Genomic DNA, 47,346 nt, shown 5'->3' with positions numbered 1-47,346 from the left:
TTAACCTGATATTCCTAGAAATAAAATAATTATTGGAATGTCAGGACAGATTGTAATTAATAATATTGAAAACTAAGAAACATGTAAGTCATGCCGTCAGGCATCTTTGTCCATTTTAATTTTGTTATGGTTCTGATATTGTTTCGTGAGGACACGAAACAAGGCTTTAGGTTTTTGAATTAATGTTAGAAATATATAACTTTGTTAGAAATACATAACATTACTATGAATGCAAAAAATTTAGCCATAACGAAGTTTTCGGTGGCAGCCATTATTCTCGGTTTAATGAGCTTTTGGGTATTTAAGACAACAAAACCATTTAATGAATTCGCTTATGGTATAATTGCAGTCATGCTGCTAATAGTCGGATTTGTTATTTATTTTGGTATTCAGGCACTCAAAGATGCAAAATCAGGCCTAAATCCTGTGGACGAACTTTCAAAAACCATAACTGAAAAAGCAGCTGCAATCGCTTTTAGAATATCAATTTTCATGTGGCTTTTTGGACTTTTTGCGCTGGACATGTTCCCTGTTGATTCGGTAAATAAGGCGAAATTTGTCATAGCCATAGGCATGGTGGGCATGACGCTTATTTTTCTTATTACTCGTATATATCTTTCAAGGGTAGGGATAAATGAAAACGAGGATTAAGGAACTTCGTGCAAGGGATAATCTAACTCAGATTGATCTTGCGCTGAAAGTTGGGGTGCGCAGGGAAACTATTGTTTTTCTTGAGAAGGGAAAGTACAACCCTTCCCTTAAATTGGCGTTCGACATTTCGAAGGTATTTGAAAAGAAAATTGAAGAGGTTTTTATTTTAGAATAAATGACACTCAAAGCCTCGGAGTTAAAATGGCAAGCAACAACAGCATAATAGAACTTCTACCATTTTGCTAATGTCTTTTACTAAGCTAATTTAAATTCGATGTAAAAAAGCCCAAGACTCACATCCCGGGCTTCTCAAATGTCATTAATTGGAAATTACTCTCCCCATTTCCAGTCGCCTTGTATTTTGAGGTTCTTTTCAAACTGTTGGCTTTAATTGAATTTTTTTTGAGTTTTGATGTAAGTAAGAACTTGATTTTAGACTAAAACTAGATGAAAAATATGAAGTAGTTAAAATAAGGCTTATTTATATTTGCAATCTTTTCTATATCAAGTTTTATTTTCATCTTCCATGAAGGTACTTTTTACTGCGGCAAAGTTTACCCTTTCCGTTCTTCTGATTTTACCATTTTACAGTTATTCACAATGCCTTGAAGAAAGTCAGGTTTTAATACCTGAAAAGGTTCTGTCCAAGAGTAATTTGTATGGTGGTGAAATGTCATCTTACAACGATTATCTTTTAACATCTGCTTCTATAAACGACTCATTAGAGTTTGATGGTGGGTTAGTTTATCTATATAAGTTATTTGCCGGTGAATGGGAAAAGATAGCTGAACTTGCGCCTTCTGAACCTAATCTGCAGATGTTTTTTGGTAGAAAGGTTGTTATTAGTGATAACATTATCATTGTAGCTGGAAATACTTTTACCCCTGAAGGATATCATTTTGATGAGCTTTTTATATACACCAAAGATGACTCAGAAGAGTGGGTGAATTCCACAGAGTCGTTTAAACATGTCATTAGAGATGATTTAAATAATGTAGGTTTGATAGTCAATCAGTTGGTAATACATGATGACATTCTCGGGGTGTCTTATTACACAAGCACAGAAAATATAGTGAGTTTTTACAATATATCCGCTGACGGCTCATTAAACCATATCAATTCTCTTAATGCTCCTAAAGATCAGAATAACCGCAATGGAAGTTTTGGTATTGACTTTGATTTCAATGAAAATTATGTTGCCGTAGGTGCTTCGGAATACTATTATGAGCCATATTCAAGAGGGACATTGTTTGTATATAATTGGATTGATGTTGTAACGCAAGCTGATCCAGCTCCTGCTGCTAATTTAAAACCCAGAACTTCAGATCAACAGAACTTTGGTGTACAAGTTGAAGTATTGGAGAATGTGATTTTTGCTTCCAATGGCTATTATTATGCAGGTGCTGATAGATATGAAACCAATATTTATGTTTTCAAAAAACCTATATCAGGCTGGCTAAATAGGAATGAGTCTGCTATACTGTCCTTAGGAGTAAATGGATTTTATGGATATAGAAATACGCTAAGAGTATCAGACCAATATGTTTTCCTATCAAGAAGCTCTTATGGGGAAAATACCATCTATGGATTTAAAAAAACTGGGGTTGACTGGGGATATGCTCGGCCAACTATAGTATTTCATAAAGAAAAGGAGGAGCCAACAGATACCCGCTATTTTGCTTCAAGTTTAGAAATTTTTGAGGATCATGTTGTTGCCAGTTATATTGATGGTAATTCCTCGTTCTATCCAGACTCTCAAGATGAATTGATTAGTTATAATACACCAGGAGGTATTTATGAAAAAATAGGTGATGATGAGCATCAACGAATAAGTGAAATTACTTACTCTGCATCTGAAGCAGTATTTGGTGAATCGATGTCATACTCTAATAACAGATTGGCGGTTGGTGTTGTTGGTGACAAAAAAAATGGCCAATATGCAGGAGCAGTTTATATTTATGACAGGAATCAGGCCACTGAGGATTATGATCTGTCTGCCGTTATAAGATCACCTGACAAAAATCCCTATGATAACTTCGGGTATAGAGTTGAACTTTCAGACTCATTATTATTTGTTTCTTCCGTGTTTTATGACAGCCTTGATACAGATGGTTCTTATATACAAGGCTCTATAGGTAAGGTTTATCAGTATATATCCAGCGGGGGTAGCTGGCAACTACAAAATACTATTTATTCTCCTGCTGATTTGTTTGATGACGATAATGTTCACTTTGGAAGGTCCTTAAGCTATAGCGATAATTATTTGGCAGTCAGCCAATATTATACAGGCTCTTCAGAGTCTAATGGTGCTGTTCATATTTTCGAGAGAACCGAAGCTAATGGCTGGAATCCGGTGGCTGAAATGCGTACTAGTGAGCAAATGGGTGGAGACTTCTTTGGCAGGAAAGTTATTATGCGTGATAGCTTATTAGTGGTTGGAACTGGAAATCCCGAATACGGTTCTACTGATGAAATGCGAGTATACATTTTTACAAGAAAGGGTGAAAAGTGGGAGAGCGGAACTGAAGCTGCCTATCTATCACCGTCCGATAAAAGAAGATTTGATCGATTCGGTTTTAGCTTTGATTTACACAGAGATTTGATAGTTGTAGGCTCACCTCAATTTAATTACGGTAATACCAAAAATTTGGCAGGTAAAGCTTATATATTCAAAAAGCCAGATGATGGTTGGTCAGGCAGAATCAATGAAAGTCTAATGCTTGAGCCTGCCAACCCTATGGAGGAAGATTTTTTTGGATATGATGTAATGATGGATGATAATCAAATTTTAGTTGGTGCGGCAAGTAGTATTAACAATCCAGCTTCGATATGGTATACTTCAGACATACCTGACCTTCAACCTGGAAAGTTGTATTTTTTTGATCCATATTCGGGTCAAAATCAAGGGGACATTGCCAATGAGCGATACATACAATTGTCTCCGAATAATCGGTATTTAGATGGTTTTGGCTATCTGCTAGAAAAGTCGTTCGACCGAGTCTTTGTTACAGCCACTTATGACAATAATGAAAGTGGGTTTAGAGCCGGTGGAGTCTACAATTTTAAGTACACAACCTACATTTACGGTATTGAAGAACCAATATGTGTGGATGAATCCCCCTTTAAAATGAAATCAAATATATTAGGAGGTATATGGTCTGGACAGGGTATTACAGATGAGAATGAGGGTTGGTTCGATCCATCAAGAATACCCGAAAATTCGTGGACTTTAGTTAGTTATACGGCCGGTGATTGTACAGTGTCGACAAGCCTCTTTGTTGGTTCTTCTCCAGAACTGATTTCAAAATCTGATGATAAAATCACTAAATGTGCAGACGATATTAGCCTTTTTGTTAACTATTCTTCAGAATCCAGAACTTTGGCAAGATGGTATTATAAAGAATCATCAACTGATTCTTACCAATTTCTTAAATCAGGAATTGATACCATTGCAGTGAGCCTTTCGGGCTATTATAAAGTGGAAGTAGAAAACTCCTCTTGCAGGCCACTTGCACTTGTTTTTGAGGTTGAAGAAGAAAAACTTGAAGTTGAGTTAAGTCATGAAAATCAAGCCGAGATATGTTCCTATGCTAACGAGATACTCTCATTAGTTACGAATGAAGACTTGCAAGGTATAGAATGGCACTATGGTGAAACTTATGCCGAATCATTTAACTTGTTGGAGGCTTCTGAAAAAATACCAATTAAAGCTTCAGGTTATTATTTTTCCATATATAGAACAGAGCATTGCTCCTATACATCTGATACCATCTATTTGAACTACAACCATTTGGAAATTGATATTGTTGAACCAGAAACTATCTGTTCTTATGAACCATATCAATTACAGGTTTCGCCTGAAGAAGGTTTATGGTATGGGAGCGGTGTAAGTAATACAGGATTAGTCAATACATATCAACTAAGTGAGGGTATTCATAGCAGTGATTATAAAATAATTCAAGGTGGGTGTGTTTTTTCAAAATCCGTTGAATTTGAGGTGTTATTACTTCCCCGTCCTGAAATAGAATATCAAAGCAACGAGGTTTGTGCTGAACAACCAACAGTGCTGAGTATTTCTAATAATGAGAAGTTAGCAAATGTTTCGTGGTTTAAAGAGGGGAATGCGGCTATTTTGGATTCAACAGATACTTATTCGGCAGATATGGCAGGCGATTTCTTTGCAATGTTTGATTCAAAAGGATGTCAAACAATATCAGATACTGTTACACTTTATACAAAGCAAGATAGTTTGTATGTGCCAAATGTTATCACTAACAATGATGATGGAGTAAACGATTATTTCGAGTTTTACTATGAAGGAACTAACGATATTAATTTGACTATTTTCAACAGATGGGGTGATAAAGTCTATTTTGACGAGGGCGAGGAATTAAAATGGAGGCCTGAAAATCAGTCTTCTGGGGTTTATTATTGGCAGATAAACTATCACGACTGCTACAAGGCTCCTCAAAGTCTTAAAGGGTGGGTTCAACTTTTAAACGATTAGGTCTTCTCATTATTTTGCTGTTTAGAGAATAAAAAAGCCCAAGACTCACATCCCGGGCTTCTCAAATGTCATTAATTGGAAATTACTCTCCCCATTTCCAGTCACCCTGCATTTTAAGGTTCTCTTCAAGTCCATTGTCAATCATAAATTGTTTAGTCTCTTCTGAGTTCATTTTTACGGCAGGTAATTTCTCTGCGTTGGCTACTTCATAAAGCATCATACTTGCAAATCTGGTGGTGTTGGTAATATGCTCCTTGTTCACCAAATCAAAATCATCACAGTCGGCATGGTAACATTTATAAATGCTTCTGTCAAGGTTTGATTTTACCGATAGGATAGGCACCCCTGCCAGCATAAACGGCTGATGATCACTGTGCAGTCCTGCACGTGATGAGAATTCTCCTTTGTAGACAGTATCAATAGCTTGTAATTTTTCACCAAGTGAAGCGAAAAATGCCGTATCAATAGCTGCACCAGAAGCATTCATGCCAACCGGGTTACCGCTCATGTCAAGGTTCATCATAAACTTGATATTATCTATGGAACCATCCTTTTCCGCTTCTTCTACCATTTTACGAGAACCGAACAAGCCTTGCTCTTCACCCATGAAGAATACAAACTGCATCGTTCTTTTTGGTTGTAGATTGTTGGCTTTAAATGTTCTGGCTATGTCCAATACTGCAAAAGAACCTATACCATTATCAATAGCGCCTGTAGCTAAGTCCCAGCTATCAAGATGGCCACCAACTATCACTTTTTCTTCAGGTATTTCTGATCCAGGTAATGTGGCAATCACATTTCTTGCTTTGATCAGTCCGCTATTATTGGTCATGTCTATAGTAGCACTTACGCTTCCAGGAGCTGAGGCCAATTGTTCTTTTATCTTCATGCCGTCTTCATAACCGATACAAATGGCAGGCATATCAAGCAATTCGCCAGTTACGGAAGCTGTACCTGTTAGTAATATCCCACCTTCATGCTGGTTAAAAATGATAATGCCAGCAGCACCGTTTTTAATGGCCAGCTCGGCTTTCTCTGAACGGTGAAGGTTCTGCACTTCTTCAGGTGTATCAGGAAGTAAAGAGATAAAGCTTAAAACTATTTTGCCTTTAAGCGCATCGCCAATACCTTCATAATCAGCAGCTACGCCATTGCCCATGTCCACAATTTCGCCTGTAACATTTGCTTTAACAGGGGAGTGACCAAGGCTTACAGAAGCAACAGAATCAGTTTGTCCGTCTGTGGTAGTAGTTAATTGCACAGTGCCACGACTCCAGGCTTCTACTTCAAACTCCTGAAATTTGACATCTTCAAAACCATAAGATTTCAACTTATCGAATACAAACTGCTCTGCTTTGGCTCCATTTTCAGAGCCTGTTAATCTATGACCAATGGTTTCAGATGCTTCTTTTAAGGCGCTATATGCTTCAGAGTTTTGTAGGACTTCCGTATTGATTGTTTCAAAAATATTTTCTTCTGTCTGCTTTTCTGTTGTAGAACAGGCAAAGGCAACGCCTAAGGATATAATTAATGTCTTTCTAATCATGCTGTAGTGTTTAGGTTATCATTAAATGTATAACCCAAATACCAATTGGCAGAATGACTTTATATGAGTGGTAGGATTATTATTTACTTACTTTTAACCGTCATGCCGGAAAATAAAGGGTTACATTTTTAAAACCCTTTATTTATCCGGTATCTCTGTTTGTCATTTCAGCCTTGAGCCTGCCTTTGCAGGCAAACAGGCTGGGACCTTAGTGTTAGTTCATTGTTGATGACAATACCAACAATTGCAAAAGAGGTCTCCTTAAGCTTAGGGAGATTTCTCCCTCGTACCTCAGTCGAAATGACGTAAAAAAGATAAGTCATTCCAGGGTCTCTGCAAGTAAATTAGGAAGGCCTCTCGCTGCGCTCTCAGGAATGATGCCCAACTTAAAATAATAGCTAGTTCTTGGCAAAATACCAAATAGTACCAATCACAACTATACCAAGAAGCACCGCCAATGTGATTTTAACCCAGCTCCATGGCCGTTCGCCTTGTACTTCACCTGTACGAGCGTTTACAAAAAACTGATAAACCTTATCCTTAAACTTAAAAGCACTAACATAAACGGGCAGCAGTATATGTTTGAACTTGATATTGTCATACTTGGAGCTTTTACTAATAATCCTTTGCGTATCACCACCAATATCACGCATTATCGCGTTTCTGATATCGCTATCAGCTAGTTGTTTGGCTCTTTCAAACCCAGCACCAAGGTCTACCTGGTATTTTTCAGAGACAAATCCACTTAGGAATGACTTTTCATAAGGTAATAGATTATTCAAATCCCAAGGTTCCAGCTTTTCTACATGTGGCTGAGAGAGTGATTTAGTTGCTACAACTAAAATATCATCAAAGTTGACTGTTACATTACCTGATACACTAGTCCAGCGGGTTTTTCTTACCTGACGGGTTTTGGTTTTACCATCACTTTGATAAGTTTCTGTGACGTAATAATAAGTGCCTCGCTGTCCAAAATAGGAGGAGTGGGTTAATGTATCAAATGTCCAGTAGGGGATATAAATCCCATGAAGGTGCTCAAAATTTAAAGCAGCTTTTTTGAGCTTATCTGGTGCAAACCATAAGCCATTGATCCATTTTTTGAAGGCCGCTTTAGCTTCGTCTTTATTAAGTTTAAAAGGCAGTAAAGACTTGGGCTGGATGATCACCTCATCTGTAGCATCTTCAAGAATCAACGAAGTACTGCAATAGGTACAGTCAGCAGCGGTAATATGGGGCTCCATAGTTGAAGAAGCACCGCAGGAACTGCATTTAACATACTTCTCGGTCACCTGCTCTGCGGATGACATCATATTGTTAAGGTACTCCTGAAAGTCAAGCTCCTCTATTGCTTCATCAGAAACGGGAATCTCGTTTTTTGTATTACAATACTCACAAACCAGCTCTGTAGTGCCAGGCTTGTAGTTTAATTCTGCACCACAATTGGTGCAGTGCATCTTGCCTATTTCAACCTCTAGATTCTCCTGCTCCATTACTGACCCGGGATTGGTGGTGGCACACTACCAAATACATCTTTCAATTCGCCCAGTTCCCCGGCAGCAGTCCAGTTGCCCATGCCTTCTCGCCAAACGAGGCTTTCTTTTATGAATTGTTGTTGACCAGCCATTTCCTTAAGCTTGGTCATATCGTAGGGGCCTGTTTGTTGGCCGCCAACAGCCACAAAGTAGGCGAGGGCTGGTGGTCCGCCCGGAACAGGGGGCGGTGAAGCTTTGGGTTGTTGCTGCTGTTGACTAAACTGCTGTCCCATTTGGTTGGCCATGGCAAAGCCCATACCCATACCCATACCGGCTCCGGCTGTTCCACTAGGGTTATTGGCCGCAGCTTCCATAGATTTGGCTGCCTTCATTTGGGTGAGTTTGTTAAGGTCAATGGAGTTTAGTCTACTAAGCTCAAAAATCTCTTTCTTAATTTCTTCAGGCATAGAGATATTCTCAATCAGGAATTTGGTAAGTTCAAGACCATATTGGTTGAATTCTGGTTTAATGGCCTCATGAACAAAACCAGAGAGCTCGTTCAGTTTGGCAGCAAATGCCTCAACAGGAAAGCCAGACTCGCCAACAGCATCTGTAAATCGCGTTACAATAAGGCTTTTTAGCTGTTCTGCAATTTCTTCTGTGGTAAAGTGCCCGTCAGTACCTACTATTTCTTTTATGAATAAAGCCGCATCCGTTACTCGGAGCACATAGGTTCCAAAAGAGCGGATTTCCAGCATTCCAAATCGGGCATCAGAAAGTGTGATGGCATTTTTGGTTCCCCATTTTTGATCTGTAATATTCCGCGTACTTACAAAGTACACTTCTGCCTTGAAGGGACTGTCAAAGCCATATTTCCAACCTTTAAGGGTTGATAGGATGGGCATATTTTGAGTTGTCAGTGTGTACATTCCCGGTTCGTACACATCGGCAATTTTACCTTCATTTATAAAAACTGCTACCTGACCTTCCCTAACCGTCAGCTTGGCACCCATTTTAATTTCATTTTGGTACCGCTCAAAGCGATAAACCATGGTATTGTTAGAATCATCTAACCATTCGATGATATCTATAAACTCGTTCCTTAACTTATCAAAAATGCCCATAGCGTTCTATTTTAATTATTAGACTTTGAATATAATGATACCTGTTTAAGGCTGCAATAATTATTTGAAATTCAATAGTTTGAGCTATAATAGGTGTAACTTGTGAAATCAGGAAAACAGCAACCATAATGCTTTAAAATCGGTATTCGAAGGCATTGTGAACAATCATTTTAAGATCATATTCAATTTTCCTTTTTAATGACAATCTGTATTAAATGAGTGTAAAGTTATATATCAAATTCATGGTCAGTTTACGCTGCAAAATGATGGTCAAAGAAGAGTTGTCAAAGCTGGGCATTAATTATGTAGTTCTTGACCTTGGTATGGTAGAAGTGTTAGAAGATATTACGGTTGAGCAACGTGCTGAATTGAAAAGGAACCTTTTAAAATCTGGCTTAGAGCTTTTGGATGACAAGAGAAGCATTCTCATTGAAAGGATCAAAAATGTAATTACAGAAATGATCCATCATACCGATGAATTGCCAAAAGTAAACTATTCAGATTACATCAGTGAAAAACTGGACTACGATTACACTTATTTAGCAAACACCTTTTCTGAGGTGAAGGGAATAACTATTCAGCAATTTATTATTATTAATAAAATTGAACGCGCTAAGGAATTGCTTATTTATGATGAATTATCATTGACTGAAATATCATATAAACTACACTATAGCAGCGTGGCCCATTTATCTAATCAATTCAAGAAAATAACCGGACTTACACCCACATTTTACAAAGAACTGAAGGATAAGCGCAAACTGAACCTTGAAGACGTGTGATATATGTAACTCTTTGGTTTTGCGATGTAATGTATTTCTGGCGTAATGCTCTCAGCTTTGCATAAATCAATAAACCTCATGAAAAATAATAAAACGTGCATGCTTGTGGTGTTAATGTTGTTCCTCAGTATACCCACCATGGCCATATCTAATGAAAGTTCAAACACCAAGCTCGTAACAACAGAAACAAATAGTGCAGCGCTGATAGAAAGGTTGGAAGAAATTAAATCAGTGGACAAACACTTAATTAACAGCGCTGAGAAAAAGGCACTCAGAAAAGAAGTGAAGTCCATTAAAAAGCAATTGCAGAAGAATGGCGATGGCATTTACATGTCTGCGGGTGCGGTTATTCTTATAGTTCTACTTGTTATCATCTTACTTTAAAAAATAAACAAATGGGAAACTTACTATATACGGTTGCCGTGGTTTTAGTGATACTATGGGCCATAGGCTACTTGGGATTTCATGTTGGCGGAATAATCCATATTTTGTTGGTTATCGCCCTGATATCGGTGATTTTTAGAGTCATTAAAGGGGATAGAATCCTTTAAGTCCATAATTATGAAAGCTAACAAGTTTGATAATGGAGATATTGTTTATGAAATTACCAGCCCTCAACAGCTAATGTTAATCACCAGACAGCATGGGGCTCTCTATTATTGCAAGCCCATTGATTATAGAAATGACAAGCTAACTGCTTTTATGGAACGTGACTTGAAGGGGTTTCATGATAAGCCTCAGGCTAATATAGAATAGTTTGCTTCATAAGCCTTAGTTGAGCATAGACCAACTTTATTGCAGGATCACTGACCTGCAACAAAGTTGGTTTTCTTTAAATATGAAATGGTACAGACTTATATGATATGGAATGAATAAATTAAGTCAGTCCCTTTTTCTCTCAATCCAGGTTGATCCTATTCTTTCTGTACTGGTAATACTGTCAATAGGCATAATCCTGATCAGTTTTATCTTTAAGTTGCTAAAACAGCCCTATATCGTGGCCTATATTTTGGTAGGCGCATTGATGGGACCTCACGGATTAAGACTTATAACAAATGAGTCGCTAATTTCTGACATTGGCTCATTCGGTCTTGTACTACTGCTGTTTTTTATAGGGATGGAAATCTCCCTCCCCAAGATAATAGCCAATTGGAAAATCCCTGTCTTAGGCACTTTGATTCAGGTCATATTTAGTGTAATAGCTGTCTGGATTGTGGGCTACCTGTTCCAGTGGAAATTCAATCACATTATTGTCCTGGGATTTGTAATTAGCCTGAGCAGCTCTGCCATAGTGATTAGTTATCTTCAAGATAAAAAGGTAATTGACTCTAATCTTGGACAAAACATTGTTGGTATTCTTTTAGTCCAGGATATTTTGGTAGTGCCAATGCTGATTATGCTCAACTATCTGGCAGGTGAAACACTGTCACTATATGAAATTGGGAAGCAAATCTTTGGAGGCTTGCTCATACTAATGCTGACTATTTGGGTATTGAAGAAGAAGGAGATCCGATTGCCTTTTGGAGGGCACATCAGAAAAGATCATGAAATACAAGTGTTTATTGCTTTTGCCTTTTGCTTTGGCTTCTCGCTACTCACGTCATTTTTTGGGTTGTCCTCAGCTCTGGGAGCTTTTGTAGGGGGCATGATAGTTTCTAAAGCCAAAGAGACTGCCTGGGTTCATACTAGTCTTCATGCCTTTAGAATTGTATTCGTGGCCTTATTTTTTGTATCTGTAGGCATGCTCATCGACCTTGATTTCTTAACTGAGAATATAAAATTTGTGTCAATAATGGTGTTGCTTGCCTTTGTCACTAACACTTTTATCAATGCTATTATAGTCCGGTTTTTGGGTGAAAATTGGAAAGATAGCCTTTATACAGGGGCAATTTTGGCACAAATAGGAGAGTTCAGTTTTATTCTCGGTGCTACTGCCTATTTCATTGGTTTGGTTTCCGAAAATACTTATCAATTAATTGTATCTACTATTTCAGTAACCCTCATCATTAGCCCTATATGGATTGTCATTATGCGCAAGATAATAGCTGCCATAAGGCAGTAGCAAACCTGTGATATATGTAATCTATCAAATTTTTTGTGTAACAGATGGCCTTAGTATTTGCCGTTCTTTGCAGTAGAAATGGCAATCAATTGAATGCATTTCATTTAAATAAGAAAATCGTATGTCAAAGGATAAAGACGGTAAGTCAAAATCAGGAAAAACAGCTCCTGCTAAAACACTAAAAGAGAAAAGGGCATCAAAAGAGGCTAAGCGAGAGGAAAAAAGAAGGGAAGAATAATTAGGCCTTGACCAAATTATACTGATTTGGTAGTTGATGTTTAATATATCTGGATTAACGTATCATGAAATATTTAATAGATAGTTCACTTACATTATTCAGAGGTAAGGGGAGGTGTTTAAAAACCTGCCCTTTATTTAAGAATCCCTGTTTTAAAATTAAAATAATAAGTAATGAAAGATCAATATCATGAAAATAGGTATGTAGCCGGAGATATTGTTTATGCCAAAGTTAATCCTTCATTAAAACTGATAGTTAGACGTTATATAGACAGGATTTATTATTGTAAGATAATGGAACAGCCTGATAAAAAAGAGCTTGTGTACTTTGAAAGAGAACTAATGATTCCAGAAAGTATTAATTTTTAACGATTACAAATATATGGAGATAACAAGAAGTTGGAGAGAACAGAAGGCGATGTTGAAAATGAGGTTTCCGATGCTGTGCGATCATGATTTTGATTTTAAGGATGGGGAAAAGGAAAGTATGTTAGATCGGCTCTCAAATAAACTCAAGAAATCAAGGGTGGAACTACAGTTGCTTTTTGCCGAACTGCAGACCTACTAAATGCAAAAAGCCCTTTCTTTTAGAAAGAGCTTAAATTATACTTTGTGATTGTCAGGAAGTATCATGAGTCTAACAGTTTGGTAATCTCATGTCGTATTTCAGCCTTGGTTTTTCCCAACTTTGTTTGCAGGCGCCCGATGAACTCATCATCCATTCCTTTTTGATAGATTAAATCATCATCAGTAAGGCTTCCGTATTTCTTTCTCAATTTCCCTTTTATGATATCAATATTTCCTTCAATCTGCATTGCTATATCATTCATAGTCATTCATTGTTTTAAGTAAAAAAATAGATTAATTGGTAAAAACCTCATATTAATTAGCTGAAGCCATTTCTTTGGCTTTGTTAAGCGCGTATTTACCATTGTCAGTTACCTGATTTAGCTGCTTGTTATAATCCTTCTTAAGTTCAGACATCTTGTTATTAAGACCTTCTTCGAGCGACTTAAATTGTGAATCTATTTCACCAACAATCTTTTTACGTGTTTTCTTTCCGCTATTTGGTGCGGTTAGATATCCGGCTACTAGTCCTGCAGTTGCTCCAACGGCTAATGATGCAATAATTTTTAAAGTTTTCATGCTTATTAAGTTTTGATGTTCATAATGCTCGAAACTTTCGAGCCATTCTTAAATGGGCGATTATAGAATCCACAATAGATTACTTCATTGAATAAATTTCAATGCAAATTATAATGGTTGAAAATATCGCTTGAGTAGTGAGAGTTCGGCAGCTACTGACGCTGCACTAAAGACTTAGATTTGTCTTATTGCCTTATCAGCACGGTATGTTTCTTTTCTCATCACTTGATATAGTATAAGGAAAAATACCTTAAAATGCAAGGGAAATGGTATTTAAATAAAAAGTCTCCTCATTTACTGAAGAGACTTCTATTAATTTTGGATGAATAACTTTATAATGCCTTAGCTTCAGCCACTAAGAGTTCATTACTATCAGCAAGTCCCGCTTCAATAAAAGCTTCAATCTTCTCGTTGCGTTCAACGCCATTTTTCAGCAATACACCTAGTGCAATCATAACTCCTATACGTGTGCCCACTTTCTTAGCTGCGGTATTGAATAGGGGTTCTAGTTCATCATAAGCAATATCTTCTGCCAGCTTGGCTATATCAGCTCTGGCGGCTTCCAGTTTAGCTCCAGACAGGTTAGTGTATTTCTTGCTGATCTTCTGAATCTCATTGATAGCACTTCGGTGTCCTTGTGGCTGGTTGTTAGCTGCTGGTTGATTTTGAGGCTTTGTCTCCTGAGGTTGCTGCTTGGCCCACGAATCCCTTAAACCTACAGTTTTATTGAAAATCAGGTGGCCTTGGGTAGCTTCTTTATCCAATGTAAAATAACCCAAACGCTGAAACTGAAATTTATCATTGAGTTTAGCTTCCTTTAAGAAAGGCTCTACATAGGCTTCTTTTATTATTTTAAGGGAATCAGGATTGATAAATTCCATAAAGTCTTTGTCCTCATGAGCATCAGGAGCTTCATCCAAAAACAGCCTGTCATATTCACGGACTTCAGCCTTTAGAGCATGCTTTATTGATACCCAATGCAAAGTGCCTTTTACCTTACGCATACTGGCCTCGGTGCCACTTCCTGATCTTGAATCCAGGTCACACGTACAATGGATTTCGGTAATATTTCCATCGCTATCTTTCACTACAGATTCACCTTTGATGATATAGGCATTTTTCAGTCTTACTTCATTGCCCAAGGTTAGTCTGAAGAACTTATTCCCAGCTTCTTCTTTAAAATCTTCCTTTTCGATATATAACTCACGTGAAAATGGCACTTCATGAGTTCCGCTATTACTATCTTCTGGATTGTTTTCAGCAATCAGCATTTCCTCTTTGCCTTCAGGATAATTAGTTATGATCAGTTTTACAGGATCAACAACACCCATCACTCTTGTAGCTGTCTTGTTAAGATCTTCTCTGATACAGAACTCTAATAAAGAAACATCAGTAACGCTATCTCTTTTGGTGATACCGGAAACCTCGCTAAACTTTCTGATGGACTCTGGAGTATAACCTCTTCTTCTTAAACCTGAAATAGTAGGCATGCGTGGGTCATCCCAACCAGATACTGTTTTGCTTTGCACCAATTCCAACAGCTTACGCTTGCTCATTACGGTGTAGCTCAGGTTGCGTCTTGCAAACTCGCGTTGCTTCGGTCTTAATTTATCATTATCGTAAATCTGATCCAAGAACCAGTCATAAAGCTCACGGTGTGATTTAAATTCCAGCGTACAGATCGAGTGGGAGACTTGCTCAATATAATCTGACTCACCATGAGCCCAGTCGTACATAGGATAGATGCACCAATCACTGCCCGTTCTGTGATGTGCCTTATTTATTATACGATAGAGTAAAGGATCGCGCATAAGCATATTGGGAGAGGCCATATCAATCTTAGCCCTCAATACGTATCTGCCTGCTTCAAACTCACCATTTTTCATCCTTTCGAACAGATCAAGGTTCATTTCTACGCTCTGGTCTCTATGCGGACTTGCCACACCCGGAGTAGTTGGAGTGCCTTTTTGCTCAGCCATTGCTTCTGAGGACTGTCCATCTACGTAGGCTTTGCCTTTTTTAATTAATTCAATTGCCCAGTCATATAACTGCTGAAAGTAGTCAGAAGAATAGCATTCGGTAGCCCATTGGAAGCCCAGCCACTCAATGTCATTTTTAATGGCATCTACATATTCCTGTTCTTCTTTAGCAGGATTGGTATCATCAAAACGAAGGTTTACAGGTGCATTGTAGCGCTCACCTAATCCAAAATTAAGGCAGATAGATGCAGCATGTCCTATGTGCAAATAGCCATTGGGTTCGGGAGGAAAACGAAAGCGAAGGCTGTCTTTCGACATGCCATTGGCTAAGTCTTCTTCTATGATTTGTTCAATAAAATTCAGCGATTCTGAAGCTTCTGTCATGTTTAAAAAATTGAAAAACAAAATTAGTCCAAAAGCCTATAATTGCAACGGAGTGCTATATTAATTGAATGGTTCTTTTGAAATAGTTAGATGATCAGTAATAAAAGTTATCCTCGAAACGGTCTTGTTAAAATGGGCACATTTCAAATTCTCGCTTAATGATTTTAACATGTCTTGCATTCAAAGAAGCCTCACCCCTAAAAAAGCCGAGCTTGCGCACAGTTTGAATGCCCTCTCCAACTTGGAGAGAGAGCATTTTTGGAGCCAACACGATAGCCGAAGATGGGTGAGGTTTCCGCTAAACATAGGCTTTTACTGCAAAAATCCCAATTATCAGCCCTACGAAGACAGTTTAAACCAAACTGTCTATAGGCAAATGAGTTGGAGGTCTATTAAAGTATCCTTTATGGCCAAAAGGATGCCACAATTTGAAATGCACCCGTTAAAACACCTTTTGCTTTAATTTTTTTGGAGCCTTGCTGGCGGTTGTTTTAATTTCAAAATCGATAACGCCAAGAATCATTTCTTCTTCTGTAATTACTTCAACCTTCCATAAGCCTGGCTTTACATTTTTCTTAAAAGTATATCCCCGATATCCGCCATCGCGGCCACCCTCAATTACATAACCAATATCTTCAACAAGTTCCCAATCATTTGTATTCTTATTATACCATTTCCATCTGTGGAAAATTGATTTTTTTAATTCCGTTGGAGCAAATATGGAGGAGAAGACATACACATTATCATCTGGATTATGGCTGAATTCGAACTTGTGATCTCTCCAAAATATTAATGATTCCTCTTCTTCATAATCAATGATATACCTATTGTTTTCAAGCCTTATATCATGTGCTACCAAGCCATTTTCCAATGCTAAGGGCACGGGTGGTATCAGCTTGAAGAAATAGAAGGTATTGATGAGCACATATATCAAAAGGACCATTCCGGTCATTTTCCCCAAATTAATTTCTGCACGAGTGCTGGGGCTGGTTTTATAAATGGAAGTTATAAGAAAAAGAGAACAGGCTAAGCTAATCGCACCTGAAATTATGAAAACAATGTTGTTCATTTCCTTTATAAACACGGGGATCATGAAAGAGAAAAAAGTAAAGCTTATGAATGCGTAAACACTGAATTGCAAATACTTATTAGATATCCTTTTTTTCAATGTTTCATTAGCAAACAATAAGATTAATAGAATTACCAAAAATGAAGCTGCCCTTGAAAGTGATACACTTCTTGAAAAATAGATGACATAGGCACTTGAAAGGCTTCCAAAGAAAAATTGAATCGCCAGGGGAAAGTAGTCTTGATATTTATCAATCCATGTGTTTTTCCATTTTCCATCATCTATTAAATTGAAAGCAAAAAGAGTAGCCGTAAGCAGCAGCATATGAAGACATAAGACTATCATAACATACCAGCCATCGATGCGCCCTAGTGTTAGCGTATCGAATATAAAACCCACAATAAAAAAGAATATAGGCCCATATTTTTGATGACGTCTGATAAATTTATTGAAAGGACTATTTCTAAACCTTACTAAGGCTCTTTTCATTGGGGCTGGTTGAATTGAGGGTTTGGAATGCTAGACTACTTAAAACCTATTGCCACAAATATATATTAAGTTCATCTTACTAGTGGAAATGGGTGTAGTTGTTTTAAGTTATTCTTTTGAAATAGAAATATATAAAAATGGATTTGGGTTTACTGACAATCGCCAGAAGTAATAAAAGCCACTGGCTAGTTCTGGTGATTTTTTTGGTAATAACCTATAGAAATTTAACCTTCCAAATAAGTTATCACCCCATTTAAAGGCTATAAGTGATGGTGGTGTAATAGCGGCTGGCGTAAGGCACATTTTACCCTACCTTTAATTCAAAACAGCCTTACTTATGAAAAAACTGCTTTATCTCTCAATCTCCATTTTTGTGTTCATATCATGCGCCAAACAAGAAGCTACTGAAGAAGTACCTAAAAACGAAAAGTTAGCCTTTGATGGTATTGATGACTCCATTAAACCAGGTGATAACTTCTTTATGCATGTCAACAAAGAGTGGTATGATAATGCCGTAATTGCTGATGATCAGGTAGGTGTGGGTTCTTACAGTTTTCTTAATATCCCTCAAAAGGTATTGTTAGAGAATATTCTGGAAGATGTATCAGCAGGACAACATCCGGCAGGTAGTATAGAACAAAAAGTAGGCGACTTTTATGCATCAGGCATGGATCTGGAAGCTATTAACCAGCGAGGGTTTGAGCCCATCAAGCCAACGTTAAACAGAATAGATATTATCTCTGATATTCCTTCCCTGATGAGTTTTGTCACAGAGGAGATAGAAGTACAGAACAATTCCATCATTAGTCTAAGTGTTTCTGCTGATAATGAGAATAGTGAAATCAACATTCTACATTTTAATCAATCGGGCCTGGGCTTGCCAGATCGTGATTATTATTTCAAAACTGATTCATCAACATTATCGATTCAAAAGGCTTATAGACAATATATTTCTACTTTACTGGAGTTAACAGGCCATGCAGATGCTCCTAAACTGACAGAAACAGTTTATGATATTGAAAAGGAATTGGCCAAATCCCATAAAACCCGCATTGAAAGAAGGGACATTAAAGCCAATTATAATAAAATGGCGCTTTCAGCCATCAATAAGAACCATGCTAATATTGGCTGGGCAAAGATGCTATCAAGACTCGGGCTTGAAGCAGATTCTGTGGATATGCGTCAGCCTGCTTATTATGACAAGTTGAATGAGATGTTATCTTCTGTATCAATAGAAGACTGGAAGACTTACCTGAAGGCCAGCGCCATTGCCAATTATGCCGATTATTTAAGTAAGCCTTTTGAAGATGCTGCTTTTGAATATACCAAAGTACTTTTAGGTCAGTCTGACCAGAAAACAAGGGCTCAGCTAATGGTGCAGCAGGTGGACAGACAATTAGGCTTTGCTTTGGGTCAGCTTTATGTTAAGCGTTACTTCAATGAAGAGGCCAAAACAAGGGTGAAAGAGCTTGTTGATAATCTCCAAAAAGCGTTTGAAACCAGAATGGATCAGCTTGACTGGATGAGTGACAGCACGAAGCAAAAGGCGAAAGAGAAGCTCTATGCCATTACCAAAAAGATTGGGTACCCTGATGTTTGGAGAACTTATCATGTGAAAATTGATCGTGATAAGTTCTTTGAAAATGTAGTGGCGCTGAGACGGAATGACTACCGTTTTGAGGCAGATCAATTGAACAAAGCCCCTGATAAAGACATTTGGAGTACCACACCATCAACAGTCACGGCTTACTACAGGGCTTCATTAAATGAAATTGTTTTCCCTGCAGGCATATTACAATTCCCTTATTTTGATGTGAATGCCGATGATGCCATCAATTATGGAGGTATAGGTATGGTGATTGGACACGAGCTTACCCACGCTTTTGATGACAGGGGCAGTCAGTATGACAAAGACGGTAATGTTAAAAACTGGTGGACGAAGGATGATTTGGAGAAGTTTAAAGCCAAAACTCAGCAGATGATTGATCGCTATAGCACATTCACGGTATTGGATAGTGTGCACGTCAAAGGAGCTTTAACAGTTGGGGAGAACACTGCAGATAATGGTGGCATTTCCATCGCATATGACGCTTTCAAGTTGACCAAGCAAGGGCAGGATACCACCAGAATAGATGGTTATACACCTGATGAGCGTTTCATGATGTCTATTGCGAGAATTTGGAGAGTAAAAGTACGTGATGAATTCATGCGTAACTACATCAATACAAATTCGCATTCACCAGCTATGTGGCGTGTGAATGGCCCATTGATGAATTTCACACCATTTTATGAAACTTTTGACGTGCAGCCTGGTGATAAGAACTATAAGCCTGAAGAGGAGCGCATTAAGATATGGTAATAGCGTGGATGTCATTCCGGAATTTTACTTCCTATTTTTTTAACTAGGAAGTAAAATATCCGGAATCTCTTTTAGAATGGTACTAGATACCGGATAAATTCAGGCTTTTGTAATTTAAGGCTAAATTTTCCAGCTTGATGATTCGTATTGTTACGCTGTTCCGTCCTAATCTGGTTTTCAATAGTTTCGATGATCATGCGGTGTCTGTCTCACAACTTACTCCCTATCGCATTTATAACACTACATTGATTTCAAAACCATTAGCTTTGCACCATGAGTTTTGATCAATTAAATATCAACAAGCAATTGCGCAATGCAATTGAGGACTTAGGATTTAACAGTGCTACTGAGATACAAGAACAGGCATTTCCTGTCATAGCTTCGGGTAAGGACGTTGTGGGCATTTCACAAACTGGTACTGGTAAAACTATTGCTTATTTACTGCCCATTCTTCAGGATCTTAAATTCTCAAATAGTCTTAACCCAAGGGTGCTGATCTTGGTACCTACACGGGAGTTGGTAACTCAGGTGGTGGATACTATAAAACAACTTACTACCTATGTCAATGTTAGAATATTGGGTGTATTTGGCGAGTCGAATATCAGGCTGCAAAAAGAAGCGTTGGCAGAAGGTCAGGATATCATAGTCGCCACGCCAGGCCGGCTATATGATTTGATGTTAGCACGATCAGTTACTATGAAAGAGTGTAAAAAACTCGTTATTGATGAGGTTGATGTGATGCTCGACATGGGTTTTCGCACACAATTGAATAATATTTTTGACTTGTTACCTGCAAAAAGACAGAATATCATGTTCTCGGCCACTATGACTGATGATGTCAATGAGCTCATCAATGATTTCTTTAGCATGCCCACTCAAGTTACTGTGGCACTAAGCGGAACTCCTTTGGATAATATCAGGCAAAGTTGCTATCAGGTTCAGAATTTCAATACTAAGTTCAATTTATTGACACATCTGCTAGCTGATAAAAGCACCTACAAAAAAGTACTTGTATTCTTATCAAGCAAGCGAATGGCCGATTTGCTCTTTCAAAAAATGGCCGATGCCTTTGGTTCACAGTCGGGAATAATACATTCCAATAAAACTCAAAATCACCGGATTAGGACGGTTGAAGAATTTGAAAGCGGAAAAATCAGAATTCTAATAGCCACTGATGTTATCGCCCGGGGGCTCGACCTTGAGAAGGTTTCGCATGTTATCAATTTTGATACGCCCGCTTACCCGGAAAACTATATGCACCGGATAGGTAGAACTGGCCGGGCATCTGAACAAGGCGAGGCCATACTTTTTTATACTGACAAGGAGGAAACAGCCAAAATTGAAATTGAGGCCTTGATGAACCTGGAAATCCCAATGAATGATTTTCCTGAAGAAGTTGAGATAAATCATGAATTGATCCCTGAAGAGCGACCAAAAATCAACCAGGGAAAATATGGAAGGGATACCAAACTTGCTCCAAAAGTTGAAGATGCAGAGAAGCTGGATAAGAACAAAAAGGTAAACATGGGCGGTTCGTACAAAGTCAAACTTGCCGCTAAATATAAAAAGCCAAGAACAAAAGGTGATAAATTCAAGAAGAAGAGGTAAGTGTTGTCGTCACTTCGCTTAGTAGCGCAGTGGAGAGAGAAGTCTCCGTATTATTAGTTTTGCGCTCTCGAATGGGAGATATCTCATTCCGTTGCACTTCATATCGATATGACGAATACTAATATATTAACGTCACTTCGAAACGAAACGCAGTGTAGTGAGAAGTCTCCTAATATTAAGGAGGCCCCGGAACAGGTCCGGGGAGAGTGAGCTTTTATGAAAGAGGCAAGTGCTAGACACCTTAATTTGTACTAAGATTTCACTAAGTTCGCTGATCATGCAGCAGCAGTCTCTCAACTTATTCCACATTCCTTTTAAGGAGATTTTCACCCGAATTAAGGAGGAAATGCCCACTTATGAGTATGATTATGGCAAGCATATTATAAAGCTAAAAGACGATAATCATGAGGTCATTGGATTTCTAAGATTACCGCTTCATCTGGTTATTGATGATAGCCTCAAGATCATTGATGATGATAACCTGGTATTGTATCTCAGTATTGAATCTGGAAATGCGGCAATAGTGGTTATGGAAGGCAAGCAGATGATATACCACACTACTTTTTCGGCATATATGACCCGCAAGAAGCAGGGCTTTAGCCAGATCAAGTATTTGAAGAAAAAAGGTAAATCAAGGGCTGGATCGAGGGTGCGGTTAGCTGAGACCATTGAGTTCTTTGAGAACATTAATACCACGCTCACCACACTTTTTGAGGATTATGACATCGCACGTATAGCTCTAAGCTGCAACACAACGCTCATTCCTTATTTACATCAATCTAAAGTGCCTTGTCCGTTCGAGAAGAAGGATGACAGACTTTATAAAATACCACTCCACATCCCGCAGTCTAACTTTACTAATTTAGAAGCTACCGTTAAAAAGCTGATGGCTCCAGTGTTGTTTTATATCGAGGAGCATGAAGGTGCTTTTAAAGGGTTTACTCACAAATCGTAAAGTTCCTTTGTCTCCATTTCCTTAAACTGCATTACCAAATTCAGTGCATCAGGCACAACATCACTACAGAACACCAATAATGATCCATCTTTAGCATTGGTAATGGCATGGGTGATAGCTTCTTTTTCTGAAGGGATAATAGTTACCTTCTTATCGGGATCTACACTTTTGATCCCCGTATGGATCATATCTATGAGTTCCTTTTCCGTCTTCCCTCTAAGGTTCTTGTCCTGTCTTATAATTATCTCATCAAACATACGAGCTGCCACAGCACCAATTTCATGATTATCCTCTGGTCGTCTGTCACCTATACCGGCAATCATCCCTATTTTTGGTGTGCCATCCATCTTTTCAATCATCTGTTTCAATGCTGTTAAGCCTGCCGCATTATGGGCATAATCCAGCAGTACATTGAAATTTTTGAACCTGAACATATTAAGCCTGCCGGGCGTTTGGGCAGGCGAAGGGATGAAAGATTCCAGGGATACCTTGATATCTTCAATAGAGAATCCTTTAATATAACCCGTTAAGACAGCCGGAAGGACATTTTGTATCATAAATATGGCCTTGCCTTCAAAGGTTAGGGGTACATTTATTGCCTTGGTTACTCTTATTTTCCAAGTCCCTTTACATATAGTTATATATCCATTTTCATAGATGGCAGACAGGCCTCCATTTTTTGCATGTTTTACAATCCTTTCATTGTTTTCATTCAAGGAGAATAACGCCACATTCGATTTAACACTATTTCTCATGTCATATACCAAATCGTCATCAGCGTTTAAAATGGCATATCCATTAGGAAAAACAGTTTCCGGAATAACGCCTTTTACCCTGGCCAGTTGCTCAATGGTATGAATGCCTTTAAGCCCTAAATGATCGGAAGCCACATTGGTAACAATACCAATATCACAGTTTTTAAAACCCAATCCAGCTCTTAGCAACCCGCCTCTGGCAGATTCCAACACGGCAAAATCCACAGTTGGGTCTTTAAGTACAAATTCTGCACTGGCTGGTCCGGTACAGTCGCCCGCCATTAATAACCTGTTTTGGATATAGACACCGTCAGTAGTAGTATAGCCCACTTTATAGCCTTTCATTCGGGCCATATGCGCTATTAACCTAGTAGTAGTTGTTTTTCCATTGGTTCCCGCTACCGCCACAATAGGAATCCTTGAGGTGGATCCGGGAGGATAAAGCATGTCGATAACATGTCCGGCTACATTTCTTGGTAGTCCCGTAGCAGGAGCGAGGTGCATTCTAAAACCGGGCCCTGCATTTACTTCCAAAACAGCACCACCAGTTTCAGGCAATGGCTGTCCTATATCTGTGGTCATAATATCAATACCGCAAATGTCCAGATCAATGATCCTGGCTATGCGTTCAGCCATAAAGATGTTGTAGGGGTGAACTATGTCGGTTACATCCTCTGCGGTTCCTCCGGTACTTAAATTTGCCGTATCTTTTAACTTTAAATACTCGCCTTTTTCCAAGACCGTATCCAGTGATTTTCCATTTTCTTCCAATATCCCCAATGTCAAATCATTGACCTCGATCATCGTAAGCACCTTTTCATGACCAAACCCTCTTAGAGGATCTTTGTTCACATTATCAATTAGTTGCTGCACGGTGGATTTGCCATCACCAACAACATGAGCTGCTGTTCTTAAAGCAGCTGCCACTAGCTTATAATTAATTACCAACAAACGATAGTCTTCACCTGTAATGTAACGCTCAATAATTACCGAGCTCGAGACTTTCTTTGCTGCTTCGAAGGCATGCAGCGCATCTTCCCAGTTAAGTATATTCGTTGTAATTCCCCGGCCATGATTTCCACTGATGGGCTTCACTACTAAAGGATAACCAATATAGTCAACCGCATCTTTAAGACCAGCTTCTGTTCTAACAATTTCGCCTTTAGGCACAGGTACCTCAGCCTGCTCTAACAGGAACTTAGTATCTTCTTTGTCACACGCAATTTCAACACCTATATTGCTTGTATTACTGGTCACAGTTGCCTGGATCCTCTTTTGATTTACTCCATAGCCCAGCTGACAAAGCGAGTACTTGTTTAACCTTATCCATGGAATGCCCCTTGCTTCGGCCTCTTCAATAATAGATCCCGTACTTGGGCCAAGCCTTACACGCTCCCTGATCTCACGCATTTCTTGTAAATCTGAGGCAAGATCGTATTCTGTTTTATTAACCAGTGCTTCAGCAATTTTGGTAGAAGCCTTAGCAGCAAATTTTCCAACCTCTTCCTCTGTATAGGCAAACACAACATTATAGACCCCCTCTTCTCCATAGCCTCTTGTTCTTCCAAAACCTACCTCCATGCCAGCCATTGATTGTATTTCCAATGCTATGTGTTCAATTACATGTCCAATCCAAGTGCCTTCTTCAACACGCTGAAAAAAACCACCTGGCTCACCTACTGAACACCTGTGTTCATACATGGTTGGGAACATAGCCTTCAGCCTTTCCAGAAAGCCGTCAATGGTATTGGTCGGTCGCTGCTCCATATCTTCAATATCCAGCACCATGACGATAAGTTTGTGCCTGTTCACAGACCAATAATTTGGGCCTTTCATGGCGCGTATTTCAAGAATTTTCATGTAAAGGATTATTTAAAATTAGATGGACAACGATTTAACATAAATATAGATTTTTTAATAAGAAATAATAGTCAATTTTGCTGTGCATATAAATGATTTAATAACTGGTATGAGTAGTATAAAGGGAACATTGATTCCAATAGGTGGTAATGAAGCGAAGGGTAAACACGAAAATAATGGTCTGGACTATATTACTGAAGGCATTCTATACCATGTGGTGCAACAAAGTGGTGGTGTAAATGCCAAAATTGTGGTTATTCCAACGGCCTCAAGTATTCCTACAAAAGTTGGCGAGAATTATCTGGCAGCATTTTCAGAATTAGGGTGTACGGATGTAACAGTATTGAAATTAAAGGAACGCTCTCAGTGTGAACTACCTAAGAACCTCGCTTTAATTAATGAGGCTAAATGCGTGATGTTTTCTGGTGGGGATCAATCAAAAATTGCTTCAGTTATAGGAGGGACTTCAATTCACGATATACTTATTAAAAAATACCAAAATGAGAATTTTGTTATTGCAGGCACCAGTGCAGGGGCTATGGCCATGGCTAATGAAATGATAGCAGGTGGTAGTAGCACGGAAGCCCTGTTAAAAGGTGCAGTAATTATGAAAAAAGGACTTAGTTTGATTCCTGAAATGATTATTGACACTCATTTTATTCGCAGAGGTAGGTTCGGTCGTCTTGCTGAAGCGGTAGCTATTCACCCAAGTTTGATTGGTATTGGATTAGCTGAGGATACAGGATTAATTATTAAGAATGGCAATGAATTTAAAGTAATAGGATCAGGCATGGTGCTTATGTTGGACCCAACGAATTTAACGCATAATTCCCACAAAAAACTTAAAGTAGGTACGGCAATGTCAATGTCCAATTTAACTACTCACATTCTGGCTAATGGGGACAGGTTTACCATGGACGACAGAAAAATTTCAGTATTGCCTATTCATGAGGCTTTTGTATAAGACTTAATGGTTATTTGTATATAGCAACTTCATTGAGCTTATTTCCATTTCTTTGACCACGGTACATGCCTTCTGTGTTGAACTCAAGACTGATATTGCCTTTGTTGTCAATAGCAATGAGGCCACCATCACCTCCAATTTTAACAAGTCTTTCCTTGACAACAGTTTGACAGGCTTCTTTCAAACTCAGTCCTTTATATTCCATCAGGCAGGAAACATCATAGGCAACAACACCTCTTATAAAAAATTCTCCACTACCGGTGCATGAAACAGCACAAGTCGTATTATTGGCATAGGTTCCGGCACCAATCATAGGGCTGTCACCAACCCGTCCAAATTTTTTATTTGTCATACCACCTGTTGAGGTAGCGGCAGCAATATTGCCGTTAAGGTCAAGCGCAACAGCTCCAACTGTGCCGAATTTCTGTTCCTTTTTATCTGTATGATCCAGTTGAAAACTGTCAGTATTTTTTACTGACTGCCACTGTTCATAACGAAAATCATCATGAAAGTAGGCTGCATTTTCAAATTGGCAGTTCATCTGATGCGCGAAGTCTTCGGCACCTTTTCCTGCCATAAAAACATGGCCAGATTTATCCATGACCAGTCGGGCCAGTTGTATTGGGTTTTTGACACCAGATATTATCGATACAGCACCTGCATTGAGATGCTCACCTTCCATAATAGAAGCATCCATTTCGTGTGATCCTGCAGCCGTAAATACAGAGCCCTTGCCGGCATTGAAGAGCGGGCAATCCTCCAACTCGGTTACTGCTTTTTCTACAGCATCAATGGCACTGCCACCTTGCGCCAAAACTGCATAACCGACATCCAAAGCCTTTTGAAGTGCGCTTTTATAAGCCAATTCCTTTTCAGGGGTCATCGAGCTTTTTAATATGGTGCCGGCTCCGCCATGTATGGCAATGGATATGTTTTTCATTTTAGGTTTTTAGAAGGGCAAATCTAGTGGTTTTGAACAAGTAATGGATGGATTTTATTTGATGGGAGTTTAATATTAAACCTATAAGGTTTTAGAAACCTTATTGGTTTTTGTTGTTTCAAGTGTTCTGAAAGATCACTTGAAACATACTGTGAAATCCAGTGTCTGTGACACGGCCAAACTAATGCTGTAATTTTTGAAATGTATACTGAACCGTGTCCAAGACACTAGTATTCATTGATTACTTTCAAGTCATCCTGCGGAAGACTGAAAAGAACGGAAGAACGGAGGATACCTATCATTTCTAACATCTAACAATACTAGCCTTTACTTGACCCAAAAAGATGCTTTATTCCTCATTAAGACTTACTAAAATGTAATCAATCATACCCATATTTGACATAGTTTGTGTCTAATCGAATAGACTGAATTATCTTCACAAACACAAAAGAACATAATTATGGAAACTCCAAATAAGATAAATATTAAGGATGTCATCATTAATAAAATTTCAGAACCTAAGCATAAATCCGTTCTTTATGATGGTGAAATTGTAAAAGTAGAGGCGTTTAATGTGAAGGTTATCGAAGGAGAGACAATGGCTTCATTTTTCCAAAGAGTAAGAGATAATGTAAAACGAGGGTATTTGAGCAAAGAAGATATTTATGAATTGATTTCTCAAATTAAACTATTACTGCACACAAATAAAACGCCAGACAATGCACAACATGCAATGTTCGAAAAAAGATTTGATAATCTGTCAAGTCGGATTAATGAAATTCGCGGAAAACAACCTAGAAAGGATAAAGATCGCCTCAAAGATATTTGTAACCAAATGATCTTTGTATGTGATGATTTAATTGATGGTGTTGAAAATTATATAGATTAATAACCTTTTCGTCTTAGCTACAATCAAATGTATGCATTTTGATTGACTTGCAGCCTTTGAGACCCAAACCTTATAGGTCAATTAAAGTCTAAACAAACCTCTCCCTAAACTGCAAATTATACATCCCATACAGTAAGCTTAATGCACTGCCTACCATTAGATAAATCCTGTTTTTGAAGATTATCGTTAGCCAGATGAACTCACTCATATCTCTTGGTTCTGAGAAGGGGTTTAGGAAAACATTATAAGCGCTGTATTCCAATGGTTCAGCAAAAACAAAGAAGATGAAAGCCACAATAACTATAACTATAGCGGTACCATTTCCATTCTTGATTTTAGTGGAGATCATAAATGCCAATGAAGACAAAAAGGCAATAGGGAAGATCACCTGGCCAAGCATGGGTAAAATGCTGAACCTGTAAAGTGTGATGTTGGCTATAATGCCCAATATGAACAAGAAGACCGATGCTACACCTAAAGTAAGTACAAACCTCACCAGCCATACTTTATAGCGGTAGTTCGGGATACCAAAGATGGTTTCCAGCATTTTGGAGTCATCGTCATTCTGGATGCCATATGCCATAGGGTAGAAGATCAGCAATAGCCCCGGGAAGACCAGAAAGCCATAGATTACGGCTTCATTAAAGTTAGGATCATCAAATATTGCAATCATAATGATGAACCCAAAAAACAGGAATGCCGCTATCACAAAGTAGATGAACTTGTTAGCGAAGATCACTTTTACATTGTATGTGATGAGCCTGTATAATAGCAATAAGTAGCTTTTCATTTAATTGTTGTTTATCATTTTGTTACAAGATTAAAGTCTGAAAGAAAACATTGTCGTCATTGCGATCCGCCAGTTGGCGGAGTGGCAATCTCCTTAAATCAAAGAGAAACACTGACAGAGATCGCTTCTCCGCCAACTGGCGGATCGCGATGACGTGTACTCATTATGTTTTCTTTCAGACTTTAAATGCATCGTAATTTATGCTTTCAATTTTCTTCATTCAATATCAGTGGGTGTATTTTAAATTGTCGCATCCTTGTGGCCATAAAGGATACTTTAATAGACCTCCAACTCAATTGCCTATAGACAGTTTGGTTTAAACTGTCTTCATAGGGCTGATAACCAGGATTTTTGCGGTAAAAGCCTATGTTTCGCAGAAGCCTCACCCATCTTCGGCTATCGTGTTGGCTCCATAAATGCTCCCTCTCCAAGTTGGAGAGGGCATTCAAACTGTGCGCAAGCTCAGCTTTTTGAGGGGTGAGGCTTCTTTGAAGGCAAGACATGTTAAAATCATTAAGCGACAATTTGAAATGCACCCATATCAGGAGATTACTTCTCCGCCAACTGGCGGATCGTAATGACGATAAATTGTGAGTTTTCTTATTCATAATCTATTCAATTTAGCATCTGTCGCAAAAACCAACATCATTATGAGTCTTTTAGGCCATTATTTGGAATAAAAGATGTGAGCATCTCAAAACTATAAAAGACGATCACCTACTATTAAAGTGCTCATAATGACGTTAACTTGGTTTTTACTGCTTAAACTATTTCTTCAACCTCCGGTTCTAAAACCGGTTTCTTACTTTTACTTTTCATTAACCATAAATACGCATCTTCTAGATTCGCCCGCACTTGCGTGGCATCAGGTCTTGGTTGACCATCAGCCAAACATTTCACCCTGATCTGATCGCCTTCACGCATGTGATGTACAATCAGATAGTTCAGTTTCTCAGTTTCAAACTGATCTGGTGTTAAATGAAACTCCCAAACTTTATTATGTGCCAGCTCAGCCATGGTAGTTGGACTGCCCATGTATTCTATATTACCAGAGATCAATACCGCCAGGTTATTACAGCTGCTGGCAATATCTTCGATAATATGTGTAGAAAATACTACAATACGCTCACGGCTCAGCTCTACCAATAAGTTTCTAAATCTGATACGCTCCAGTGGATCAAGACCTGCTGTAGGCTCATCTACCACCAAGATCTTTGGCAGGTGCAACAGAATCTGTGCAATACCGATCCGCTGCTTCATACCGCCTGAAAACGAGCCGATTTTCTTATTTTGGTGTTCATCCATATGTACAGCTTTTAGCACATACTGCACTCTGTTTTCCCGTTCTTCTTTATTTGTAATTTTTCTTAGTATCGCCTGATAGTCCAGAAACTGATACGGGGTCATATTTTCATAGGTACCAAAGGCCTGGGGCAAATAACCGATCAACCCTTGCAGCTCTTCTCTGTACAAGGTAGTATCATGGCCATTGATCCAGATCTTACCATAACTTTGATCCATAATGCCGCACAGAATACGCATCAAGGTGGTTTTACCAGCACCATTAGGTCCTAGCAGTCCGAACATGCCCTGCTCAATATTAAGGCTTACGCCTTTCAGCGCTTTAAATTGTGCCTGCTTAGGCTTCACAAAAGGAATGGCCAATATTAGTTTATAATACAGCTTTCTGATCTTCTTAAACCGACCTGTAATTTCATTAACATTTACAGGATTAGCCTTCAGCTTGTTGGAAATGCGTACCAAAAACAGCCCTATAAACCATAAAATGATAAGGAATACTCCCAGGCCTTTGGTATTTATATCTGCATAGATATGCATAGAGCTAATGACAGGGAAACCCCAATAGATCAATCGGTAAACAATATTGACCAGTCTGCGCCTTTTCTTCACCAACTGTGTAGCTTCATTATAAATTGATAGCAACAGGGTATGAAGCGAGATCATGAAGAACAACTGCCAGAAGGCCTTATCCAGAAAGAAATAGATAAAATATACCAGAAAGCCAATAAGTGCGCCCTGCCAAATCAGGTTTTGTAATATGGCTTTCACTGAAATAGGTTCTTCACCTCGTTCTTCATACAAATGTTTGTTGCCCTTCCATTCCCTTATCCAGCGCTTATCACGGCCATAAACTTTGGTCAGGTTTTGAATTTCTATGTGCATTACTTCATCAGGAGCCACCATTTTGGCATTTGCTTGCCGCAGTGAACTCATAATAAAGTGTGTGCCTCCTGGAATGAGGATAATGCCTGCAAAAAACCAGATCATCTGCCAGATCATGCCTTCAATCTGTAGATAGATAAAAGCGCTTACCACAATAACCAAGACAATTTGGGTAACTTTAGTTATGGTTTTAAGATTTCTAAACCAGTCCAAAACACTTTCCAGTCCGGCACTCATGGTCGGTATATAGATGAGAGTAAGAATGGTGGCAAATGCCAATCCGCCCATCACCGTAACTGCAAATGGCTGACCAATGCTGACTACATACTCTGCTTCACCCAACGCCAATGGAAGCATGGCCACAATAGTTGTAATTGATGTAATTAATATAGGCCTGATACGTGATATACCACTGGCAATAAGTGCCCGGTATTTATTGTAGCCTTGTCTTCTCAAAATTCGTGAATAATCGATAAGGATAATTCCATTGTTAACCACCACCCCAAGTAAAATCAGAAATCCAATTAACGTATTGGCATTTAATAATGAGTTTCCGGTAAGGGTAAGTCCTAAAAAGGCCCCGATGCCTGCCAAAGGAATAGAAAACATGATGACTATGGGCAGGTACAAAGACTCGAACACAGCAGCCAGGATCATAAAAATGATGACCACCGCAGCGAAGATGAGGAAGTAGAATTCATCATACAGATTATCATCATGAATAACATCCACCACCATCCCTGATGGAATATTGACCCCTGCTACCAGCTGATCAATTTCCACTCTGGAAGCTTCCAATAGTGACTCAGAAGCCAGCACCTCATCGATAAAACTATAGGTAATTTCAATCCGCTTTTCCTGATTGAGTCGGGTAATGGTACTTTCTCCTGAAGAGTAAATAACTGAACCTACATCAGATAACGAGTGACTGCTTCCCGATGCGCTGGTGATAGGCATTTCCCTCAAATCCTTCATTTCCTTGGCAGATTCTTCTACCTGGTTTTTGGTGCGAATAGTGATTTCAAACTCCTCGCCACCACTTACAAAGTTTGACCCTGAAGTAAACGAAGGCTGGAAATCGTTTAGTGCTATGGCCACATTCTGTTGTGTGATGTTATTGGCGCTCATTCGCTTTTGATCAAACAGAATATGGGCTTCAGGTCGATCAGGGCTAATATTTACTGTGCTTCGATCGATAGATTGAAGGCTGCCGACAAAAGTATTGATATCATTGGCAATGGTCTTCATCAGCTCAAAGTCCTGTCCTTTGATGATGATTCTTTCCTGAGCACTTCCGATACCTAACATCCGCTCAAAATCGCTGGAAGCAGAACTTGCAGCTCCGCGTTGTCCACCACCTCTTTGCCTTGGTGGCTCATCCATTGATATCTCCAGGTCTTCGAAATCATCAGCAATGCTGTTAAGCTTATCACGAACATCTTCAACTGAAATAGTATCTAAATCCAGAAAACCTTCCACAAGAGTGATGCCTAGTACAGCATCACCTTCAGACACCTGACTGATCACTTTTTCAACCACAGGTATTTCCATTACCTTTTCCTCGATTTTCCGAGTTCTTATATCAGTCGATTCCAAAGTGGCACCTTGTGGCATAGTCACGAACAGGTTCATTTCAGTGTTTTCAACCTCATTTAAACTGGCAACACTAACAAGCAAACTCAAGCCTATGGTCACGAAGAATAGCACTAGTCCACCAATAACGGTAAATGCTGGCCTTCTAAAGCATGACTTTAAGACCACCATGTAGATTTGGATGATACGCTGGCGGATTGAAGCATTTTTAATCAATGGCGCCTTCTGCTGATCATCTTTACTGATGGCGGTATGTGCCAACATTGGAATTAATACCAGTGCAACTACCAATGAAACCAGTAAAGTGGATATGATGGACACGCCTATGTGCGTTCCTATCAAAGTCACGAGGAAGTTTGATGAGAAGATGAATGGCAAGAATACAGTAACTGTTGTTAGTGTAGCAGCCACTACAGAGCGCATTACCTCTTTGGTGCCATCAACAACAGCATCAGTAATTGGCCTTTTATTGACCACATGGCGATATATGTTTTCAATAACCACTACGCTGTTATCCAGCAGCATACCAATGGCGAGCGCCATACCAATAAGTGTTAAACTATTGATGGTAATATCTGCAGCATAAAAGAAATTGAAAGCCGTGTATACTGAAATAGGAATGGCCAGTGCAATACTCAGAATGAACTTGAGCCTTCTTAGGAATACCCATAATACAAAGATGGCCAGCAACCCGCCAGTAATGGCCAGGTTCTTAATCTGATCAATGTTTTTGGTCATTAGCTCCGCCTGATTGCTTTGCACTACAATCTCGACATCAAGCGCTTCCAAATCCTTGTTAATCGCTTCAATGGTTGCTAATGTTCTATCTGAAAGTGCTATCAGGTTAGCTTGTGTGTCTTTTGACAATCGAATAGAAACAGCATCTTTTCCATTGACTCTGCTTAATGAAGTTTGCTCTTTAACCCCAAAGAATACATCTGCCACATCGCTGAGCAGGAGTGGGCCTTTGTCAGAAACTACCAGGCTCTGAATGTTTTTAATGTCTTTGAGTTCCGCTGTCACATTAACAAATACCCGCTGACCATCCCGCTCTACCTGGCCTGCAAAGGCACTTTTGTTGGAGTTTTGTGACAGCACATTGCTGATGGTATTGGGTGTAATGCCATTGGCTTCGCAAACAGCATCGTTCATAATGATCTCTACGGTCTTTTGACGACCACCAAACACTTCCACACCACCAACACCATCAACATCGTTCAAACGGTCTGTAATGTACTGATCTGTAACATTACGCACACGATCTACACCACCTCCTCCGAGCACCTGCAAATCCATAAAGGTGTTGGTAAATTGCTCGGTATCAATTTTCACAATATTGACGACAAATTCTGGTGTCAGCTGGGATTTAATGGCGCCAACCTTTTGCTCTAATTTCAGATAGGCATATTTGATATTGACACCTTGCTGAAAGGAGATAAAGATCATTCCCTGCCGGCTATCAGCATTGGCTGTTATCTCTTCAACACCTTCTAAAGTGCTGATGACGCTTTCTAAAGGTACAATGGCCTGGCTCTCCATGTATTTAGGATCAACCTCAGAGGTAGCACCAACCTGCACAATCAAAATGGGCAATTCCACATTAGGAAAAAGCTCAACGGGCAACTTGTTATAGGAGATATAACCCATCACCGAAAACCCGATGAAGAGCATCGAGATCAGTACCTTACGCTTAATGATAGTATGTAATAGTCCCTGCTTACCCATGAGAAACTGCAGTTTTTTCAGTTTTGCCACCTCTCAACCATGCAACAATATTTTCAATGCTTTCATAGAAGCAAGGGATAACAATCAAGGTCAGTAAGGTAGATGTTATCAATCCACCAATTACGGCTATGGCCATAGGAGCCCTTAAAGCCGCACTTTCACCAAATCCAAAGGTTAAAGGCAAGAGTGCCAGTATTGTGGTTAAACTCGTCATGATTATCGGTCTGAACCTGCGCTGGCCTGCATCAAGAATCGCTTCCCGCAATGGCATACCGTTGAGTTTGTTTTTATTAATACTATCCACCAAAATGATGGAGTCATTTACTGCAATACCTGTAAGCATGATAATTCCTATAAAGGCCATCATGTTCAGGGGCATTCCTAAAATAAAGAAGGAGAGGAGCGCACCTACACCTGCCAATGGAATGGTTAACAAGATAGTAAAAGGATGCAAGAGCGACTCAAATTGAGAAGCTAAGACCATATAAACCAATAACACAGAAAGGATCAAAGAGAATGTCAGGTTCTCCATAGACTCCTGCCGCTTGATTTCCTGACCAGCCACATCAATTTTGTATTGTGGTGGCACTGATAGTGATGAGAAAGAATCCTCAATTGACTTAACCACCTTATCATAGGCCTTTTCCTGATTGACCCTGGCACCGATAGAAACCATTCTTGTTTGGTTCTTTCGGTAAATAGAATTGGCAGCATATTGAACACTGATATTAGCCACCTCGCCTAATGGAAATTCCCGTGTTCCACTCTTAATGCGCATGTTCCCGAGATCTGCCATGGAGATTTTAGGCACTTTGATCTGAATGTCCTGCATCTCGCCACCTCTTTCGATAGTTCCTGCATTTTTACCTTCCAGCTGATCCTTTATCTGACTGATAATATCATCAATAGATAGGTTGAGCAATCCGGCCCTGTATTTATCAACATCCACCTGAATTTGGGGAACCCCTTCTTCATAATTGGATACCGGCTCATAAACATCCTCATTACTGCCCATGATTAGCATCACCGAGTCTGATAGCGTACTCAATGCCTCAAAATCAGCACCGCTAACTTCTACCACCAATGGCATTTCTTCATCACCCAATACCGCATTTAAAGCACTTTCATCATTAGAGAAAGTAGCTTCAATGCCTGGGATTCCTTCAAAATAGGTGGAGAGCTTCGCAGTTACATTGGCAATATCCATTTCCACATCTTCCCTAAAGATGAGTTTGAGACTGGCCTTATTCTCATCATAAACATTCTCATTCTCAATACCTGACTGGCTTTGCTCAGGGCCAATATGTGAATATACCTTGTCCAACAGCCCATCAAATAATTCTAACAACTGGCTTTCTATCTGGCCTACTGTTGAAGAAGTTCTGGATAGTGGCGTGCCGTTAGTGAGGCTTAAATCTACCGAAATAGCTCTTGTGCCAGACTGAGGCATATATTCACTGCCTATGATGCCGATCAGTTGATAAGCACCAAATACCATGATAAATGAAGCGATGATAAAAGCTATTCTATGTTTCAGTACTCTATCTAAAAGTGCTCTGTAAGCCTTGAATTTTAATGGCTGTACTTCCAGTACTGTTTTATCTTTTCTGAATATTCGGGAGAACAACATGGGTATCACCAGAATAGCCACGACCAATGAAGAGATAAGGGAAAAGGCCACTGTCCATGCCTGATCTCTAAATAACTCGCCAGAAGACCCCTGAAGGTATACGATTGGTAAGAATACAATGATAGTGGTTAGGGTAGAAGCGGTGATTGCTCCACTCACTTCGCTAGTGCCTTGTATCGCTGCATCAACTACACTTAAACCTTCCTCACGCTTTCTAAAGATGCTTTCTACTACCACAATGGCATTATCTACCAGCATTCCAGCGCCTAAGGCAAGCCCTCCTAATGTCATAACATTAAGTGTGAGGCCATTGAAGTACATTAAGTTGAATGTAGCAATGATGGAGATGGGTATGGCAACACTGATAATCAGTGTGGAACCCATTCTTCTCAAGAAAATGAAGAGGACAATCATGGCGAACAATGCACCATAAAGGCCAGACTCTTTAACTTCATCGATAGCACCTTGAATAAAACGGCCTTGGTTTTGGATGATAACAAACTCATAGCCAGGAACAGATTTCTTAAGGTCTTCCAGTACATCAGTCAATTCATTAACTGCATTCACTGTGTTGTACTTGGTTTCTTTGTATATGGACATCCCCAGACTTCTTTTCTGGTTGACACGAACAATGCTGCTCGCTTCTTTGTCCATGATTTTAAGGGTGGCTACTTCTCGCAGTAATACCGGAACCTGATTAGAGGTTGATGATTGATTGTCAGCACTTTGCGTTGTGCTAGCTGTAGTTGTACTGGAATTGGCTGCGGCATTTTGTCTGGTAATGTAACCCACTACCAATTCTTCCAAATCCTCCGGCTTTTCAATAATGCCCAATCCTTTGATCACATACTTTTTACCTAGCTCTTCAATATAGCCTCCAGATACATTACGGTTATAGTTCTCAATTTTAGCTACCAGATCATTTACCGTTAGTCCAAAGGCGGCCAATAGATTAGGGTCTGTTTCCAATACCACCTCTTTCTCCTGATCGCCAGAAAGCCTAACCTCTGCAATGCCAGGCAATCTTATAAGCTCGTTTCTGAAGTTGTTTTCTGCCACTTTGCGCAAGGCTTCCTGATCATCAGAGTTGGGATTGAAAATTCCCAATATCATGATAGGAGTGGCATTGGGATCGAATTGTGAGATTACAAATTCATCAATATCATCATTTAATGAGAAGCTGGACAGTGCTTTTTGAAGATCGAGAAAGGCTTCATCCATGTCTTTGCCCCAGTCATACTGCACCGTTACTCTTCCGTAACCTGTTTGACTTATAGAGCTTACTTCAACCGCCCCATTCTGCCTGATAGCAACAGACTCTATGTCTTCTATAAATTGCTTTTCGACCTCAGAAGGTGGCCTGATGCCTACTTTCAACTCTACGAAGAGTGTAGGGTTCTTTAAGTCCGGAAATAATTCTATACCTAATTTTCCAAAGGAGATGGAGCCTAATAAAATTACGGCCAGCACCATCATGAGGATGGAAATGGGGTAGGATACGGCTAGCGAAACTATCTTTTTCACACTATATTGATTTTGTTGTTATTGTGTTTTCTTTTTGAATTTCTCTTACCGGACTTGTTCCGGCCTGTCTGCCGACTTAGGCAGGCACCTCATATCAATGAGACCCCGGAATACCTTGCCTCTCGGCAGGCAGGAATCCGGGGAGAGTACTTTGCTATTGAATCACACTCACTTTAGACTTATTCCTCAGTGTTTCAAATCCTGTGACTACCAGCCTGTCATTGACTTTAAGCCCGCTCAGCACTTCTATCACATCCATATTTTCAAGTCCGGTAGTGATCTTCTTTTCCGTAGCGATACCATTCTCAACTGTAAAAACTACCTTGCCATCCTGGCGCGAAATAATTGTTTCCTTCGGTATTACAATCGTGCTATCGCGTTTCTCTGAAAGGATTGCTGCCTTAATGAACATACCTGGACGTAACAGTCGCTTGTTATTGTCTATTTGCAGCACACTCTGAAAAGTTCTGGTATCTGCATTAACAATAGGAGAGATCTGGCTTATCCTACCTATAATCGTGTCTTTAGCGATGTTGTAGTTAGTGATCTGCACAAGCTGATTCATGGTGACTTCTGGCAAATGCTTCTCTGGAAGTTTAACATCCATCAACAACTTATTGTATTCCATTACTTTAAACAGATCCATGTTCTGGTCTATCCTTACGCCATCAGTATGGTAGGGCAGCTCTACAATCACCCCATCAAAAGGTGCTCTAACTGCCATTTTAGCCATCTGTATCTCCGCATTTTCATAGGAGTATTTAGCATTCACATACTCAATAGAAGCATTTTTGAGTTCAGTTTGCGTTACACCACCCTTATCATATAAAGACTTTTGCTTGGTGAGGTTGTTTTCAGCAAGCTCGAGGTTTAGCTTTTTACCTTCTAGCTGTAGATTGTTAACAAACTCCTTGTCTTCAATTCTGACAATCACCTGACCAGCCTTTACCATATCACCAAGAGCAAATGGCTTTTTGGTAGCAGGATTAACCTGAAGTTTGTAAAAACCTCCTAATTCGGACTTCATGGTGCCTTCTTTAGAAGAATAAACCGTTCCGGTAGTTTCTATAAACCGGGAAATGCTTTCAGGCTTGATGCTGATCACAGATACTGGAATTTTGATTTCCGTGTCGATATTTGATTCCTCGTTATTGCATCCAATAAATGAAATGGATAACAATAGTGTTAAAGCAAAGAATAGATTCTTTCTTACAGTTATTTTTTTATTATCCGTCATTGCGATCCGCCCTTTGGCGAAGAAGCAATCTTTTCCTCCATTGGGAGACTGCTTCTTCGCTCGTACCTCACTCATCGCAGTGACGAGTGTGTTTTGTGACTTTTGGTTATGTGTTGTCCGTTGCATAATCTATGTATTCTGGGGGTGATTAGTAGTTGCTTTGAGTGATGACAGGTCTTTGATTCTCAAAATCATATAGCGAGAGAATCTTAAGGTTTAGTAATTCTATTTTATAGTTGATCAGGGCATCAGCCAATGCACTCTTCTTTTCTGATAATTGACTTTGAAACCTATTAAGGTCGATACTGGTGAGGTCACCATTTCTGTAGCGCTCTAAGTTCAAATCATAGGTGAGCTCCGCATTTTTAACATTCTGCTGTGCTATTTCTATCTGATTTTCAAGGTTTTGAAGGTTTCTGTATACTTTTCTGATGCCAATAGTGATGTTCCTTTCTTCAACTTCCAGATCCACTTTGTTGATCTCTAAATTGGCATTGGTGGCTTCCATACGGGCCTTGTTTTCGCCCCAATCCCAGATAGGAATACTAAATGAAATGGCTACCCTTGGGTTCATGGTAGGGGACTCGTAAATTTCGGGAGCACGGGCATTATCACCAAAAACCCCTAAGGATAATGAAACAGCTCCTTTGAATTCATTTAGAGCTTTGGTACGCTGTAGTTCAAATTGTGAGCGCTCTATGGCAATGCCCCGCTGCCTAAGCTCCATTCTGTTCTCTAATCCATGAGCAATGGCCTGATTAAGGTCCACTTCCCGAGTGATGAAGTTGATGTCCACCTGTACTTCAACGTCCTGATCCAAATCCATTCCCAATAACAATTTAAAATCATCAGCTGCATTATTTAAAAGCACCTGATTGTTCTCTAATGTTGATTTAGATGTAGAGAGGTTCAACTCCGCTTGGTACAACTCTTCTTGTGCCAACAAGTCGGCATCTACCTTGTTTTTGGTGATCTCATAACTGACCTGTTGGTTCTCATACTCATCCAATGATATATCAAGACTGTTTTGGCGTTGATAAAGAGTGTAGAATGACTGCGTCACGTTCTGCTCAAGCGTAAGCATTTGTAAGGAGTTGCTGATCTCGGCATTTTCCAAATTCAGTTCTAACTCCTTTAACTGAAGCTTATTACGATTGTAGGTAAATATTGGCTGGTCAACCTGAAGGTATAAATTGTTGCTATAGGTTTTGGTTCGGGAGTCCTGAAATTCAGAGTAGTTGTCCCTATAACCCAGTCTGTTTACCAAAGAAACTGTACCATCAGTGGCAGCAATAGGCTGGCTTACGGAGAAGTTGGCAAAGGAGTTATAGTCTTCATTGGTATTCCACTGTGAAAAAAGGTCGTTAAATATTCTTGTTCGGTTATAATCAAATGGTGTTACATCCAAAGCAAACCTCGATTTCATGGCTGCACGCTGCGCATCCAGACTCCTTTGGTTGCTAAAGAGGTTGAGCTTTGATTTTTTAATATCCAGACTACTGCTTTGCGCAATGGTTATGGACTCATCCAGTGTGAGTTTGCGCTGCGCCATGCCATCTGTGGACAGTAGACAATAGCAGCCTATTAATATCACCAGCCTGACCAGTTGGTGATGGTTCGAGAATCCTTTCTGATTCATTTTGATATGTTGTTTTCGACTCATAATATTTTATTGCTTAACCCATTTAATAGCATCTGCATATACCGTTCTCATATCACATTCATCTGTTAATGAGACACTTCCGCCTGTTTTATTGAAGTAATATGATCCCAGGTAGTTCCAGCCCGGCTCTGCATTTGATAAATTGTAGTTTATATTGTCAGTGCCATCACTATGGTTGATAATGTAGTGGTAGCTAAATTGTCCGTTATCACCATCACGGCCATAAAACTCGTTCTGGTTTTTGCCCTTCATGTACACATAAATGTCATAAAAACCTTCTTCCCTGAATTCAGGGGTCCAGGTGGCGGTTTTATCGCCTGTGCCTGACCTCGTGAAATGTGCAGACCTGATAACGCTGCCATAAAAATCTGAACCTGTGGTAGCCAGCCATTTCGAATAGGGGCGGAACCAGCTGCCATGGTATTTTTTCTCTTCAGTACTTCGGCTATCAAGATAAGCTCTTAAATAGGTGGGTTTGATAGGACTGAAGGAGCTAAAGCCCGGATCTTCATTATCGACAATTACCTCATACTGCTTAGTTGATGGTAGCTGATCTATAATCTGCTCACCTTCAAATAATATTCCACCTTCACGTTTGGCCATTGTTCCTATAGACATGGAAATAACAGATGGGATATTTCTGGAAATAATGGTATTTACGGTTATTTCATTAGGCTTCTCATCAAGTACAAAGCCCATGTGCTTAATTTGCCCTTGTTTTATGACAGAAAGTTTGCCAGGAGCTTCCGCTACCATTTCTTCGTTTACCCTGCGCCTGAAATCATCATTTGAATTCTCTCCTGTATTGAATTTAACCTCTACCACACCATCATTATCACCGGAGTTTTTGATATCCATAAGTACCTGATAGCGTTTTCTGTCGCCATCCAGTACTTCATATTTTTGCACATTAAGAACTTCGAATGCGGGCTGCGATTTGTCAAAATAAACCTTCCTGATAATTGGGTCGATGTCCAGATCAAACTGAGTTAGGATGGCCGCCCTGAACCCTTCATAACTTGTTAGCTGGTGCTGGTGTGTGTTCACCCAGTGGTACAGAAAGTCCTTAAACTCGGTTTCTCCAACCTCCTGGCCCAGATACGAAAACAAATACTCACTTTTGAGCGATACAGACTTCTGGATTTTATTAAAACCAGATTCTGTTAGTATTTCTGTTAAGGATGCCTCACGCATCAGTTGATTGCACTCTTCGGTAAAAGAGATTCCATTAAGGTTTCTAGAGTAGTCGGTTTTAACCTGTTTGTCATTCCTTAAATAATTGGCAATACTTCTATTTAATAATTCCCAATCTCGACTCACTATACCTGAGTTAAAGGCATAATAGTTTGGAAATACTGAGTAATCCGGGTTGTCTATATTTCGACCATCAACGACCCAATTTTCTCCTATTTGCTTGGTAAAGACCTTCTTTACGAGGTCATTAAATACATTGGCCTGTTTTTGTTTATCGGTCAGGGTCTGATTTTGTTCACGCGCCTGGCGGTTCATGTCATTTAGCTGCCTTCTAAAATCAAATTGTCTTATTTCACCGCCTTCTTCAGGAAAGAAAACTATCTCTGGTTGGAGATAAGCCTGATGGCTCTCGTAAATTTTGTTGTATGCCGTAAAATGAATTGGTGTTTCCACAAATTGCATTCTCTTAAAAGGGTAGCGCAGTTTCTGGGCATCCTCATACTCGTTGGTAATATCAGTGATCAGATAGCTTAAAGTGTCCGCAAGTTCGGTAAGCTGCGTTTCGAAATAGGTGTTATTAGGGTAGTGATAAACTGCATAATTAATGCTGTCAACTGTAATTTCCTTTTTCACATAGTCTCCCACAACCAATGAGATTTGGGGCAGTTCATGTTCAGGTTTAAAATGATAAGTATTGGCATCTACTGTCACTTCACCCTGCGAGATAGGGGTTAGCCCTTCAGGAGCTGTAACAGAGAACTCAAAATTGATAAAGGCTTGGCGCTGCTTGGTTGTAAACTCACGGCTATAACCAACCTGCGTGTCAGGATACCAGAGTACATCTTTGGTTAGTAGTACATAATCAGGCTGTAGAAATGCATACCTTTTCTTGAGGGAATACATCAGGTAATCGTAAGGTGATTCATATCTTTCCTGTTCCACTTCGAGATGGGCAGCGGCTTCTGTGATGCGCCCATGATATTTTAGCTTAACCTCCAGTTTCTGGCCAGGCGCAATGTCTATTCCTGCATTGGCAGCCACAATCTGGAGATCTCTTTCTACTTCCTGTAATTTTCCATTAACTGTAACTTCATCCACCCTCAAATCAGGGTTGAGCGTAAAGTACAGTTGTTTTAGAGGGTTAGAGGTGTTATTTTGAACTACAAGATTCGAGGTGCTAACAATCTCATTATCAACCAACTCCAGGTCAATTGCATGTGCAACTATATCGGCATTGGGCACATCGGCCCATTTTCCATTAACAGCTATCATATCCTGGCGAAGGGAAATGGTACTATGGCGCATGTTCCAAAGCTTTGTCATAAAAAATGATGCAATGGCCAACAACCCAACCCCAAGTAGTCCGGTGGTGAGTTTGGCCATTCTGTGGCTCGACAGGCGGTCAAGGAAAAAGGCGGTCATGAACAGTAGCGCAATACCAGTAATGAAGTAAAACAGGCGCTGACTCAGTGCGAACTCGAAATCTGCAAAGCCTGTCATTTCCGAACCCAATAATGATAGCCTGAAGGCCATAAAGTCCAGAATGTTGGAAAACTGATCGAAGTAATAGATCAATTGCACACCTGCTATCCCCAATAACAACACAATGGTGATAGGTTGGTTTTTGAGCAGTGTTACCACCAAAAAGGCTATACCTGTAGTAAATACAATACTTGGCACGCTTATCAGCAAAGGGTAAGCAATAAAGGCCAATGGGTTAAAAGTAGTGTAGGGACTTGTAAGGTTAACAATCACCGGAATGCACAGCAATACAAAATTTAGCGTAAAAAACAGCTTGAATAGCGCTAATGCCTTACCCAGCACATAATCCAAATTGGTGATGGCCCGTACAAAGAACACCTCATTGGTGTCTATTTTCTTATCTTTCTTAACGAGTCCGGTAGCCAAAAATATGACCGCTGCCACCTGCGGGATGGCTATCATCACCATTACTGACGCTGGCATTATAAAGCTATTGGAAAGTACAAACCACCTGGGATCATCGGCTTCAGAGAAAACCACAATGCTGAAGAGCGTGACAAAGAACAAACCTGCCAATGCTATAATTCTAAAAAACCAGTTTCTCCAAAGCACCTTGGCTTCGTATTTTGATATGGTAAGTATGTTTTTGATAGAAATCATACCAGTGATATTCCTAATTCATTCTCCATAAAATATACATAAGCATGCTCCAGGTTAGGGTTCGCATTCTTAGCCCTTGGGTGAGGCTGATCATTGGCAATCAGCTGCACTTCCCACTTGCCTTCAGTAGGAATAGTAGATACCACCGGATATTTGGCCTTCAGCTCATTGAACTCTTCATCATCGAGAAGCACCTGCCATACATGTCCGCGTACACGCTCTATCATGCCTTCTGGCGATCCTTTAAAAGCTACCTCACCTTTGTTGAGCATGGCCATATTGTGGCATGTACTGCTTATATCCCCAACAATGTGTGTTGATAGAATGATAGTAACATCCTTTTGGCTTAAGTCGGACAAGATGTTTCTAAACCTGATACGCTCCTCAGGATCAAGACCTGTTGTAGGTTCATCAATCACCAGTAGTTTAGGGTTGCCAATTAAAGCCTGAGCAATGCCCAACCTCCTTTTCATACCACCAGAAAGCTTATTGGCCATTCTTTCCCTTACATCAAGCAGTCCCACCTGATCTAATAACTCATCCACTCTTTTGATGCGCTCCTTTTTCTTTAAGGATGTTGATAGACTGGCTGCATAATCGAGGAACTCCCAGGTTTTAAGCTTTGAGAAAAAAGTGAAATCCTGGGGGAGATAACCTATCAATGGTCTGATCTTCTGGCGATGCTCGTTAATGTCCATGCCATCTATAAGAATAGTGCCGGAGGTGGACTTCTGCACTGTCACCAGAATGCGCATAAAGCTGGATTTTCCTGCTCCATTAGGCCCAAGCAGTCCGAACATACCACTGCCTATTTCAAGGTTGATATTTTTAATAGCCGCAAAACCGTTAGGGTAGACCTTAGAAAGACCTGTGATTTCTATATTCATCGGGCTTTAGGTTGAGAACTGTTAATGAGTTTGAGTTTTGACATTGTTTTCGACTGATTTACTATAGGAAGATTGAAACCTGATTTTGTTACAACCTTCCCATAATTGTTTTGCATTAATTCAAAATGAGCCTGCTGCTTTCGTCTTTTTTAAACCGAACTTCACCTACATTATTTAAGTTGATGTAGGAGTCATTCGAGATTACGCCTTCGGCAAGATTTATCCGGGTCATGATAGAGACCTGGGAATCATCGGCAGTTACTGATAAGGTATCCAAATCCGATTCTGAAACCGTGAAATAGGCACCGCTGCGGGCGTTTAAAATGAGATTGCCAAGTTTGTTTTTATCACCAATTCTTATCCAACCATCTATTTGGGTAATGGATAAAGTGGCCTGGTCCAATTCCCCAATGCTTACACCGCCATGATCAGAGGTTAAACCCACAAAGTTATTCTTTGGCACATAAAAGGTGACCCTGGCCCTTTGGTCTTCTGGCAGGTCAAAACCCTTCATTATCAGTGTATCTCCTGATATTTCATACTTCAGGTATTTCAGCAAGTCACCTTTAATGCTTTTGACTTCAATTTTCGGATCGTTAGAACCTATAATTGACATCTGCGACTTTATATCAGGTAGTACGAGATAGTTGACGCCCACGATCCCTACAGTTTCAATGATCCCATTGTCATCATCAATACGGTTGAGGTCACCTTTTAACCTGACTTCAGTAAAGGCTGCAGTCATATAGAGAAATGCAAACCCAAAAAAACCAATAAGTATTTTATTGCTAAGTTTCATATCTGTTATTTTAAGTTTTCTATATGCTTTTTCAATTCACTGCTGGTGATTCCCAAAAGGGCAGCTTGCCTTAGAAACTCAGGCAAAACCTGGCTGAAAAACTCTTCTTTTTTACCTTCAAGGATTATTTTTTGGGCATCCTGGTTAACGAAATAGCCGATACCCCTTTGATTTTCTATAATGCTCATAGCTTGTAATTCACTGTAGGTTCTCATTATTGTATTAGGATTTACCCCCATTTGGGAGGCCAGCTCACGGACAGACGGAATCTTTTCGCCTGCCGGAAATTCACCACTTACCACTTTATCGGTAATGGTATCTGCTATTTGCAGAAAGATGCTCTTGCCATTCTGAAATTCCATATTATACCTCCCTTTCTTTTAACTTTCTGTAGGCCACAAACAGCATGACAACATTGGCAAACAATGCCACGGAGCCGAAAAACATGAATGCACCTTTATCATCATGAGGAATAAGCCACATGGTGTCATTAGGGTTGTATTTTGCCACACCCATAGGCTCCAGTGCTATGTATATGCATCCAGCGAAAAAAATCATTATAATGGCTACTGAGAACAACGTTTTTACAAGGGGCTGTTTTGAGAACATGGCACCACCTGTAAAAGGCAAAACGAAGCCCAGCATTATTAATGATGAAATTAGTGTTACAAACCAAAAGGCATGTTCCCTTACCTCATGAGGCACCTCAAAATCCAATACCTGTCCAAACCCGATGGGTCTGAAACTGAATTCCGTAAACAGGTCAAAAAAGTATCCCTGCAAGTGAAAAGTGATCCAGAACAAAACAGGAAGAAGTATAAAGGTTACAGCTAGTCGACTGACCAATTCGAATAAGAACTTCTCCAATACCGAAGCAGGCACCATAAGGAAGTTAATAGTGCTTTCTTTTGATCTTAAAGCAGGAAAGGAGTAACCGGCATAAAGAATGCCGAACACTATAACAAACCCAATCAGGAATCCCCTGAACATTTCCACGTCATGAGGCACACGATCCTGACCCATTTGCACAATGGTGAGTAAGATGAAAATAACACCCACATACGCCACTGACGAATACATCAATAGCTTGTTGTTATGGATAAAATACTGTTTAAACAGCATTCCAAACCTTTTTAAATTGAATGTATTACTGGACATATTCTTTCAGTTTTTCGTTATCCGCAGATATCGCGTTAAACAATAATTCAATATCGACAGAAGAGTTGCCATTGACCTGTGGTGTGATCACCCTGTACCCACCTGGCACCATCTCGCTGTACAATATGTTTTCACCCTCTGTAGAAGAGGTAGTGGTGAAATTCAGCTGCGAAGAAATATCAAAAAGATCCTTCTGCATGATGAATTTGCCTTTCTCCAACATCAAAATCCTGTCGATGAGGTTTTCCACATCCTTGACCTGATGGGTGGAAATGATAACCAGCTGATCTTCATCCAATGACCCGGCCAGTACTCTTCTGAAAATGGATTTTGAAGGGATGTCCAAGCCATTGGTAGGCTCGTCAAGCACCAGAATACGGCACTTGGTGGCCAGTGCAAAAGATATCAGAAACTTCTTCTTTTGACCATAAGAGAGTTTCTGAAGGCTTTTGGTTTCTGGCAGTTCGAAGTCTTTGATCAGTCGCTGCAGCAGCTCCAAATCAAAGCGGGGATAAAAGCCCGAGTTGGCCTTTACAAAGTTGTTAATGGAAATACCTGGGATATCGAATTCTTCAGATACAAAAAAGATATCCTGAAGGAGAGATGGCTGGCGTTTAGCTGGCTCGTGGCCAATAACATCAACAAAACCTTCAGTAGGTGACAACAGCCCGATCATAAGCTTGAGCAGTGTGGTCTTGCCAGCACCATTCTTGCCTAAGAGGCCTACTATGCTACCAGCATTCAGCTCACAGTCCAACTCGTTGAATAAAGGCTGCTGCTTTTTAGCATAAGTGAAATTGAGATTTTTTATGTTAATCATTGTTACTGATTTAGTGTACTACTTAACTAATACAGTACAATGGTAAAAAATGTTTTTTAGAAATGCAAGGGGTGGGGAGGGATTGAAAAAAATAAAATCGATTTGAACCTAACCACCATAATTGGAGACTCTTATGTGTTACATCAAAGTGATTTAAACAATTCTTGACTTTAATCATCCATCAATATGACCTATAGAAGTTACTCAATTGATTCAGATTCT

Annotated in this window: 36 protein-coding genes; 16 read left to right on the top strand and 20 right to left on the bottom strand. The window is 39.6% G+C overall.

What is annotated here, in order from left to right; all coding sequences use genetic code 11:
- Nucleotides 1–225: 225 nt before the first annotated feature.
- From RIB54_RS15010 to RIB54_RS15000, 3 genes are all read left to right on the top strand, one after another.
- Nucleotides 226–651, top strand: coding sequence for a DUF2178 domain-containing protein (locus RIB54_RS15010; RefSeq protein WP_350101654.1), 426 nt, complete (start codon nt 226–228; stop codon nt 649–651).
- The gene (locus RIB54_RS15005; RefSeq protein WP_350070567.1) at nt 635–826 is read left to right on the top strand and encodes a helix-turn-helix transcriptional regulator; all 192 of its coding nucleotides are present in this window, start codon (nt 635–637) and stop codon (nt 824–826) included. Before RIB54_RS15010 ends, RIB54_RS15005 begins: the two co-directional genes overlap by 17 nt.
- A 351-nt stretch (nt 827–1,177) precedes the next feature.
- Nucleotides 1,178–5,158 (top strand): T9SS type B sorting domain-containing protein, encoded by a 3,981-nt coding sequence (locus RIB54_RS15000; protein ID WP_350101653.1) that lies wholly within the window; start codon nt 1,178–1,180, stop codon nt 5,156–5,158.
- An 82-nt stretch (nt 5,159–5,240) separates the two neighbouring features.
- On the opposite strand, the gene RIB54_RS14995 is transcribed toward RIB54_RS15000, so the two are convergent.
- The 3 genes from RIB54_RS14995 to RIB54_RS14985 form a co-directional block, all read right to left on the bottom strand.
- Nucleotides 5,241–6,704 carry a M20/M25/M40 family metallo-hydrolase gene (locus RIB54_RS14995; RefSeq protein WP_350101652.1) on the bottom strand — a complete coding sequence of 488 codons (1,464 nt, stop codon included), beginning with the start codon at nt 6,702–6,704 and terminating at the stop codon, nt 5,241–5,243.
- A 398-nt stretch (nt 6,705–7,102) separates the two neighbouring features.
- Nucleotides 7,103–8,194 carry a TFIIB-type zinc ribbon-containing protein gene (locus tag RIB54_RS14990; RefSeq protein WP_350101651.1) on the bottom strand — a complete coding sequence of 364 codons (1,092 nt, stop codon included), beginning with the start codon at nt 8,192–8,194 and terminating at the stop codon, nt 7,103–7,105.
- A complete protein-coding gene (locus RIB54_RS14985) occupies nt 8,194–9,300 on the bottom strand; it encodes an SPFH domain-containing protein (RefSeq protein ID WP_350101650.1) in 1,107 nt (368 codons plus the stop codon). The genes RIB54_RS14990 and RIB54_RS14985 overlap by 1 nt, the downstream gene beginning before the upstream one ends.
- A gap of 215 nt (nt 9,301–9,515) precedes the next feature.
- On the opposite strand from RIB54_RS14985, the gene RIB54_RS14980 reads away from it, so the two are divergent.
- From RIB54_RS14980 to RIB54_RS14950, 7 genes are all read left to right on the top strand, one after another.
- Nucleotides 9,516–10,082, top strand: coding sequence for a helix-turn-helix domain-containing protein (locus tag RIB54_RS14980; protein WP_350070556.1), 567 nt, complete (start codon nt 9,516–9,518; stop codon nt 10,080–10,082).
- Between the two features lie 78 nt (nt 10,083–10,160).
- Nucleotides 10,161–10,466 carry a hypothetical protein gene (locus RIB54_RS14975; RefSeq protein WP_350070553.1) on the top strand — a complete coding sequence of 102 codons (306 nt, stop codon included), beginning with the start codon at nt 10,161–10,163 and terminating at the stop codon, nt 10,464–10,466.
- An 11-nt stretch (nt 10,467–10,477) separates the two neighbouring features.
- On the top strand, nt 10,478–10,633 hold the full coding sequence (locus RIB54_RS14970; protein WP_350070550.1) for a lmo0937 family membrane protein: 156 nt from the start codon (nt 10,478–10,480) through the stop codon (nt 10,631–10,633).
- A 10-nt stretch (nt 10,634–10,643) separates the two neighbouring features.
- Nucleotides 10,644–10,838, top strand: coding sequence for a hypothetical protein (locus tag RIB54_RS14965; RefSeq protein WP_350070547.1), 195 nt, complete (start codon nt 10,644–10,646; stop codon nt 10,836–10,838).
- A 112-nt stretch (nt 10,839–10,950) separates the two neighbouring features.
- Entirely contained in the window at nt 10,951–12,144 is a 1,194-nt protein-coding gene (locus tag RIB54_RS14960; protein ID WP_350101649.1) for a cation:proton antiporter, read from the top strand.
- A gap of 411 nt (nt 12,145–12,555) precedes the next feature.
- Nucleotides 12,556–12,750 (top strand): hypothetical protein, encoded by a 195-nt coding sequence (locus RIB54_RS14955; RefSeq protein ID WP_350101648.1) that lies wholly within the window; start codon nt 12,556–12,558, stop codon nt 12,748–12,750.
- Nucleotides 12,751–12,763: 13 nt separating this feature from the next.
- Nucleotides 12,764–12,949, top strand: a complete 186-nt coding sequence (locus RIB54_RS14950) for a hypothetical protein (RefSeq protein ID WP_350101647.1) — start codon at nt 12,764–12,766, stop codon at nt 12,947–12,949.
- 61 nt (nt 12,950–13,010) lie between these two features.
- Here RIB54_RS14950 and RIB54_RS14945 read toward each other — a convergent pair whose 3' ends face one another.
- The 4 genes from RIB54_RS14945 to RIB54_RS14930 all read right to left on the bottom strand — a co-directional run bounded on the left by RIB54_RS14945 (nt 13,011) and on the right by RIB54_RS14930 (nt 17,448).
- Nucleotides 13,011–13,211: a CsbD family protein gene (locus tag RIB54_RS14945; RefSeq protein WP_350101646.1), complete on the bottom strand. Its 201-nt coding sequence runs from the start codon at nt 13,209–13,211 to the stop codon at nt 13,011–13,013.
- A 52-nt stretch (nt 13,212–13,263) separates the two neighbouring features.
- On the bottom strand, nt 13,264–13,527 hold the full coding sequence (locus tag RIB54_RS14940) for a YtxH domain-containing protein (protein ID WP_350070534.1): 264 nt from the start codon (nt 13,525–13,527) through the stop codon (nt 13,264–13,266).
- Between the two features lie 332 nt (nt 13,528–13,859).
- Nucleotides 13,860–15,890 (bottom strand): glutamine--tRNA ligase/YqeY domain fusion protein, encoded by a 2,031-nt coding sequence (locus tag RIB54_RS14935; protein WP_350101645.1) that lies wholly within the window; start codon nt 15,888–15,890, stop codon nt 13,860–13,862.
- 442 nt (nt 15,891–16,332) lie between these two features.
- Nucleotides 16,333–17,448: a DUF2914 domain-containing protein gene (locus RIB54_RS14930; protein ID WP_350101644.1), complete on the bottom strand. Its 1,116-nt coding sequence runs from the start codon at nt 17,446–17,448 to the stop codon at nt 16,333–16,335.
- Between the two features lie 337 nt (nt 17,449–17,785).
- On the opposite strand from RIB54_RS14930, the gene RIB54_RS14925 reads away from it, so the two are divergent.
- The 3 genes from RIB54_RS14925 (at nt 17,786) to RIB54_RS14915 (ending at nt 22,370) form a co-directional block, all read left to right on the top strand.
- Nucleotides 17,786–19,807 (top strand): M13 family metallopeptidase, encoded by a 2,022-nt coding sequence (locus tag RIB54_RS14925; RefSeq protein ID WP_350101643.1) that lies wholly within the window; start codon nt 17,786–17,788, stop codon nt 19,805–19,807.
- A gap of 273 nt (nt 19,808–20,080) precedes the next feature.
- Nucleotides 20,081–21,415, top strand: a complete 1,335-nt coding sequence (locus RIB54_RS14920; protein ID WP_350101642.1) for a DEAD/DEAH box helicase — start codon at nt 20,081–20,083, stop codon at nt 21,413–21,415.
- Nucleotides 21,416–21,692: 277 nt separating this feature from the next.
- The gene (locus RIB54_RS14915; protein ID WP_350101641.1) at nt 21,693–22,370 is read left to right on the top strand and encodes a VLRF1 family release factor; all 678 of its coding nucleotides are present in this window, start codon (nt 21,693–21,695) and stop codon (nt 22,368–22,370) included.
- Here RIB54_RS14915 and cphA read toward each other — a convergent pair.
- A complete protein-coding gene (gene cphA, locus RIB54_RS14910; RefSeq protein ID WP_350101640.1) occupies nt 22,358–24,985 on the bottom strand; it encodes a cyanophycin synthetase in 2,628 nt (875 codons plus the stop codon). The genes RIB54_RS14915 and cphA overlap by 13 nt on opposite strands.
- Nucleotides 24,986–25,094: 109 nt before the next feature.
- On the opposite strand from cphA, the gene RIB54_RS14905 reads away from it, so the two are divergent.
- Nucleotides 25,095–25,949, top strand: a complete 855-nt coding sequence (locus RIB54_RS14905) for a cyanophycinase (protein WP_350101639.1) — start codon at nt 25,095–25,097, stop codon at nt 25,947–25,949.
- 10 nt (nt 25,950–25,959) lie between these two features.
- Here RIB54_RS14905 and RIB54_RS14900 read toward each other — a convergent pair whose 3' ends face one another.
- On the bottom strand, nt 25,960–26,889 hold the full coding sequence (locus RIB54_RS14900; RefSeq protein ID WP_350101638.1) for an isoaspartyl peptidase/L-asparaginase family protein: 930 nt from the start codon (nt 26,887–26,889) through the stop codon (nt 25,960–25,962).
- A 460-nt stretch (nt 26,890–27,349) separates the two neighbouring features.
- On the opposite strand from RIB54_RS14900, the gene RIB54_RS14895 reads away from it, so the two are divergent.
- Entirely contained in the window at nt 27,350–27,778 is a 429-nt protein-coding gene (locus RIB54_RS14895) for a hypothetical protein (protein ID WP_350101637.1), read from the top strand.
- Between the two features lie 88 nt (nt 27,779–27,866).
- Here RIB54_RS14895 and RIB54_RS14890 read toward each other — a convergent pair whose 3' ends face one another.
- Nucleotides 27,867–28,568: an ABC transporter permease gene (locus RIB54_RS14890; RefSeq protein WP_350101636.1), complete on the bottom strand. Its 702-nt coding sequence runs from the start codon at nt 28,566–28,568 to the stop codon at nt 27,867–27,869.
- Nucleotides 28,569–28,984: 416 nt separating this feature from the next.
- On the opposite strand from RIB54_RS14890, the gene RIB54_RS14885 reads away from it, so the two are divergent.
- Nucleotides 28,985–29,146 (top strand): hypothetical protein, encoded by a 162-nt coding sequence (locus tag RIB54_RS14885; protein ID WP_350101635.1) that lies wholly within the window; start codon nt 28,985–28,987, stop codon nt 29,144–29,146.
- Nucleotides 29,147–29,330: 184 nt separating this feature from the next.
- Here the strand turns inward: RIB54_RS14885 and RIB54_RS14880 are convergent, their stop codons facing one another.
- The 10 genes from RIB54_RS14880 to RIB54_RS14835 form a co-directional block, all read right to left on the bottom strand.
- Nucleotides 29,331–34,070 carry an efflux RND transporter permease subunit gene (locus RIB54_RS14880; protein WP_350101634.1) on the bottom strand — a complete coding sequence of 1,580 codons (4,740 nt, stop codon included), beginning with the start codon at nt 34,068–34,070 and terminating at the stop codon, nt 29,331–29,333.
- On the bottom strand, nt 34,063–37,224 hold the full coding sequence (locus tag RIB54_RS14875) for an efflux RND transporter permease subunit (RefSeq protein WP_350101632.1): 3,162 nt from the start codon (nt 37,222–37,224) through the stop codon (nt 34,063–34,065). The genes RIB54_RS14880 and RIB54_RS14875 overlap by 8 nt, the downstream gene beginning before the upstream one ends.
- Before the next feature lie 154 nt (nt 37,225–37,378).
- Nucleotides 37,379–38,587, bottom strand: a complete 1,209-nt coding sequence (locus RIB54_RS14870; RefSeq protein ID WP_350101631.1) for an efflux RND transporter periplasmic adaptor subunit — start codon at nt 38,585–38,587, stop codon at nt 37,379–37,381.
- Nucleotides 38,588–38,609: 22 nt separating this feature from the next.
- Nucleotides 38,610–40,100 (bottom strand): TolC family protein, encoded by a 1,491-nt coding sequence (locus RIB54_RS14865; RefSeq protein ID WP_350101630.1) that lies wholly within the window; start codon nt 40,098–40,100, stop codon nt 38,610–38,612.
- 30 nt (nt 40,101–40,130) lie between these two features.
- Nucleotides 40,131–43,460 carry a golvesin C-terminal-like domain-containing protein gene (locus RIB54_RS14860; RefSeq protein ID WP_350101629.1) on the bottom strand — a complete coding sequence of 1,110 codons (3,330 nt, stop codon included), beginning with the start codon at nt 43,458–43,460 and terminating at the stop codon, nt 40,131–40,133.
- Nucleotides 43,457–44,347, bottom strand: a complete 891-nt coding sequence (locus RIB54_RS14855) for an ABC transporter ATP-binding protein (RefSeq protein WP_350101628.1) — start codon at nt 44,345–44,347, stop codon at nt 43,457–43,459. Before RIB54_RS14855 ends, RIB54_RS14860 begins: the two co-directional genes overlap by 4 nt.
- 115 nt (nt 44,348–44,462) lie before the next feature.
- Nucleotides 44,463–45,146, bottom strand: coding sequence for a hypothetical protein (locus tag RIB54_RS14850; protein ID WP_350101627.1), 684 nt, complete (start codon nt 45,144–45,146; stop codon nt 44,463–44,465).
- A 5-nt stretch (nt 45,147–45,151) separates the two neighbouring features.
- Entirely contained in the window at nt 45,152–45,508 is a 357-nt protein-coding gene (locus RIB54_RS14845; protein WP_350069349.1) for a GntR family transcriptional regulator, read from the bottom strand.
- A gap of 1 nt (nt 45,509) precedes the next feature.
- Nucleotides 45,510–46,268 carry a hypothetical protein gene (locus RIB54_RS14840; RefSeq protein WP_350101626.1) on the bottom strand — a complete coding sequence of 253 codons (759 nt, stop codon included), beginning with the start codon at nt 46,266–46,268 and terminating at the stop codon, nt 45,510–45,512.
- Nucleotides 46,269–46,293: 25 nt separating this feature from the next.
- The gene (locus tag RIB54_RS14835) at nt 46,294–47,124 is read right to left on the bottom strand and encodes an ABC transporter ATP-binding protein (RefSeq protein WP_350101625.1); all 831 of its coding nucleotides are present in this window, start codon (nt 47,122–47,124) and stop codon (nt 46,294–46,296) included.
- Between the last annotated feature and the right edge of the window lie 222 nt (nt 47,125–47,346).

Origin of the sequence: Fulvivirga sp. (assembly GCF_040218215.1) — a bacterium.
In the GTDB taxonomy this organism is placed as follows: Bacteria; Bacteroidota; Bacteroidia; order Cytophagales; family Cyclobacteriaceae; genus Fulvivirga.
The sequence above is the reverse complement of the archived record's forward strand: the minus strand, read 5'-3'. Positions and strand labels throughout refer to the sequence as shown.

Excerpts from the sequence above, each read along its gene's own strand:
- RIB54_RS14885 (WP_350101635.1), top strand. The coding sequence starts at position 28,985 with ATGCTCCCTCTCCAAGTTGGAGAGGGCATTCAAACTGTGCGCAAGCTC.
- RIB54_RS14960 (WP_350101649.1), top strand. The coding sequence starts at position 10,951 with ATGAATAAATTAAGTCAGTCCCTTTTTCTCTCAATCCAGGTTGATCCT.
- RIB54_RS14985 (WP_350101650.1), bottom strand. The coding sequence starts at position 9,300 with ATGGGCATTTTTGATAAGTTAAGGAACGAGTTTATAGATATCATCGAA.
- cphA (WP_350101640.1), bottom strand. The coding sequence starts at position 24,985 with ATGAAAATTCTTGAAATACGCGCCATGAAAGGCCCAAATTATTGGTCT.
- RIB54_RS14930 (WP_350101644.1), bottom strand. The coding sequence starts at position 17,448 with ATGAAAAGAGCCTTAGTAAGGTTTAGAAATAGTCCTTTCAATAAATTT.
- RIB54_RS14845 (WP_350069349.1), bottom strand. The coding sequence starts at position 45,508 with ATGGAATTTCAGAATGGCAAGAGCATCTTTCTGCAAATAGCAGATACC.
- RIB54_RS14975 (WP_350070553.1), top strand. The coding sequence starts at position 10,161 with ATGAAAAATAATAAAACGTGCATGCTTGTGGTGTTAATGTTGTTCCTC.
- RIB54_RS14965 (WP_350070547.1), top strand. The coding sequence starts at position 10,644 with ATGAAAGCTAACAAGTTTGATAATGGAGATATTGTTTATGAAATTACC.
- RIB54_RS14935 (WP_350101645.1), bottom strand. The coding sequence starts at position 15,890 with ATGACAGAAGCTTCAGAATCGCTGAATTTTATTGAACAAATCATAGAA.
- RIB54_RS14890 (WP_350101636.1), bottom strand. The coding sequence starts at position 28,568 with ATGAAAAGCTACTTATTGCTATTATACAGGCTCATCACATACAATGTA.
- RIB54_RS14940 (WP_350070534.1), bottom strand. The coding sequence starts at position 13,527 with ATGAAAACTTTAAAAATTATTGCATCATTAGCCGTTGGAGCAACTGCA.
- RIB54_RS14840 (WP_350101626.1), bottom strand. The coding sequence starts at position 46,268 with ATGCTGTTTAAACAGTATTTTATCCATAACAACAAGCTATTGATGTAT.
- RIB54_RS14860 (WP_350101629.1), bottom strand. The coding sequence starts at position 43,460 with ATGATTTCTATCAAAAACATACTTACCATATCAAAATACGAAGCCAAG.
- RIB54_RS14945 (WP_350101646.1), bottom strand. The coding sequence starts at position 13,211 with ATGAATGATATAGCAATGCAGATTGAAGGAAATATTGATATCATAAAA.
- RIB54_RS14905 (WP_350101639.1), top strand. The coding sequence starts at position 25,095 with ATGAGTAGTATAAAGGGAACATTGATTCCAATAGGTGGTAATGAAGCG.
- RIB54_RS14880 (WP_350101634.1), bottom strand. The coding sequence starts at position 34,070 with ATGGGTAAGCAGGGACTATTACATACTATCATTAAGCGTAAGGTACTG.
- RIB54_RS14835 (WP_350101625.1), bottom strand. The coding sequence starts at position 47,124 with ATGATTAACATAAAAAATCTCAATTTCACTTATGCTAAAAAGCAGCAG.
- RIB54_RS14900 (WP_350101638.1), bottom strand. The coding sequence starts at position 26,889 with ATGAAAAACATATCCATTGCCATACATGGCGGAGCCGGCACCATATTA.
- RIB54_RS14920 (WP_350101642.1), top strand. The coding sequence starts at position 20,081 with ATGAGTTTTGATCAATTAAATATCAACAAGCAATTGCGCAATGCAATT.
- RIB54_RS14915 (WP_350101641.1), top strand. The coding sequence starts at position 21,693 with ATGCAGCAGCAGTCTCTCAACTTATTCCACATTCCTTTTAAGGAGATT.
- RIB54_RS14955 (WP_350101648.1), top strand. The coding sequence starts at position 12,556 with ATGAAAGATCAATATCATGAAAATAGGTATGTAGCCGGAGATATTGTT.
- RIB54_RS15005 (WP_350070567.1), top strand. The coding sequence starts at position 635 with ATGAAAACGAGGATTAAGGAACTTCGTGCAAGGGATAATCTAACTCAG.
- RIB54_RS14970 (WP_350070550.1), top strand. The coding sequence starts at position 10,478 with ATGGGAAACTTACTATATACGGTTGCCGTGGTTTTAGTGATACTATGG.
- RIB54_RS14950 (WP_350101647.1), top strand. The coding sequence starts at position 12,764 with ATGGAGATAACAAGAAGTTGGAGAGAACAGAAGGCGATGTTGAAAATG.
- RIB54_RS14850 (WP_350101627.1), bottom strand. The coding sequence starts at position 45,146 with ATGAAACTTAGCAATAAAATACTTATTGGTTTTTTTGGGTTTGCATTT.
- RIB54_RS14990 (WP_350101651.1), bottom strand. The coding sequence starts at position 8,194 with ATGGAGCAGGAGAATCTAGAGGTTGAAATAGGCAAGATGCACTGCACC.
- RIB54_RS14895 (WP_350101637.1), top strand. The coding sequence starts at position 27,350 with ATGGAAACTCCAAATAAGATAAATATTAAGGATGTCATCATTAATAAA.
- RIB54_RS14865 (WP_350101630.1), bottom strand. The coding sequence starts at position 40,100 with ATGAATCAGAAAGGATTCTCGAACCATCACCAACTGGTCAGGCTGGTG.
- RIB54_RS14870 (WP_350101631.1), bottom strand. The coding sequence starts at position 38,587 with ATGCAACGGACAACACATAACCAAAAGTCACAAAACACACTCGTCACT.
- RIB54_RS15010 (WP_350101654.1), top strand. The coding sequence starts at position 226 with ATGAATGCAAAAAATTTAGCCATAACGAAGTTTTCGGTGGCAGCCATT.
- RIB54_RS14995 (WP_350101652.1), bottom strand. The coding sequence starts at position 6,704 with ATGATTAGAAAGACATTAATTATATCCTTAGGCGTTGCCTTTGCCTGT.
- RIB54_RS14980 (WP_350070556.1), top strand. The coding sequence starts at position 9,516 with ATGAGTGTAAAGTTATATATCAAATTCATGGTCAGTTTACGCTGCAAA.
- RIB54_RS14855 (WP_350101628.1), bottom strand. The coding sequence starts at position 44,347 with ATGAATATAGAAATCACAGGTCTTTCTAAGGTCTACCCTAACGGTTTT.
- RIB54_RS14925 (WP_350101643.1), top strand. The coding sequence starts at position 17,786 with ATGAAAAAACTGCTTTATCTCTCAATCTCCATTTTTGTGTTCATATCA.
- RIB54_RS15000 (WP_350101653.1), top strand. The coding sequence starts at position 1,178 with ATGAAGGTACTTTTTACTGCGGCAAAGTTTACCCTTTCCGTTCTTCTG.